Here is a 56,984-nt window from a genome sequence, read left to right on the forward strand (position 1 = left end):
GCATGAAGGTGCGTGGGCACACGTTCGTCTGGCACAACCAGACCCCGGCGTGGGTGTTCAACGACGCCAACGGGCAGCCGATGACCGCGACCGCGGCCAACAAGACGCTGCTGCTGGCCCGGCTGGAGGCGCACATCCGCGCGGTCGGCGGCCGCTACGCCGACGACGTGTCGGCCTGGGACGTGGTCAACGAGGTCATCGACGAGAACCAGTCCGACGGGCTGCGCCGCAGCACCTGGTACACGATCACCGGGCTGGACTACATCCGCACCGCGTTCCGGGTCGCGCGGCAGGTCGCGCCGAACGCGAAGCTGTTCATCAACGACTACAACACCAACGTGGCCGCCAAGCGCGACAAGCTCTACAACCTGGTCGCGCAGCTCAAGGCCGAGGGTGTGCCGATCGACGGGGTGGGGCACCAGCAGCACGGCAACATCTCCTGGCCGACCGGCGCGGAGACCGACTCGATGATCGCCACCTTCATTCCGCTCGGCGTCGAGCAGCAGATCACCGAGATGGACACCAGCATCTACACCAGCAGCTCGGAGAGCTTCACCACGCCGCCCGCGGACCGGCTCACCAGCCAGGCCGCGCGGTACAAGGCCTGGTTCGACGTGTATCGCAAGTACAAGGCGAACATCACCTCGGTGACGTTCTGGGGCCTGGCCGACGACGAGACCTGGCTGGACAGCTACCCGGTGAGCCGCAAGGACTTCCCGCTGCTGTTCGACGTGCAGCTGCAGGCCAAGCCGGCGTACTGGGCCGTGATCGGCGCGGCCTCGCCGACGGCGTCCGGGCCGGCCTCGCCGAGCGCGTCGGCTGCGCCCAGCCCGAGCGCGTCGCGCAGTCCGTCGGCGTCGCCGAGCGCCAGTGCCTCGCCGAGCCCGAGCCCGAGCCCGAGCGCGTCGCGCAGTCCGTCGGCGTCGCCGAGTCCCAGCGCCTCGCCGAGCCCGTCGGCCAGCGCCTCGCCGTCGACCGGCGGCTGCCGGGTGAAGTACACCGTCACCAACCAGTGGAACACCGGGTTCCAGGCAGACGTGGTGATCACCAATGGCGGCCCGGCGGCGGTCAACGGCTGGGCGCTGCGCTGGACCTTCGCCAACGGCCAGGTCGTCAACCAGTCCTGGAGCAGCACGTACGCGCAGAGCGGCGCGAACGTGACGATCACCAACGCGGCCTGGAACGGCGCCATCGCCGCGAACGGCGGCACCGCCTCCTTCGGCTTCCTCAGCAGTTGGAGCGGGACCAACGCCAAGCCGGCGACCTTCACCCTGAACGGTGCCACCTGCGTGCTCGGCTGAGCCCGGACGGCGCACCCGCCACGGCCCCTCGTGGCGGGTGCGCCGCTGCACGCTGCTCAGGCCTCGGCGGTGACCAGGTAGAACGTGAAACCGGCCAGGAACGGCTCGCGCTCCAGGCGGGCCAGCCACGGCCGAGCCACCTCGTCGGCCATCACCCCGTCCCGGACTGCGCGGGCGGTGTTGCGCCGCAGGCCGAGCACCTGGTCGGCGGCCTGGAAGTCGCGGTAGAGCGCCACTGTCGCCTGCACCGAGCCGATCCCGAACCCGGCCCGTGCCGCCAGGCTCACCAGACGGCGGCCGATGGTCGCGTTGCGGACCCGGCCCGCCGTGAACCGGGCGAAGCAGCGACTCGTCTCCACGTCCTCGTCGGCGACGGTGAGCGTGTCCCAGTCCGGCTCGGCCATCGCGAACACGCCACCGCGGCGCAGCACCCGGCGCGCCTCGGCCACCGCCCGGCCCGGGTCGGCCAGATGCTGCAGCACCCGGTCCACCTTGGCCCGGTCGACGCTCGCGTCGGCCAGCGGGAGTTCGTGGGCGTCGCCGAGGCGGACCTCGATACCCGGCCGGTGCGCGAGCCGCCGGCGGGCCTCGGCCAGCATGGCCGGATCATCGTCGACCCCGATGACGGCGCCGGTGCCGGTGACCGCCTCGGCGAGCCGGGACAGGTCGGTGCCCGGGCCGCAGCCGATGTCGAGCACCGTCTGCCCGGCCTGTGGCCGCAGCAGGTCGATGAGCCGCTGTTTGTAGTCGAGGCCGACGGGGGTGCGCGCCACGGTGTCGAGGTACTGGATCGGGTCCGGTGCCGCTGTCGCGGCGGGCGTGAACGAGGTCATGCACCGAGCCCAGCACACCGTGGCGGGCGTTATGTGCAGAACCGGTGCAGGTCTGGTGTGGATCCCGGCGGCGGCCGCCGACCCGTGGCAGGCGGGCTGCCGGCCGCGGCAAATCCAGTGCCGTCGGCTTCGAACTCGTCTAGGCTCCGGTCCCGTGACCGACGCTGACTCCCTCTTCGCCCCGCTGGCCGCCGACGCCGTGCCGGCCGTGTCCCGCCTGGCCGCCCGTTGCCTGTCCGTCGACGGCGGGCTGCCGCTGGCCGCGGGCGAGGGCTTCACGGCGCGGCGTTACGCCGCCGAGGGCGGGCTCGCCATCGGCGCGTACGACCCCGACGGCACGCTCGTCGCGGCTGCCGCGATCCGGCCCACCGGCAGCACGGTCACCGGCACCGCGCTGGTGGACCCGGCCGCCCGTGGGCGCGGCCTGGGCGCGGCCGCGCTGGACTGGTGCCTGGCCGGGGCCGAGGTCGTCGAGACCGAGTCGCTGACCGACGCCGCCGCGGCCCTGTTCGCCAGCCGTGGGCTGACCCGGTCGTTCGCCGAGGACGTGATGCGCCACGACCTCAAGGAGATTCCCGACGTCGTGCCGCCCGACGGTGTCCGCCTCGTCGGCTGGGCCCCGGACACGGTGAGCCGCTTCCACGCGGCATACCGGGCGGCGTTCGCCGAGCGGCCCGGGTTCCCGGACTGGGACCTGGACCAGTGGACCGGCTGGCTGGTCGACGACGACTTCCGCCCGCCGTGGTCGCTGCTCGCGGTCGGCCCGGACGGTGCCGACCTCGGCTTCGTGGTCTGCGGCGACGGCTGGCTGGTGCAGGTCGGCACCACCCCCGCGGCCCGCGGCCGGGGTGTCGGCGCGGCGCTGACGGTCGCCGCCCTGCGCGCGGCCGCCACCGACGGCGCGTCCGAGATGCTGCTCGACGTGAACGTCAACAACCCGGGCGCGGCCGGTCTCTACCACCGCCTCGGCTTCACCACTCTCGGCCGCCGCGCCCGGTTCACCCGCGCCGCCTGACCGCCGCCGCAATCGATCGGTGCGAATCGGATGTGACGGAAAGGTTTCGGCACCGGCAGTGCGGTCATAGGAGACGCAAGGGCGGGCTCGTTCCGTGACCGGCGGTCGATGTGGAGCGCCGTTCTTCCCCAACGGAACAGGCACGACGCCCACATGCAGTGGGGCGGTTCGTGAACCGCGTACTCCGGGCTGCTTCGCTGCGGTGTGTCGAACGCCCTCGGTGACACCGAGGAGGTCTCGATGGTCGAACACAGGCACGGGCGCACGCGTACGCCGGAAGAGGCGGCCGCCGCGCCATCGCTGACGGCCGCGGAGCGGCACGTCGCCGCCGAGGCGGCGTGGGACCCGTCCCACCCGGCTGTGCGGGCCGTCCGCAACCACCTGCTCGCCGTCATGGCGGCGACCAGATGACCGGTCCGCGGCGGGCTGATCGGCCCGCACGCGGTCACACCCGGCGCAGGAGCTGATCCGTCGGCTCCTGCGCCGACGTGCGCGGCCCCGATGTGTCGGAGCCCGGCGGATCAGATGCGGACGCGGGCCGCGTCGATCCAGGCGAGCACGCCGTGGGCGCGGCTGCGGGCAGCCGCCTCCCGGGCCTGCTCCAGCAGTGCCGCCGCCTCCTCGTCGCGGTCCTCCTCGTAGGCGAGCTGGGCGAGCGCCAGCTGCGCCGCCGCGAGCCCGGGCAGGAAGTCCAGCTCGCGGCGGATCCGGGCGGACTCCTCCAGCTTCTCGCGGCCCCCGGCCCGATCGCCCGCCTCCAGGTCGGCGAAGCCCAGGTGCCGGATCGCGTACGACATCGTGAGCCGGTCCCCGTCCTGCTGCGCCAGGTCGTACGAGCGCTGCAGCAGCGGCCGGGCGGTGCCCGCGTCGTCGCGCACCACCTGGTGGAAGCAGCCGAGCCAGAACAGCGCCTGGCTCTGTCCGGGCAGGTCGCCGAGCCGGGTGTAGAGCTCGAGTGCGCGCTCGAAGGCGGGCAGCTCACCCGGGTCCTCGTCACGCCGGTGCAGGAAGTCGGCGTGCAGCAGCCGCCCCCGGGCCAGGGCCAGGTCGGCTTCGAGGCCGTCCAGGTCGCGGTGGGCGGTCTCGGTCGCGGTGGTGTCGCCGCCGAAGACGGCGCTCTCGTACAGATCGTGGGCTCGTGCCAGTCGTTCGTCCCCGTTCATGCCCACCAACCTAGTTGGACGGACGGCGCGGGCGCAGCCCCCGGATTCAGCTCGCGGCGTGCGCGGCGACCCAGGCGCCGATGCGCTCCAGCAGCTCGTCGGGGGCGGCGTTCTCGGCATGGCCGAAGCCCGGCTCCAGCCACAGCTCCTTGGGTTCGGCGGCGTTGCCGTAGAGCTGCTCGGCGTGCTCGACGGGGAAGTACGCGTCGGCGTCGCCGTGCACCACCAGCAGCGGGACCGGGGCGATGAGCCCCGCGACGGCGTACGGCGGATCGGGCACCGGGTCCCAGCCGCCGGACGCGATCCGGGTGCGCAGCGCGACCCGGCCCACGAACCGGCCCAGCCGCCGTTCCAGGACCCAGTGCACGCGCCGCATGGGCGGGGTGCCCCGGTAGTACCAGCGCGCCGGCCCGCTGACGGCCACCACGGCGTCGACGCCGCGCAGCAGCGCCGCGTGGCGCACCACCACCGACGCGCCCATCGAGAAGCCCACCGTGACGATGTGGCGGTAGCCCAGCTCGCGGGCCCAGGCCACGGCCGCCTCGACGTCGTGGATCTCCAGGTCGCCGACCGTGGACAGGCCGCCGGAGCGGCCGTGCCCGCGGAAGTCGAAACTGATCACGCCGCCGGACCGGCCGAAGATCCCGGCGGCGCGGCGTACGGCCTCGCGGCGCCAGGAGCCGGTGAAGCCGTGCGCGACGACGATCGCCAGGTTGGGGTCACCCGGGTCGTGGTGGGCGTCGACGGGCACGCCGTCGGACGTGGTGAGGGTGCGGTCGGTCATGATCGGTGGTGCGCTCGCTGCGGGTCTCAGGCCGTGCCGGTGCGCCGGCTCAGCCTTCGACGTTCACGTCGGCGCAGAACCTCATGCTTCACCGACAACGTCGGCGAAGTGCTCGACGAACGGCGGCTTGGCGAAGAACGGGCTGAGGATCGTGCGCCACTGCACGAAACGGTCGGTGGCCCGGAAGTTCTCCTCGTGGGCCTGCACCGACTCCCACTCGACCAGCAGCACGAACCGCGACGGCGACTCGATGCCGCGGGTCATCCGGGTGGTGAGGCAGCCGTCCGTGTTCGCGAGCCAGGGCCGGGCCTGCGCGTACGCTGCGGCGAAGCCGTCCTCCTGGCCGGGCAGGACGTCGATCTGGGCGATCTCGAGCACCATGGCGATGATCCTTGCACGGCCGTTCGGCCGTGGTGCGGGTGCCCTAGGGTGTCGCCCATGCTCGACTGGCTGCTCAGCATCGCTTTCACGGTGCGCGACACCCCGATGACCTGGGCTGAGGTGCTCGGCTTCCTGACCGGCGTGCTCAACGTGTGGCTGCTGGTGCGGCAGGACGTCGCCAACTGGGCGGTCGGCATCCTCAACGTGCTCCTGCTGATGGTGGTGTTCGCCACCTACGGCCTCTACGCCGATGCGGGCCTGCAGGTCCTCTACGTGGTGCTGGGCCTGCTCGGCTGGTGGCAGTGGCTGCGCGGCGGGGACCGGGGCGGGCGGCTGGAGGTGTCCCGGACGACCCGTGCCGAGTGGACCGTGCTGGCGGTGGCGGGCGTGGCGGCGACCGCCGGGCTGTGGCTGCTGCTGGACCGGGTCACCGACTCGACGGTGCCGCTGGCCGACGCGCTGACCACGGTGCTCTCGCTCGTCGCGACCTACCTGCAGACCCGCAAGAAGCTGGAGAGCTGGTGGATCTGGATCGTCGCGGACCTGATCTACATTCCGCTGTACCTCTACAAGGACCTGTGGCTGACCGGCGCGCTCTACGTCGTGTTCCTGGGCCTGTGCGTGGCGGGCCTGCTGGCCTGGCAGAACGCGCTGCGGGCCCGGGTGCCGGCACCGGCCGCGGCATGAGCCGCTCGTACGCCCACGGCATGGTGGTGGGCAAGTTCTACCCGCCGCACGCCGGCCACCACCACCTGATCCGGGCGGCGGCCGCTTGGTGCGCCGAGGTCACGGTGGTGGTGGCGCCCTCGCGGCAGGAGTCGATCCCGCTGGCGACGCGGCTGGACTGGCTGCGCGAGGAGCACGCGGACACCCCGTGGGTGCGCTTCGCGGGCCGCTACGACGACCTGCGGGTGGACTACGACGATCCGGCCGTATGGGACGCGCACTGCGCCGTGTTCCGCGAGGCGGTCGGCGGCCGGGCGGTCGACGCCGTGTTCAGCTCGGAGAAGTACGGCGACGAGCTGGCCCGCCGGTTCGGGGCGGTGCACGTCGAGGTCGACACGCCCCGCCTGGCGTTCCCGGTGTCGGGCACGGCGGTGCGCGCCGATCCGGTGGCGCACTGGGCCATGCTGTCCGCGCCGGTGCGGGCCTGGTTCACCCGCCGGGTGGTGGTGCTGGGGGCCGAGTCGACGGGCACCACCACCATGGCCGCGGCGCTGTCGGCTCACTTCGCGGCGCGGGGCGGGGTCTGGGCGGCCACGCGCTGGGTGCCCGAGTACGGCCGGGAGCTGACGGAGCGCAAGCTGGCCGCGCTCCGGGGGGCCGACCCGGCGGCGACGGTGTTCGACGTCGCCTGGGACCGGGCCGACTTCGTCGCGGTGGCCCGGGCCCAGTCCGCGGCCGAGGACGCCGCGGCCAGGCAGGGTTCGCCGCTGCTGGTCTGCGACACCGACGCGCTGGCCACCCAGGTTTGGGAGGAGCGTTACCTGGGCAGTTCGTCACCGCAGGTGCGCGCGCTGGCCCGTCGTCCCGATCTGTACCTGTTGACCTCGCATGTCGGGGTCGCCTTCGACGACGACGGGCTGCGCGACGGCGAGCACCTGCGGGGCTGGATGACCGGACGGTTCCGCGAGGTGCTCGCGGCGTCGCCGGCGCCGGTCGTGGAGTTGTCGGGATCACATGAGGAGCGGCTGCGGACGGCGGTGACGGCGTGCGAACAGGTGTTGAGCACGGGTCGGGAGCTCGCGGCACCACTTGGCTGACCTGGCCGGACGTCCCGGATGACCCGTTCGGGCGTCCGTGCGGGCGACCCCGTCTGGGTTTACAGGTTCGCGTGGTAAACAATAGAGAGACGCGGGAGGGGAGTATCCCTCACGACGGTGTCGTCAGCACGGCTCCCCCCGGCCAACAGAGGCCTGGTGTGATCCCGGCATCGTCGGTCATCGGCAGTAAGCCGGTGGCAGGAGAGACCTCCGGGGCAAAAATGATGCCGACCGGAGGTCTGTTCATATGAACGTGTCCACTTGGGAATGGGCCGCCACCCTCATCGGGTTGCTGGCGCTGCTGACCTTCGACTTGATGATCATCGGTCGGCGGCCGCATGAGCCGTCGATGAAGGAGGCGACCGGTTGGGTCGTCTTCTACGTCGCCTTGGCGATCGCGTTCGGCGGCTGGATCTTCTATAACCACGGCACGCAGTACGGCCAGGAGTTCTTCGCCGGCTGGGTCACCGAGTACAGCCTCTCCGTGGACAACCTGTTCGTCTTTGTGATCATCATGAGCCGCTTCGCGGTGCCGCGGATATACCAGCAGAAGGTGCTGCTCATCGGCATCGTGCTGGCGCTGATCATGCGCGGTGCGTTCATCGCCGCGGGCGCCGCGCTGGTGTCGCGGTTCGTGTGGGTGTTCTACATCTTCGGCGTCTTCCTGATCTACACCGCCTACACCCTCACCAAGCACGGCGAGAGCGACGAGTCGGACTTCAAGGAGAACGCGCTGATCCGGTGGAGCCGCCGGGTGCTCCCGATCAGCAAGGAGTACAACGAAGCGAAGATGACCGTGGTGCAGAACGGCAAGCGGTTCTTCACCCCGATGCTGATCGTGATGATCGCGATCGGCACCACCGACCTGATCTTCGCGCTCGACTCCATCCCCGCGATCTTCGGCCTGACCAAGGAACCCTTCCTGGTCTTCACTGCCAACGTGTTCGCCCTGATGGGCCTGCGCCAGCTGTACTTCCTGCTCGGCGGCCTGCTGGACCGCCTGGTCTACCTCTCGCTGGGCCTGGCCGCGGTGCTCGGCTTCATCGGCGTGAAGCTGATCATGGAGGCCCTGGCGGGCAACAACGTCCCGTTCATCAACGGCGGCGAGCCCATCACCGCGGTCCCGCACATCAGCATCGGCGTCTCACTCGGCGTGATCATCGGCATCCTGGCCATCGCCACGGTCGCCAGCCTGATCAAGTCCTCCCGCGAGGAGAAGAACAACCACGAGGAAAAGTCCCCCACCCCGGTGGGCTGACCCGACTCGACCTCAAGAGCCCCGCCCCGGCCTCCCGGGCGGGGCTCTCCCGCATCACCGCCCGCCCCATGATCACGACGATCTTGCGCGAACTGTTGCCTATACGCCCGCTTTGGGTGTGTCGTACCCACAGTTCCCGCAAGATCGTCGCGGGGATGGGGGTTGGTCAGGGGGTGACGCGGCCCGCGCTGAGCAGGGTGGCGGTGCGGGTGGGGCGGAGTGGTTCCTCGACGACGAGGTAGGCGTCGCCGCAGGCGTGGAGCATGTGGCGGGTGCTGTCGGGGCTGGGCGGTGTGGTCACGAAGCCGACGTGTTGGACGGTGCCGTCGCCGGGGCCGAAGAAGTAGAGGTCGCCGGGGCGCTCGGTGCCCAGCGGCACGTCCGCCGTGGCGGCCCGCTGGTCGTCGGCGTCACGCGGCATGGTCACGCCGAGCTGCCGGAACGCCAGGTGCACCAGCCCTGAGCAGTCGATGCCGTACGGCGTCAGGCCGCCCCAGACGTAGGGCACGCCGCGCCAGGCACGGGCCGCTTCGAGCGCCGCGACCGCGCTCGTGCCACCGTCGGCGGTCTCGCGCACGCTGAGCTGGTCCAGCGGCAGCCAACCTGGGTAGCCCCGGGGGTCGAGCTTGGCCGCGGGCTGCTCGGTCGCGACCACCCGGGCCCAGCCGTCGCGGACCTCCTCGATCAGCACCTGCTCGCCGTGCAGCAGCTGGGTGAGCACGCCGGTGTACATCCGCCCGGTGTCGTCGAGGCCGGCCACCCAGGACCGGGGGTCACAGCGCGGGCCCAGCGCCGCCGCGTCGACGCCCGGACGCGGCGCGTCGGGGCGGGACCAGAGCGTCGCCACCGGGGCGGTCACCGTGGCGATCTTCATATCGGACCTCGATTCACTCGGCCGATCCCGGCGACGGAACCGACACGCCCAGGCCGGGGGCGTCGGGCAGGACCACCGTGGCGCCGTCGTAGCGGATGCCGCCGGTGACCGGCGACTCCGCCAGCCACCAGGCCGCGTCGAGATCGCTGACCACCGTGGTCGGATGGGCCGCGACCAGGCTCGCCGCCGCGCCGATGCCGACCGGCCCCTCCATCATGGAGCCGACGCAGGTGCCCAGGCCGTGCGCGGCGGCCAGCTCGAGCAGGGTGCGCGCGGTGGTGAGGCCGCCGCTCTTGGCCAGTTTCACGTTGACCAGGTCGGCCGCCCGGCGGCGGATCACCTCGACCAGGTCGCGTACGCCGAAGACCGACTCGTCCGCCATGATCGGCAGGTCGGCGCGGGCGCTGACCCAGGCCAGGCCGTCCAGGTCGTGCCGGGCGACGGGCTGCTCGACCAGCTCGACCGGCAGTTCCAGGGCGGCGATGCGGTTGATGATGTTGAGCGCGTCCCGCGGGGTCCAGCCCTGGTTGGCGTCCAGGCGCAGCTTCAGTCCCGGCTCCAGGGCGTCGCACACGGCGCGGACCCGGGCCAGGTCGCCCGCGGCGTCCGTGCCGACCTTCAGCTTCAGCACCGTGAAACCCTCGGCCAGGCGCTGCTTGGCGGTGACGGCCAGCGCGCCCGGCTCGCCCGCGGACAGCGTCACGTCGGTGGGCACCGTCAGGTTCGTGCCGCCGAGCAGGCGTACCAGCGGAATGTCCAGACGGCGCGCGGCCAGGTCGTGCAGCGCGATCTCGACGGCCATCTTGGCGGCCTCGTTGCCGACCACGGCCCGCGCGACGTCGCGGCAGCGCGCGGCCAGGTCGTCGGGATCGCGGCCCACCAGCAGCGGCGCCATCATCTCCTCGACGCAGGCCTGCGAGCCGGCCAGGCTCGCCCCGGTCACCGCCCAGACCTGCGGAGCCTCGCCGAAGCCGGACCGCCCGTCAGCGTCGACCACCTCCACCAGCAGCGTCTCCACGGCGGTGGCCCGGCGCAGCGCGGTCACGAACGGGGTGTGCAGCGGCGCGGAGATCCGGCGCGTGCGAACTGCGGTGATCGACACGCTTTCGACCCTACGTCTGAAACAGATGCTGCAGAAGCACCGATCGGTAACGACTGACCAGCGCGATGGTCAGTTCATGCCGAGTTGTGCCCAGCTCGCCGCCGCGACCCGGCCCAGCAGCGCGCAGGCGTCCGTGTCGGACACATCGCCGGTGGTGCAGGCCGCCAGCAGGTAGGGCGCGGCGTCGGGCGGGAAGATCAGCGCACTGCTGTGCCGCTCGCCGGTGACCCAGCCGTTCTTCAGCGCCACCCGGGTGCCCGCGGGCAGGCCCAGGTGCAGGTCGTCGCGGCACTGCTGCGCGGTCAGCACGTCGATCATCGCGGCCGACCCGGCGGCCGACGCCAGCCGGTTTCCGGCCAGCGCGCCGAACAGCGCGGCCAGGTCGGCGGCGGTGACCTCGTTGCTGATCCCGCCGTCGCGCGCCGGGTAGTCCTCGATGCCGCGGTCGGTGTGCGCCCGGGTCGCCCCGGCCAGCTGCCACACCTCGTTGACCTGCGCGAACGCCTGCTCGTTCGGGCCCAGCGCACCCAGCACCAGGTTGGTGGCGAGGTTGGACGACCGCACGATCATCCGGTCGATCAGCCAGCGCAGCGGCGCCCGGCCGCCCAGGCGATCCCAGACCTGCTGGTCGCTGTCGTACGCCGGGTCGTTGGCGTAGGCCGGGCCGCCGGGGGCGGCCGAGACGTGCTCGTTGTGCACCGCGATCTCTGCGTCCAGGTCGAGCCGGCCGGCCTCGGCGGCCCGCCAGGCGGCCGCCATCACGCCGACCTTCATGGTGCTGGCGGCGTAGTGCAGCTCGTGCTCGGCGCGGGCGAACACCGCGGGCCCGTCCAGCCGGCCGCACCACACCGAGGCGGTGCCGGGGAACGCGTCGAGTTCGGGCGTGAGGCTCTGCAGCGTGTTCACGGTTTGGCAGCGTACCGACCCACGGGGCGGCGACATGCCCCGGGCTGCACTAGAGTCCCGCGCCGTGACCGAACTGATCCCCTCGCACCTCTCCTCGCCGGTCCCGCACCCGGACCGCACCCACCGCTGTCAGAACTGCGGATGCAGTCCGGCGGCGGAGATGACCTTCCGCGGTCACCGCGGCATGATCCTCGTGATGCAGTTCCTCAAGGAGCGCGGCACCTACTGCCGCACCTGCGGTCTGGCGATCTTCCGCACCATGACCAGCCGCACCCTGGTGCAGGGCTGGTGGGGTTGGGCGTCGTTCATCATCACGCCGTTCATCCTGCTCTACAACCTGTTCGCCCGCCGCAAGCTGAACAACCTGACCGAGCCGGCGCCCGCGCTCGACGGCTCGTCGGGTATGCCGTGGAACCCGGGCAGGCCGGTGTACCAGCGGGCCACCATCGTCGGCCTGCTCATCCCGCTCGCCGTGGTGGGCGCCATCGGGTACGCCATCGCGACCGGCGGCGCGGAGAACAAGATCGGGCAGTGCGTCGTCTCCACCGCGGGCGGGACCGAGGTCGATTTCGTGGACTGCAGCGAGCCGAACGAGGGCATGGTGACCCAGGTCGTGGACAGCCCGAGCCAGTGCTCGGACAGCGCGACCGGCTACGTCGAGGAGACCTACACCCGGCGCGGCCGCACCACCAGCACCGACATCTACTGCCTCGACCCCGACCCGTCCTGACGGACGCCGTCCCGGCCGGTCCGCTGACCGGCCGGGACCCGGGTCCGGGCGCACCGGCCGCGCAGTTTCGGGGAAAGTGCACGTTCGCCCAGCCCGATTCACGCAGTTTCCGCGAAACTGCGGGACGCGGCCTGACCGCTCGGCCCGGCGCGATCAGGCCGTGCGGCGCTCGGCCCAGCCGGTGGCCAGCAGGAACTGCGCCGCGATGTAGGTGACCATCACCCAGACCGGCGGGCCGGGGATGGTGAACGCGTCGGCGACGCGCACCGCGATCAGCAGGTCGGAGATCAGGAACAGGCCACCGCCGAGGGCGGTGCGCCAGCCGAACGCCGCCGCCAGCGCGGCGGTCGATGACAGCAGCGTGCCGTATACGGCCATCGGCACCGCCAGCCCCGCCTCGGACAGCGCGGGCCACAGCCAGGTCAGCGCGCCGACCAGGAAGACCGCGTACCCGATCGGCACCAGCAGCATCGGCAGCCGGCGCATCCGCGCCAGCGCGCCGTGGCGCACGAAGGTCGTCACGTAGCAGACGTGCGCGGTGCCGAACAGCGCCATGCCGGTGATGAACGCGGTGCTGCCCTCGAACTGCAGCGCGACGTCACCGGCCCAGGAGAACAGCAGCGCGGCCAGGATCCCGGCGTTCGGGCGCACCCCGCGAGCCCGCTGGTTCAGGAAGAACCACAGCGCCAGCAACGGCAACAGCAGCGGCTTGCTCGCCCAGTCCAGCGGCCTGCTCCCGATGGCGGCGGCGAGGATGTTGAGGACCGAGGCCACGCCGAAAAGGCCCAGCACAAGCCGGTCTGCGCGCATAGTGGATCTCCCGAGGGGTGAAGGGTCCGCGCAGCATACCCACCGGTAGCCCCACCGCAACAGCCTGCGCTCAGCATGTTGATCATGAAGTTGTGGCAGCGACACGCCGTCGAGCCCTGCCATAAGTTCATGATCAACGAGAAAAGGCCCCCGGCCGCGGGTGCGGACGGGGGCCTGTGGGGCCTGGGGTCAGGCGTGCTTGCGGCGGGCGGCGAGGCGGCCGCGCTGGGTCTGGTCGAGGATGACCTTGCGGATGCGTACGGCGGCCGGGGTGACCTCGACGCACTCGTCCTCGCGGCAGAACTCGAGGGCCTGCTCCAGCGACAGCTTGCGCGGCGGGATCAGCTTCTCGGTCTCGTCGGAGGTCGACGCCCGCATGTTGGTGAGCTTCTTCTCCTTGGTGATGTTGACGTCCATGTCGTCGGAACGCGAGTTCTCGCCGACGATCATGCCCTCGTACACCTCGGTGGTCGGCTCGACGAACAGCGTGCCGCGCTCCTGCAGGTTGGTCATCGCGAAGGCGGTCACCACGCCGGTGCGGTCGGCGACCAGCGAGCCGTTGTTGCGGGTGCGCAGCTCGCCGAACCACGGCTCGTACTTCTCGAAGACGTGGTGCAGGATGCCGGTGCCGCGGGTGTCGGTGAGGAACTCGGTCCGGAAGCCGATCAGGCCGCGGGCCGGGACCAGCCACTCCATCCGGATCCAGCCGGTGCCGTGGTTGACCATCTGCTCCATGCGGCCCTTGCGGGTGGCCAGCAGCTGGGTGATCACGCCGAGGTGCTCCTCGGGGGAGTCGATGGTGAGGCGCTCGACCGGCTCGTGCAGCTTGCCGTCGACGGTCTTGGTGACCACCTGCGGCTTGCCGACGGTCAGCTCGTACGACTCCCGGCGCATCTGCTCGACCAGGATGGCCAGCGCCAGCTCACCGCGGCCCTGCACCTCCCAGGCGTCGGGGCGCTCGGTCGGCAGGATCCGCAGCGACACGTTGCCGACCAGCTCCTTGTCGAGCCGGTCCTTGACCATGCGCGCGGTGACCTTGGCGCCCTTGACCCGGCCGACCAGCGGCGAGGTGTTGGTGCCGATGGTCATCGAGATGGCGGGCTCGTCGACGGTGATCAGCGGCAGCGGGATCGGGTTCTCCGCGTCGGCAAGGGTCTCACCGATCATGATGTCGGCGATGCCGGCGACGGCGATGATGTCGCCGGGGCCCGCCTCCTCGGCCGGCTTGCGCTCCAGCGCCTCGGTCATCAGCAGCTCGGAGATGCGCACGTTCTGCTGGGTGCCGTCGGTCTTGCACCACACGACGGTCTGGCCCTTGCGGATGCGGCCCTCGCGGACCCGGCACAGCGCGAGGCGGCCCAGGAACGGCGAGGCGTCGAGGTTGGTGACGTGCGCCTGCAGCGGCGCGCCCTCGGTGAAGGTCGGCGCCGGGATGGTGTCGAGCAGCGTCTGGAACAGCGGCTGCAGCGAGTCGCTGTCGGACGGGATCTTGCCGTCCTCGGGCTGGGTCAGCGAGGCGATGCCGTCGCGGGCGCAGGCGTACACGATCGGGAAGTCGATCTGGGCCTCGTCGGCGTCGAGGTCGAGGAAGAGCTCGTAGGTGTCGTCCACGACCTCCTTGATCCGCGCGTCGGGGCGGTCGACCTTGTTGATGACCAGGATGATCGGCATGCGGGCCTTGAGCGCCTTGCGCAGCACGAAGCGGGTCTGCGGCAGCGGGCCCTCGGACGCGTCCACCAGCAGGATGACGCCGTCGACCATGGTCAGGCCGCGCTCGACCTCACCGCCGAAGTCGGCGTGGCCGGGCGTGTCGATGATGTTGATGGTGACCTGCTCGCCGCTCTCGCCGACGTACTTGACGGCGGTGTTCTTGGCGAGGATCGTGATGCCCTTCTCCCGCTCCAGGTCGCCGGAGTCCATGACCCGATCGGCGGCCGCGGCGCGCGCGTGAAAGGCGCCGGCCTGCGTGAGCATGGCATCGACGAGCGTGGTCTTGCCGTGGTCGACGTGCGCGACGATAGCGACGTTACGGAGATCGGGGCGGGTAAGCATGGTTCCATTCTCCGGCAGGCGTGATCGAAAATAGCGGTCGGGGTCGTCCGGGTGGCGGGTATCACCCGGATGAATGGGTGTCTTTCGCGCTTAAATTCCGTTATTGGTGGTATGTCGGCCACGCCGCGTAGGGTGCTGAGCACCGCTTTGATCGCGCCATTCCTGCTGCTCACCGCGTTTCCGGCCCTGCTGGCGGCGGCCGCGCCGCCCACCGGTGTGCCCGTCGGGACGGCGTCGGTGGCACCCGGCGCGCTCTCGGCCGCGGTCGCCGATCCGACGGCGCCGAGCGCGCGGATCAACACCGACGGCGGTGTGGTGAGCGTGCGCTCCGGTCCCGCCACCGACAAGCGCGCCATGGCCTCGCTCGGCGACGACACCCGGGTCGCGGTGCACTGCAAGGTGTGGGGTGAGCAGGTCACGGGCACCGAGCGGCGGTCGGCGCACTGGGTCCGCGTGGGCGCGGACCGCTACCTGCCCGACGCGTTCCTGGCCTGGCCCACGCCCCGGCCCGAGGTGGCGTGGTGTGGCTCCGGCGACGCCGGCGCGGTGACCGCCCGGGTCGCCACCGGCGGTTCGGTGCTCAACGTGCGCCGCGAGGCGGGCACCCGGGCCGCGCGGCTCGGCACCGTCGACGACGGGCAGGCGCTGGCCGTGCAGTGCCAGGCCACCGGGGAGCAGGCCGCCGGGTCGGCCGGGTGGCTGCGGCTGACCGGCGGACGGTACGTCGCCGAGGCGTTCGTGCGCTGGTCGCCGCAGCGCCCGTGGCTGCCCTGGTGCGGCCAGGACCCGGTGCGGGTGCCGCCCGCCTCGTCGCGCGACTTCGTCGAGCAGGCGACCGCCGCCGCGCGGGCCGCGGCCCAGGCGTCGGGCGTGCCCGCCTCGGTGCTGGTCGCCCAGTCGGTGCACGCCTCGGACTGGGGCCGGGCGACGGCCGCCCGCCGTGACCACAACTACTTCGACACCGCCTGCGCCCAGCCCGCCACGAACGCGTCCGCCGAGGCCGCGCCGCCGTCCGCCATGGATTCGCCGGCCGCTGTCGGCCCGCAGCCTGCCGCGAGTCCGCAGCCTGCCGCGAGTCCGCGGGCCGCTGAGAACCCGCGGGCCGACGCGGAGGCGGTGCCCGTCGCGCTGGGCTGCCGCGGCTATGGCGGTAGCTCGCTGCGGGCCTACCGCGACCAGGCGGGCTCGTTCGCCGATCACGCGGCGCTGCTGGCCGGGATGCCGCAGCATGCCAGGGCGCTGGCCCACGCGGGCGACCCGGAGCGGTTCGTACGGGAACTGCAGGCCGCCGGATACCCGGGCGGGGCCCGCTACGCCGATCGGATCGTCGAGCTGATGCGCCGCTACGACCTCCACCGGCTCGACGCCGCACGCTGACCCGTCACCCGTCCGGCTGACCCGCCGCCGACTGATCGGCCATAAACGGCGGCCGGGGTCAACCGCGGGCCGAACCTTGATCGCTTATGGCATGGCGGTCTGTCACCAAGGGTTCAGGCAGAGGTTGGCAATGGTTCGGCTGGTACTGAGCGCGATCCGGGAACGGCTGGGCGAGACGCTGCTGTTGGGCCTGCTGGCCGCGCTGGTGGTGGCGGTCGGCGTGGCCGGGCCGCTGTACGCCGACGCCGCCGCGCGCAATGTCGTGGCCGCGACGGCCGACACCGCCACCCCGGCCGAGGTGAGCCTCACCGTCACCGTCGAGATGACCTCCCGCAACGGCTTCGCCGCGGCCCTGGCCGAGCTGCGCGGCTCGATCGCCACGGTGCCCGCCGGGCCGGGCGTGCGCGAGATCCGGGGCGGCTACCGCCGCGGCGCGGTCACCCCCCGCGAGCCGGGCGCGCCGGTCGAATTGCTGCTCGCCGCCCGCGACGACGCCTGCGCGCACCTCGCGCTGACCGGGGCGTGCCCGGCCGGGCCCGGCGAGGCGGCGCTCGCCGCGACCACCGCGTCCCGGCTCGGGCTCGCGGTGGGCGACACGTTCGGATTCCAGGTCCAGCCCAGCACACCGGCCGCGACGCTGCGCGTCACCGGCGTGTACGACGTGGACGGCGCGTCGGCCACGCTCACCGACCCGTACTGGGCGGGCCGCGCCGAACTGACCCCGGTGCCGCTGCGCGCCGAGAACCCGATCTTCGCCGTGCCGGAGAGCCTCCAGGCGCTCGGCGCGGACACCTTCCAGGCGACCCTCGACTACGTCGCCGACCTCACCGCGATGAGCCCCGCCGACGTCGACGCCCTGGCCCGTACGCTGCGCGACGGCGACGTGCCGGGCCGCGGCATCGCCGTCACCGGCGGGCTGTCGCGGCTGCTGCCGCAGATCGTCGCGGACCGGGACACCGTCGCCGTGCCGGTGGTCACCGGAGCCGTACTGCTGCTGGGGGTCGCCTGGTGGGTGCTGCTGCTCGGGGTCGGCCACGCCGCGGCCGCCCGGCGTACCCAGACGGTGCTGGGCGCGCTGCGCGGTGCGCCCGCCCGGCACCGGGCCGCGCTGACGGCCGGGCCGGGAGTGCTGACGGTGCTGCTCGCGCTGCCGGTCGGGCTGGTGCTGGGCCGCCTGCTGGCGCAACTGCTGGCGTGGGCCGCCATGGACGCGGCCGGGCCGGTCGAGCTGTCGGTGACCGCGTTGGCGGTGGCGGTCGGGCTGACCCTCGCCGTGCTGGTCAGCGTGGTGGTCGCGTACGTCCGGGCACAGCGGGGCGGCGTGCTGGACGCGCTGCGCCAGGTGCCCGCGCGCCGGGGCGCGGCCGGGGGCGTCGCCGTGGTGGTCGTCGTGGTCCTCGCCGTCGCCGCGGCGCTGCAGCTGCGCAACGGCGACGAGGTGCTGGGCCTGGCCGGTTACGTGCTGCCCGCGGCGGCGCCGGTGCTGATGCTGGTCGCGGCAGGGCTGGTCGCCGCGCGCGCGGTGCGCCCGCTGGCCGGGCTGCTCGGCCGCGCCGGACTGCGCTCGGGTCGGGCCGGCACGGCGCTGGCCGCCCTGTACGCCGCGCGCCGCCCCGGCATGGACCGGCTCGTCGCCCTCGTGGTCATCGTGATGGCACTGCTCGGCCACGCCGCGTACGGCTGGCAGGGCCTGCAGGCCGACGAGACCGAACGGGCCCGGCTGGCGCTCGGCGCGGCCGAGGTGGTCCGGGTCCGCGCGCCGTCGCGGGCCGCGCTGTTGCACCAGGTGCGCCAGGCCGATCCGGCGGGGGCCTGGGCGATGGCGGTGGCCCGCCAGGAGTCCTCGGCCGGCACCACCGTCGCCGTCGACGCCTCCCGGCTGGCCCGCGTCGCGTACTGGCCCGCCACCGCCGACGTCACCGCCGACCAGCTCGCGCGGGCGCTGCGGCCACCCGCCAACCCCGCGGTCCGGGTCACCGGCGCGACGCTGCTGCTCGACCTGACCGCGCCGGCGACCGTGGAGGTCGACCAGCCGCTGACCGCGGTGCTCGACGGGCCCGACGGCGCGCCGGTGACCGCGACCTCGGCCGTGGTCCCGGGACGCGGCCGCCAGACGGTGCGGCTGGCCGTGCCGGCCTGCGCGTCCGGTGACGGCTGCCGGCTGTCCTGGCTGAGCTTCCGCTACGACCCGGGCGGCCTGGTGCTGCACGGCATCGCCCAGGCCGGCCCGGACGCGGTGGTCGCCGACGCGGCCGCGATGACGGACCCGGCCCGCTGGCGGACCACGGTCGGCGCGGAGGGGCGCGTCTCGCTGACGCCGCTGCCCGCCGGGCTGGCCGTCGACTACGAACCGGCCGACCCGCGCTTCCCCGACCCGGAGGTGCGCGTCCAGGTCGCCGACGTGCCGCTGCCGATGCCCGCCGTGCTGGCCGGGCAGGCCCGGCTGGCCCACGACCGCACCGTGCTGCGGGGCGAGATGCTCAGCCCGCTGCGCCGCCCGGTCGACGTGCTCGCGGCCGTGCCCGCGCTGCCCGGGGCCGGTCCGCAGGGACTGCTGGTCGACCTGGAGTACGCCGACCGGGTCGGTGACAGCACCGACAACATCGCCGACCTGCAGGTGTGGCTGTCGCCGGACGCGCCCGCCGACGCCCTGGACCGGCTGCGCGACACCGGCCTGGTGCCCGTCTCCGCGCAGACCGCGGTGCAGCGCGCCGAGCACGGCCTCGCCGTCGGCCAGGGGCCCGGTTCGCGGTTCCGGCTCGGGGCCGCACTGCTCGCCGTGCTGCTGGTCATGGTGGCGGTGGCGCTGGTGGTGGCCGTGGACGCGCCGCGGCGCGGAGCGGAGCTGGCCGCGCTGCGTACGCAGGGGCTGCCGCAGCGGGCGGTGGGCCGGGCGACCCGCAGCGGCTACGTGCTGATCGTCGCGGCGGCCGCCGCCGGGGGCGGGCTGCTCGGCGCTGCCGCGGCCGACGGGCCGACCGCCTGGTCGGGGCTGCCGGTCGCGGTGCTGGCCGCGGCCGCGCTGCTGCTGTCGGCCACCGCCTTCGTGGTGGGCACACGGCTGTCGAAGGTCGCCGGGCTGGATCTGGAGGAGGGCCGATGACCGCGCTGCTGTGGGAGATGATCCGCGAGCGGCGGGCCGCTGCCCTGATCACGTTCCTGCTCACCCTCGCCTCGACCGCCGCCGCGGCGGGCGGCCCGATCTACCACGTGGCGGCGGCGCAGTCGCTGCGGCTCGACCAGATCGCGCAGGCCCCGGTGACCGAACGGGTGCTCAGCGCATCACAGCTGACCAGCTCCGACGAGACTGCCGAGAGCCGCCCCGCCTCGCTGCCCTACGTCGAGCACATGCGCACCGTGTACGGCCTCCAGGCGCAGGGCATCGCGGGTGACGGGAGCCAGCGCGTCGACGCCGTGCTCGCCTCGCGCACCGGGGTGTGCCGGGTGCTGGTCGTCTCCGCCGGGCGGTGCGCGGTCGCCGACCGGGAGGCGGTGCTGCCCGACGACACGCTGGAGCTGCTCGGCGTCCGGCTCGGCGGCGTGCTGATGTTCAGCACGATCGCCACGCCGGAGCCGGTGCGGTTCACCGTCGTCGGGACCTACCGGCGGCCGGACGCCGGCGACGCGTACTGGGGCGCCCGGGTGACGCTGCTGGGCGTCGAGCAGCCCGTGCTCTTCGCCACCGACCGCTCGCTGGAGTCGTTCGGGGGCCAGGCGACCAGGACCGTCGACCTGGTGTCCGAGCCCGCGGCGTTCGCCGACACGGCCGCGCTGGCCGGGCTGATCGAGCAGGCACAGCAGCAGCTCACCGCGGGCGGATACGTCGGCAGCACGCTGATGACCGACCTCAGCAAGCGCATCGACCAGGGTGACCAGATGCTGGCCGACACCGTCACCATCGCCGCCGTGCCGCTCATCCTGATCTGCTGGTTCGTGCTGTTCCTGGCCGTCGCCGCCGGGGTCGACCAGCGGCGCGAGGAGCTCGGCCTGGCCGCGCTGCGCGGCACGCCCGGCCGGCTGCGCTGGGCGCTGCCGTTCGCCGAGGTCGCCGTGCCGGTGCTGGCCGCGGCGGTGCCCGGCCTGTTCGCCGGGTACGCGATAACGGCGGCACTGGTCCGGGTGGTGCTACCGGGCAGCACCGTGCAGTGGGACGGAGCGTCGCTGCGCTACGCCGCGTTCGCGGTGCTCGGGGCCCTGCTCGCGGGCGTGTTCGCCCAGGTCGGCGCACTGCGTACGCCGGTGCTCGGGTTGCTGCGGCGCAGTGGCGCGCCGCGCCGGGGGCGCTTCGCGACGGCGCTGGAGGTCGGCGCGGCGAGTCTCGCCGCCGTCGCCGGTTACCAGGCCGCCGCCGCGGGCGACGCGGGCGGCATCGGCCTGCTCGCACCGGCCTGCCTCGGCCTGGCCTGCGGCCTGCTGGCGGCGCGCCTGCTGCCCGTGGCGGCGGCACGGGTGGCGCGGTCCGCGCTGCGGCGGGGGCGCTGGCGCACCGGGCTGGCCGGGTTCGCGCTGGCCCGGGTGCCCGGCACCGGGCGGCTGGTGGTGCTGGTGACGGTCGTGTTCGGGCTGCTCGGCTTCGCGGTGACCGCGTACGACACGGCCGGGCGGGCCTGGGACGAGCGGGCCCGGGTGCAGACCGGCGCGGCCCGGGTGGCCGTGGTGGAGAGCGCGTCGGCCGTGCAGCTGCGCGCCGCCGTGGCGGCGGTCGACCCGGACGGGCAGTTCGCGATGGCGGTGTCCCGGTACAAGAGCAACCAGCTGCAGAACATCGTGGCCGCCGACACCTCCCGGCTGGCGCGGGTGGCGAACTGGCCCGAAACCGCCGGCCAGGACCCCGCCGTGGTGGCCAACCTGCTGCGGCCCGCCGAGCCGACGGCGATCATCGTGAAGGCGAAGAAGCTGGTCGTCGACGTGACCGTGGAGAGCCCGGACCCCCAGCTCTCGCTGCAACTGCGACTGCTCGTGATCTCGGACCGCGGGCTGCGGCACGACCTGCGCATGTCCGGGGTGCACCCCGGCTTCCAGAAAGTGGAGCTGGACGCCTCGCTCTGCGACCCGGAGCCGTGCCGCCTGGACGAGATCCAGCTCCAGAACATGCGGCCCGACCAGCGCCGCTACGACGTCACCATCCACACGATCCGCGACGGCGCGGGCGCGACGGTGCTGGACGCCGCCGCCCTGGGTGACGTGAGCCGCTGGGCGCAGCCGCCGGCCAGCGCGGCCCGCCCGGTCCCCGCGCTGCGGGGCACGCCCGAGGGCCTGCGGATCTCGATCGACTCCGCGGTCGTGGCCGACATGCGCCTGTCCGTGGCCGCGCTGCCCGGCATGCTGCCGATCGCGGTCGCCGGCCCGCTGCGCTCGACCCTGTTCACCGCCACCGGGGGGATGGAACTGCCGGTGCAGGCGGTCGCCACGCTCGGCGCGGTGCCCCGCTTCGGCCCGCGGGGCGCCCTGGTCGACTTCGACGTCGCGGAGTACGTGCTCGGCCGCGGGACCTTGCTGACGCAGCCGGAGGTCTGGCTGTCGGCCGACGCGCCCGCGGACGCCGTGGACCGGCTGCGCCGGGCCGGGCTGACCGTGTCCGGCGAGTACACCGTGGCGCAGCGGCGCGCCCAGATCAGCGCCGCACCCCGGCTCGGGCTGTGGTTCGCGCTCGCGGTGGCCGCGCTGACCGTGCTGCTGGCCGCGGTCGCCCTGCCCGCGCTGGCGATGTTCGAGCGGCCGGGCGGCGACAGCGGCCTGTCGGTGCTGGGCGAGCAGGGCATCCGCACCCGTACCCTGCTGCTGGTCTCGGCCGGCAGCCGGTGCGCGCTGGCGCTGGCCGCGATCGTCGCCGGACTCGGCTCGGCGGCGCTGGCCTGGGCGCTGGCGCGGACGGTGCTGCCGGTCTTCTCCGACGGCGACACCACGTTCACCCCGCCCGTGCTCCCTGAGCCCGGCGCGGTCGCGGGACCGGTGGCCGCCGCCGTCGCGGTGCTGCTGGCGGGCTGCTGGACGGCGGCGCACGTGGTGCGCCGGCGCAGGGAGGAGGAGCGATGACGGGACTGGCCGTACGGTGCCGCCGGGTGCTGCACATCTACCGGGCCGAGGGCGGTGACGTGGTCGCGCTGTCCGGCGTGGACCTCGACATCGCGGCGGGGGAGAAGCTCGCCCTCGTCGGGCCGTCGGGTTCGGGCAAGTCGACGCTGATCGCGCTGCTGTCGGGCCTGATGCGCCCCAGCGCCGGGCAGGTGCGGATCGGGCCGGTGGACATCGGCCGGGTCAGCGACGCCGAGCTGGCCCGGATGCGGGGGACCGACCTGGGCGTGGTGCTGCAGGGCGCGCGGCGCAACCTGCTGCCGTACGCCTCGGTGCTGTCCAACATCTGGCTGGCCCAGCGCCGGGCGGTGCAGGTGCGCCCCGCCGACGTGGAGCGCCCGGAGCGCATCCTGTCCCTGCTCGGGCTGGTCGGCATGGGTCACCGCCGGGTGCGCGACCTGCCGCCGGGCGCCGCGCAGCGGGTCGCCATCGCGGTCGGCGTCGCCGCGTCGCCCGGCCTGCTGCTCATCGACGAGCCCACCAGCCGTTTGGACCGCGAGGCCCGCGACGAGGTGCTCGACGCGCTGGACACGATCAACCGCGAGCGGGGGACCACGATCGTCGCGGTCACCCACGACCCGGACGTGGGCGCGCGCCTGGGCCGGGCGGTGACGATCCGCGACGGCCGGGTCGGCGCGGAGGGCCGGGAAGGCCGCGAGTTCGCCGTGGTCGCCTCGGACGGGACCGTGCAGCTGCCGCCGGAGGTCCTGGAGAACGTGCCCCCGGGCACCCTGCTGGTCGTCGAGCAGACCGACGGCCGCCTGAGCCTGCTCATCGAATGACCGCCCGCCGGGCGTACGCGGGGAGGTAGCGTCGCTGGTGGGAGGTCGTGATGTCGGGTGCAACGGTGATTCCCACGCTGCGCTACCGCGACGCGGTGGCCGCGATCCGGTTCCTGCGGGACGCCTTCGGGTTCCGGGAGCTGCTGGTGGTGCCGGGCGCGGAGGGCACGGTCGCGCATGCCGAGCTGACCCACGGCACCGGGATGGTCATGGTCAGCTCCATCACCGACGGGCAGGACGGCCGGCCGCCGTTCACGGGCGGCCCCGCCTGGCTGTACGTGATCGTCGACGACGTCCAGGCCCACCACGACCGGGCGGTCGCCAACGGTGCGGAGATCGTCTCGTCGCCGAAGACGGAGGAGTACGGCGGCAGCAGCTACACCGCCGCCGACTCCGAGGACAATCAGTGGACGTTCGGGTCCTACCGGCCCGAGGGCTGGTGACCGGGCCCGGTCAGCGGTCGAACTCACCCGCCTTGGCGCCGGACAGGAAGGTTCCCCAGTCGGCGGCGCTGAACAGCAGCACCGGGCCGGTCGGATCCTTGGAGTCGCGCACCGCGACGGCCCCGCTCAGGGCGGTCGTCTCGACGCAGTCCCCATTACCACCGCTGCGCGTGCTCTTGCGCCACACAGCGTCCGACAGATCGACTTGGTGCAATGACAACTGACTACTCCTCGTTGACTCGGCTCACCCCGTGAGACCCTGCGCGATCTCCAGCATTCTGAGGCTGGACAGGCGCGGGCTCAGCGCCGCCGCGCTGAGATGGTCGAAAACGAGGCTGCAGCGGCTCACCTCGGAGGCGTCGTCGAGGTAGATGTCGCCGGCGAAGCCCTCCAGGTACACGGTGTCCGGGTCCCTGCGGTCGGGGAAGCGCAGGATCCGGAACGCCCCCGCCATCGCCTCGTGGCCCCCGTGGGCGAAGGGGATGATCTGCACGGTGATGTGCGGCAGCTCGTTGGCCGCGGCCAGCACCCGCAGCTGCTCGGCCATCACCGGCATGCTGCCGACCGCGCGGTGCAGCACCGCCTCGTCGAGCACCGTCCAGAACTCCGGTGGCTTCTCCTGCTTGAGCAGCTCCTGCCGGGTCAGCCGGATCTGCACCCGGCGTTCGACCTCGTCCGGGCCGTCCTGGGGCCGGGTGGCCCGGATGACGGCACGGGCGTAGTCCTCGGTCTGCAGCAGCCCCGGCACGAACATCAGCTCCGTGCCGCGGATCGAGTCGGCCTCCGACTCCAGCTGGATCAGCTTCAGGTACGGGCTGGACACCTCGCCGTACTTGAGCCACCAGCCGCCGCGGCGCTTGGACTCGCGGGCCAGCTCGATCAGCTCGTCGCGCTGGGCGGCGTCGTCGAGGCCGTACAGGTCCAGCAGCACCAGCAGGTCGCTGCGGCGTACGCCGACCTCGCCGTTCTCGATCCGGCTCAGTTTCGAGGGTGAGCAGTCGAGGGCGGGGCCGACCTGCTGGTGGGTCATGCCCGCGCGTTCACGCAGCTCGCGCAGTGCCACGCCGAGGCGGCGGCGGCGCAGCGAGGTGCCCGAGGTGGCCATGATCCTCCTTCGCCCGACCCTCCTTTGCCGACAGTGCGATGACAGTCTGCTGCCGCTCCATCGGCTCGGCAAGGTACCTCCGGCGGGTCGCGTCGGGAACTTCGCTCGCGTGCCGAGTTGCAAGTTGCATTTCGCGCGTGCACTGTGGAAGCCGGGAGCCCTGGTGACGGTCGTGCCGGGAGGCGACGTGCACACTGGACGCATCACTGACGAGCAGGCGCTGGGATACCGGCGGATGCTCCGTGACCACCTGCCCGACCCCGCGGCGCCGGGTGCCGGCTGCCGGCTGTGCCACCGGCCGGGCTGCGCCGACTACCACTATGCGTACCGCACCCTGCTGGTCGCCGGGCGGTCGACGGCGATCGACGCTCCGCCCGGCGAGTGACCCTCGGCCGGGGTACGGCTGAAATCACGTGGCCCGGCCCCAGCGGCCCGCGTACCGTGATGGCGAAGGTGAGGACGTCTCGCCACGATGACTTCGAGGGAGGTGGCGCCATGTCTGTCGAGGTATCCAGCACGCCACCATCCCGGATGGCGTGACCCCCGTTTCACTCGCGCATCCATGACAAGGAATCAGATGACAGTCTCCCTGTCGTCCCTGGGCTGGGACGACCACTTCGCTTCCGCGTACCCCCTGTTCGACCGGCCGGACCATGTGCCGGGCCGGGTGGTGCGCGCCGACCGCGGCATCTGCACGGTGCTGACCGGCACCGGGACCGCCCGCGCCGGCCTCGGCGGGCCCGCCATGATCGCGGCCGCGGCCGACCCGGTCGCGCTGCCGTGCGCCGGTGACTGGGTGGCGCTGCGCCACTGGCCGGACAACCGCACCACCATCGAGGCGGTGCTGCCGCGGCGCAGTGCGATCGTGCGCCGCACCGCCGACAAGGACGCCACCGGCCAGGTGCTGGCCGCCAACATCGACACCGCCGCGGTGATCGCCTCACCCGACCCGCTGCCCGAGCCGTCCACCATCGAGCGCCTGCTCGCGCTCGTCTGGGACTCGGGCGCGCGGCCGCTGCTGATCATCACCAAGGCCGACCTGGTCACCGACCCGCAGGCGCTGGCCGACCAGCTGGCCGAGCTGGCTCCGGGCGTGGAGGCGATCGCGGTCAGCGCCGAAACCGGCGCCGGCATGGACGCGCTGCGTCCCCTGGTCGCCCACGGCCGCACCCTCGGCCTGGTCGGCGCGTCCGGCGCGGGCAAGTCAACCCTGGTCAACGCGCTGATCGGGGCGACCGTGATGCAGACCCAGGCCATCCGCCGGGTCGACGGCAAGGGCCGGCACACCACCACGTACCGCGCGCTGGTGCCGGTGCCCGGCGGCGGAGCGGTGCTGGACACCCCCGGCATCCGCGCGGTCGGCCTGCTCGACGGCGAACAGGGCCTCGACCGCACCTTCGCCGACATCGTCGCGCTGATCGAGCGGTGCCGCTTCCAGGACTGCGCGCACGACAGCGAGCCGGGCTGCGCCGTACGGGCGGAGCTGGCCGACGGCGGACTGACCGCGCGCCGCTGGGAGAGCTGGTGCAAGCTGCAACGCGAGCTCGCGTTCGAGTCCCGCCGCGCCAGGGCCCGCCGCACCGGCCGGGGCGGTCCCGCCAGTCGCCCCGCCCACTGGAACTACCGCTCCCGCTGACCGTGCCAACCGCCACGACCGCACGCGCCACCGCGTGCGGTCGTGCAGTTTCGGGGAGACTGCTGCCACCGAGCCGTCGTATCGTGCACTTTCGGGGAGAATGCAGCTACCGGCGGGGTGAATCGTGCGGGTTCGCGGAGGCTGCGCGAGCTCAGGGCACGTTGACGAGCGCGGGCGCGCCTCCGGCCGGAGCGAGGCAGTAGTAGCGGTAGAGCTTTTCGACGTAGCCGTCGGCGCAGTCCTGCCAGCTGTTCTCGATGCTGGTGATCACGGCGTCGTGCTTGTCGTCGCAGCGGACGAAGTCCGCGGTGTCGGCGTGCAGGATGTTGTCGAACTTGACGCAGCCGCCCACCACGTCCAGCTTCTCCGCCGACGGGAGGTCGGCAAGCGTCACGACCGCGATCACGCCGGCCAGGACGGCGGGCGCCAACCAGGCCTTGAACCGGCGGAACACCGGGCGGGTCGGCGGCAGCGGTGCCAGGTTGGACTCGGGTTGTCCCGGGCGGGGGACCGGCTTGTCCAGGGCGAGCACGGTGCGGCGGCCGAGCAGGTTGCGGACGATCGCCAGCGGCGCGAGCACGACCGAGACCGGGCTCCACAGCCCGCTGATGATCGTCTCGGCGGTGGCGTCGCGCATCCTGGCCAGCCCGCAGTCGCGGCAGAACGGGCCCTCGATCCGGGTGAAGCGCACGTACAGCACCAGGCCGAGGTGTCGGTAGAAGCTCACCTGGGCAGCCGGCACGTGACCGCAGACCACGCAGTCGAGCTGCCCCGGCCCGGTCTCGGGCCGGCCGTTGAGCTGCGAGTCGATCAGATCCGTCACGATCGCGAATGGTATGCGCTGCCAGTGGCCTCCGCACACCCGTATTTCGCCCCGGCTCCCGGTCGGCCCGGCCGGCTGGTCGGTTGCGGGGGAAGATCGCTGTTTCGTGTCACTTCGTGTGGTCAGGCTGCAGATCGTGACACGAAACAGCGATCATCCCTGATCGCGATGGCGCGGGTCAGGCGAGGAAGCCGCCGTCGACGTCCAGGGTGGCACCGGTGATGTAGGCGGCTTCGGGGCCGGCGAGGTAGGCGACCGCGCCTGCGACCTCGTCGGCGGTGCCGTAGCGGCCGACCGCGAGCGCGGGCAGCAGGGCGCCGGACATGGGGCCGTCGGCCGGGTTCATGTCGGTGTCGACCGGGCCGGGCTGCACCGTGTTGACGGTGATGCCACGCGGGCCGACCTCGCGGGCCAGGCCCCGGGTGAAGCCCGCGACCCCGGCCTTGGTCAGCGCGTAGAGGCTGCCGCCGGGGAACGGCATGCGGTCGGCGTTGACGCTGCCGATGGTGATGATCCGGCCGCCCTCGCCGAGGTGGCGCAGAGCCGCCTGGCTGGCGTGGAACACGGCATGCAGGTTGATCCCCACGGTCTGGTCGAACACCTCGTCGGTCAACTCGCCGATCGGCCCGAACCCGGCGACGCCGGCGTTGTTGACCAGGATGTCGAGCCGCCCGGACCGCTGCGCGACCTCGTCGACCACGCCGCGGACCGCGTCCCGGTCGGCCGAGTCCGCCCGGACCGCGTACGCCGTGCCGCCTTCGGCCTCGATCTCCTTGACCAGTGTTGCGGCCGCGTCGGCCGAGGACTGGTAGGTCACCGCCACGGTGGCACCCTCGCGGGCCAGGCGTCGGGCGATCCCCGCGCCGATGCCGCGCGATCCGCCGGTCACCAGGGCCACCTTGCCGTTCAGCTGCTGAGTCATCGTCCGCTCCTTCGCTCGAATTCTTGAGTGCTCATTCAACATCTCATTCCGGCGGGCGATCGGCAACGTGATATATTGAACATGCACTCAAGAAATGCGGGGAGGTGCGCGATGGCGATGGGCAGGCCGCGCGAGTTCGACCTGGACCGGGTGCTGGGCTGCGCGCTCGACGTGTTCTGGGCGAAGGGCTACGAGGGCGCCACGATGGCCGACCTGAGCGCGGCCACCGGGCTCAAGCCGGGCAGTGTGTACGCCGCGTTCGGCTCCAAGGCCGGGCTGTTCACGCAGGTTCTCGACCGCTACGAGGACTCGGTCTTCACCTACGCCCGCGACGCGATCCAGGAACCGACCGTGCGCCAGGTGATCCGGCACTGGCTGGAGGGCGTGGCTCGGGCCACCACCGGCCCGGACACCCCGCCGGGCTGCCTGCTGGTGCACGGCGCGCTGGCCGCCGGTGACGGCGCGGCGTCCATCCGGGCCGAGCTGGCCGGGCGGCGTGAGCGGGGCGAGCAGTTCCTGGTCGCGCGGCTGGAGCGGGCACGCGCCGAGGGTGACCTGCCGGACACGGTCGATCCGCGCGCGGCGGCGGGCTACATCTTCGCGCTGTCCTCCGGGCTGGCGGTCGAGGCCGCGGGCGGCGCGGACCGTGAGCGGCTGCTGCGCACCGTCGAGCTGACCCTGCACCGGCTGCCCTGGGAGTGACCCGGGCTTGCCCTGCTGCCTTCCCGCCTCGGGGGGCGGCGTCGGCCTGCGGTCATGGCGCTCTGTCTCGGGTCGGGAATCGCGTGGTGAGGCCGCGCTGTTCACCCTCACGGGTGATCTGCCCCGCCGGCCGTCGGCGGGCTGAACGCGAGGCGACGGCGACGGCCAGGGGTGACGCGCACCACGCGAATCGCCGGGTTAGCACGTGTGTTCGTGGCGCGAAACAAGAATGTCGGAGGCCGGGGCTAGAGTTGCCCACGGCACGCGACTGCACTGCGGGCCGAGCGTGTCGTGCTGCTGACCCATGCCTTTGAGCTGGGGCTTCGCCGTGGCGGACCGCCCTGAAGACATCGCCGAAAGACCGTGTGGGGAGAGCCTGCTGTGAGCGACCGACTGATCATCCGTGGGGCGCGCGAGCACAACCTGCGCGACGTGAGCCTGGACCTGCCGCGCGAGAAGATGATCGTGTTCACCGGGCTGAGCGGCTCGGGCAAGTCGAGCCTCGCCTTCGACACGATCTTCGCGGAGGGCCAGCGGCGTTACGTCGAGTCGCTGTCCTCGTACGCCCGGCAGTTCCTGGGCCAGATGGACAAGCCCGACGTCGACTTCATCGAGGGCCTGAGCCCCGCGGTCTCCATCGACCAGAAGTCGACCTCGCGCAACCCGCGCTCGACCGTGGGCACCATCACCGAGGTGTACGACTACCTCCGCCTGCTCTTCGCCCGGGTGGGCCAGCCGCACTGCCCCGTCTGCGGTCACCTGATCAGCGGGCAGAGCCCGCAGCAGATCGTGGATCGGGTCCTGGCCATGGCCGAGGGCACCCGCTTCCAGGTGCTCGCGCCGGTGATCCGCGGCCGCAAGGGTGAATACCTCGACCTCTTCTCCGACCTGCAGAGCAAGGGCTTTGCCCGGGTGCGGGTCGACGGCGTGGTGCACCCGCTCGACGAGGTGCCCAAGCTGGCCAAGCAGAAGAAGCACGACATCGAGGTGGTCGTCGACCGCCTCGCCGTCAAGGAGAGCTCGAAGCAGCGCCTCACCGACTCGGTGGAGACCGCGCTCGGCCTGGCCGGCGGCATCGTGATCATGGACTTCGTGGACCTGCCCGAGGACGACGAGCACCGCGAGCGCAAGTTCTCCGAGAACCTGGCCTGCCCCAACGAGCACCAGCTCGGCATCGAGGACCTGGAGCCGCGGGTCTTCTCCTTCAACTCGCCCTACGGCGCGTGCCCGGAGTGCACCGGCCTGGGCACCAAGAAGGAGGTCGACCCGGAGCTGATCATCCCGGACCCGGAGAAGAGCCTCGGCGGGGGCGCGATCTCCCCCTGGGCGGGCGGGCAGACCCAGGAGTACTTCTCCCGCCTGCTGGAGGCGCTCGGCGAGGAGAACGGCTTCGACATGGACACCCCGTGGCGGGCCATCTCGGCGCGGGCGCAGAAGCTGGTGCTGCACGGCGCGGAGAACCAGGTGCACGTGCGCTACCGCAACAAGTACGGCCGCGAGCGCTCGTACTACTCCGGCTTCGAGGGTGTCATCCCGTGGCTGGAGCGCCGCCACTCGGACACCGAGAGCGAGTGGTCGCGGGAGAAGTACGAGGGCTACATGCGCGAGGTGCCGTGCTCGGTCTGCGCGGGCACCCGGCTCAAGCCCGAGGTGCTGGCCGTCACCCTGGACGGGCGCAACATCGCCGAGCTGTGCGCGCTGTCGGTGGGCGAGGCCGCGGTGGTGCTCGCCGGGCTGGAGCTCGACGACCGGCAGCGCTTCATCGCCGAGCGGGTGCTCAAGGAGATCAACGCGCGGCTGCGCTTCCTGGTCGACGTCGGCCTGGACTACCTGTCGCTGAACCGGCCGTCGGGCTCGCTGTCCGGCGGTGAGGCCCAGCGCATCCGGCTGGCCACGCAGATCGGCTCCGGCCTGGTCGGCGTGCTGTACGTGCTGGACGAGCCGTCGATCGGCCTGCACCAGCGGGACAACCACCGGCTCATCGAGACCCTGGTCCGGCTGCGCGACCTGGGCAACACGCTGATCGTGGTGGAGCACGACGAGGACACCATCCGCACCGCCGACTGGGTGGTGGACATCGGTCCGGGCGCGGGCGAGCACGGCGGCCGCATCGTGCACAGCGGCACGTACGACAAGCTGCTGGTCAACGAGGAGTCGGTGACGGGGGCGTACCTGTCGGGCCGCAAGCAGATCGCGACGCCGCAGCACCGCCGGCCGGCGACCCCGGGGCGGGAGCTGACCGTGGTCGGGGCGCGGGAGCACAACCTGCGCAACGTGTCGGTGGCGTTCCCGCTGGGGCAGTTCATCGCGGTCACCGGGGTGTCCGGGTCGGGCAAGTCGACGCTGGTCAACGACATCCTGTACACCGTGCTGGCGAACCAGATCAACGGGGCGCGGATGGTGCCGGGCCGGCACACCCGGGTCACCGGCCTGGAGCACGTGGACAAGGTCGTCGGCGTCGACCAGTCGCCGATCGGGCGCACCCCGCGCTCGAACCCGGCCACCTACACCGGCGTGTTCGACAACATCCGCAAGCTGTTCGCGGAGACGACCGAGGCGAAGGTGCGCGGCTACGGGCCGGGGCGCTTCTCGTTCAACGTCAAGGGCGGGCGCTGCGAGAACTGCGCGGGCGACGGCACCATCAAGATCGAGATGAACTTCCTGCCCGACGTGTACGTGCCGTGCGAGGTGTGCAAGGGCGCCCGGTACAACCGGGAGACCCTGGAGGTGCACTACAAGGGCAAGACGATCGCCGAGATCCTGGAGATGCCGATCGAGGAGGGGGCCGAGTTCTTCGAGGCCATCCCCGCGATCCACCGCCACCTCAAGACGCTGGTCGACGTCGGTCTGGGCTACGTACGGCTGGGGCAGAGCGCGCCCACCCTGTCCGGCGGTGAGGCGCAGCGTGTGAAGCTCGCCTCCGAGCTGCAGAAGCGCTCCACCGGCCGCACCGTGTACGTGCTCGACGAGCCGACCACCGGCCTGCACTTCGAGGACATCCGCAAGCTGCTGCTGGTGCTGCAGGGGCTGGTCGACAAGGGCAACACGGTGATCGTCATCGAGCACAACCTCGATGTGATCAAGTCCGCGGACCACCTGATCGACATGGGTCCCGAGGGCGGCCACCGCGGCGGCAGCGTGCTCGCGACCGGCACTCCGGAGCAGCTCGCGGCCGTCGCCGAGAGCTACACCGGCCAGTTCCTGGCCCCTATGCTCGCCAAGACCCCCGCCCCGGCCCCGGTGACCCCGCCCCGCGCCCGCAAGGCCCGCACCAAGGCCGCCGTCGCCTGACACCCGCTGTCGCCTCCTGGCGGCCGTCTTCAAGATCGCTGTTTCGGGTCGAAAAGTGAGCTCTGACCTCGCTTTTCGACCCGAAACAGCGATCTTGTGCGCTGTGCGGTGAAGAAAAATGATTGATCTCGCAGCTAAATTTCAGAACGGGCCGCTAGGTTGATCCAGAGAAACTCTCACCTAGGAAGGCCCCCCATGAGTGACGTGACGACGTCCGGCGCGACCTCGCGCCGCGTCCTGCTGGCCTCCGCGGGCGCCGTCGGCGCCGGCGCTCTGCTCGCCGCCTGCGGCTCCGAGGCTCCCGCGACCACGCCGACCGACGGGGCGACGACCCCGGGCGCGACCGGCGAGACGGTCGCCGCGGGCACCGTGCTGGGCAAGGCGGCGGACATCCCGGTCGGCGGTGGGGTGATCTTCAAGGAGCAGGGCGTCGTGGTGACCCAGCCGACCGCGGGGCAGTACGTGGGGTTCAGCAACATCTGCACGCACCAGGCCTGCCCGGTGAGCCAGGTCGAGGCCGGGAAGATCAAGTGCCAGTGCCACTTCAGCGAGTTCTCGATCACCGACGGCTCGGTGCTGAACCCGCCGGCACCGCGCGCGCTGGACAAGAAAGAGATCAAGGTCGAGAACGGCGAGATCAAGCTCGCCTGAGCGCGCGCCGGGCCGGGCTCCCGGGTCCCATGTGGATCCGGGCCCCGGGGCCGCGGGCCGGTGGCCGATCGCGGCCCGGAGTGCTGTCGGACTGATCGTCTAGGCTTGGCGACGTGGCTGATCCGTCCCAGTACCGGCCCGCGCCGGGCACGATTCCCGACGCGCCCGGTGTGTACCGGTTCCGCGACGACCAGGGCCGGATCATCTACGTGGGCAAGGCCAAGAGCCTGCGCAGCCGCCTGAACTCCTACTTCGCCGACCCGTGGACGCTGCACCAGCGCACCCAGCAGATGGTCACCACCGCGGCCGGGGTGGACTGGGTCGTCGTCGGGACCGAGGTCGAGGCGCTGCAGCTGGAGTATTCCTGGATCAAGGAGTACGACCCCCGCTTCAACGTGAAGTACCGCGACGACAAGTCGTACCCGTACCTCGCGGTCACCCTCGACGAGGAGTATCCGCGGCTGCTGGTGATGCGCGGGGCCAAGCGCAAGGGCGTGCGCTACTTCGGGCCCTACTCGCACGCCTGGGCCATCCGGGAGACCCTCGACCTGCTGCTGCGCATCTTCCCGGCGCGCACCTGCTCGGCGGGCGTGTTCAAGCGGGCGGGCCAGATCGGCCGGCCGTGCCTGCTCGGCGACATCGGCAAGTGCTCGGCCCCGTGCGTCGGCCGGGTCAGTGCGGCCGAGCACCGCGGCATCGTCGAGGACTTCTGCGACTTCATGGCCGGGCGCACCGAGAACATGCAGCGCCGCCTGGAGAAGGAGATGCAGGAGGCGTCGGCCGCGATGGAGTACGAGCGCGCCGCGCGGCTGCGCGACGACCTGGTGGCGCTGCGCCGGGCCATGGAGAAGCAGTCGATCGTGCTGTCCGACGGCACCGACGCCGACGTGGTCGCCTTCGCCGACGACCCCCTCGAAGCCGCGGTGCAGGTCTTCCACGTCCGGGACGGGCGGGTGCGCGGCCAGCGCGGCTGGATCGTGGACAAGACCGAGGAGCTGAGCATCGGCGACCTCGTGCACCACTTCTGCACCCAGATCTACGGCGGCGAGACCGGCGAGTCCGAAGTGCCGCGCGAGCTGCTCGTGCCCGAGCTGCCCGCCGACGCCGACGCGCTGACCGAGTGGCTGTCGCAGCACCGGGGCTCGCGGGTGAGCCTGCGGGTGCCGCAGCGCGGCGACAAGAAGACCCTGATGGAGACCGTCGCGCGCAACGCCCTGCAGGCGCTCGCCCAGCACAAGCTGCGCCGGGCCGGTGACCTGACCGCCCGCAGCAAGGCCCTCGAGGAGATCGAGGACGCGCTTGGGCTGGCGGCGGCCCCGCTGCGGATCGAGTGCTTCGACATCTCGCAGATCCAGGGCACCGACGTGGTGTCGAGCATGGTTGTCTTCGAGGACGGCGTGCCGAAGAAGGCCGACTACCGGCGGTTCATCATCAAGGGCGCCACCGACGACGTGTCGGCGATCAGCGAGGTGATGCGGCGGCGGTTCGCCCGCCATCTCGCGGAGGGCCCGGCGGACCCGACCGAGGAGGCCGCCGCTGGTCGGCCCCGGCGGTTCGCGTACCCGCCGCAGCTGGTCGTGGTCGACGGCGGCGCGCCGCAGGTCAACGCCGCGGCCGCGGTGCTCACCGAGCTCGGCGTCACCGACGTGGCGGTGTGCGGGCTGGCCAAGCGGCTGGAGGAGGTCTGGCTGCCCGACGACTCGATGCCGATCATCCTGCCCCGTACCGCCGAGGGTCTGTACCTGCTGCAGCGGGTACGCGACGAGGCGCACCGCTTCGCCATCCGCTTCCACCGCGAGCGGCGCTCCGCCCGGATGACCGCCTCCGACCTCGACAGCGTGCCGGGCCTGGGCGACATCCGGCGCAAGGCGCTGCTGCGCCACTTCGGCTCGCTGAAGCGGCTGTCGGCGGCCAGTGTGGAGGAGATCGCCGAGGTGCCCGGCATCGGCCCGCGCACCGCCGTGGCGGTGCTCACCGCCCTCGGCGTGCCGCCGCAGACGGCGGTGCCGGAGAGCGGGGCGGCGGAGACGGCCCCGTCCGGCACGCCGCCGACCTCGGATCAGCCGCAGCCGGGCGAGCCGTCGGCCGCCCCGGTGACGCAGCCGCAGGCCGCACCTGTCCGGGGTGCGACGCTGGCCACAGCGGAGGAGCCGGGCACGCCTGGCTAGGATGTTTTCTCGTTGCCGGCATCCGGCGGCAACGTGCCCGCCCGCCACCCGAGGTTCGCTGGACCTGGTGGCCGTCGCGGGCGGCCGCTCCGGCAGGCGGCGACGACAGCAGTGGGGGCGCACGTGAGCGTGGACATACCGGCCAGGCGCAGCACGCCGGGCGAACGTGACGAGCAGCAGGGCGAGCCCAGGACGGTCGCGGAGGAGTCCGGCGAGGGTCCGGCCACGAACCTGGTGGTGGTCACCGGCGTGTCCGGCGGCGGCCGCAGCACCGTGGCCCGGGCTCTGGAGAACGTCGGCTACTACGTCGTCGACAACCTGCCCCAGGCGCTGCTGGTGCAACTGGCCGAGCTGGCCGCCAAGGCGGGCGGCGCGGCCCGGCACACCGCGATGGTGCTCGACGTGCGCAGCCGCGTCTTCTCCACCGACCTCGCCGGCGCCATCCGCGACCTGCGCGAGAAGGGCTTCTCGCCGCGCGTGGTCTTCGTCGACGCCGACGACGAGGTGCTGATCCGGCGGTTCGAGAGCGTACGCCGCTCGCACCCGCTGCAGGGCGACGGCCGGCTGTCCGACGGCATCGCCGCCGAGCGCTCGCTGCTGGCCGAGGCCCGCGAGCAGGCCGACGTGCTGATCGACACGTCCCACCTGAACGTGAACCAGCTGCGTGCCCGGGTCGAGGAGCTGTTCGCCAGCCCCGAGGCGCTGCGGCTGCGGGTCACCGTGCTGTCCTTCGGCTTCAAGTACGGGCTGCCCCCGGACGCCGACTTCGTGCTCGACGCCCGCTTCCTGCCCAACCCGTACTGGGTGCCCGAGCTGCGCGAGCACACCGGTCGCGACGAGGGCGTGAGCCGGTACGTGCTGGGCCAGCGCGGGGCGAACACGTTCGTGGAGACGTACGCCCGGCTGGTGACCGCGACCGCGCCCGGCTTCGAGCGCGAGGGCAAGCGCTACCTGACCGTGGCCGTCGGCTGCACCGGCGGCAAGCACCGCAGTGTCGCCATCGCCGAGGAGCTGGCCAAACGCCTGCGTGAGCTGCGCGTGGTCGCCCATGCCCAGCACCGTGACCTGGGACGCGAATGAGGCCGCCGACGAGCATCGGGTACGCGCCGCAGGCAGGCGGCGACCGGATCCGGGTGGTGGCGTTCGGCGGTGGGCACGGGCTGAGCGCGAGTCTGCGCGCGCTGCGCGCGACCGGGCTGCCCCTGGAGATCACCGCAGTGGTCACCGTGGCCGACGACGGGGGCTCCAGCGGGCGCATCCGGGCGGGCCGGGACGTACTCCCTCCGGGTGACCTGCGTCAGGCGCTGGCCGCCCTGGCGGGTGACGACGAGCTGAGCGACCGCACCGCGCGGCTGATGCAGTACCGCTTCTCCGGCGACGACGAGCTGACCGGGCACCCGGTCGGCAACGTGGTGCTGTGCGGCCTGATGGAGCAGCTCGGCGACCCGGTCGCGGCGCTGGACCAGGTCGGCGCGATGCTGCGCGCGGTGGGCCGGGTGCTGCCCATGTCCAACCGCCCGCTGGGCATCGAGGCCGACCTGGACGTCGGCGGCCGCCGGATCACCGTGCGCGGCCAGCACCAGGTCGCGGTCGCCCAGGGACGGGTGCTCCAGGTGCGGCTGGAGCCGCCGGAGCCGGACGCCTGCCCGCAGGCCCTGGCGGCGATCGCCGACGCGGACTGGCTGGTCTTCGGGCCGGGCAGCTGGTACACCAGCGTCATCCCGCATCTGCTGGTGCCACAGTTGGCAGCTGCCGTCACGCGGAGCGCCGCGCGGCGGTTGGTCACCCTGAACCTTGCTGCGGACCGGGAGACGGTCGGCCTGTCGCTGCCCGACCACCTGGACGCACTGGGTCGGTACCTCCCGGACCTCAAGGTCGATATTGTTCTGGTCGACAGGAATGCCGTGGGAGACCCCGAACCGGTCGCGAATGCGGCAGAATCACTCGGTGCTCGCATCGCGATCGCTCCGGTGGCCGTCCAGGACGGCACCGCGCGACACGATCCGGTCCGATTGGGCCGCGCACTGGTGCCACTCTTGGGCACCGCTCGTTAAGCACGTACGACAAAGCGCACGACACAATTAGGCAATCACAGCCGCGACCGGCCCCGAGGTGACGACACGATGGCGATGACCGCTGCGGTCAAAGACGAGCTCAGCCGGGTCGACGTGCCCAAGCCGTGCTGCCGGCGCGCGGAGATGGCGGCCCTGCTGCGCTTCGCGGGCGGGCTGCACATCGTCTCGGGCCGCGTGGTGGTGGAAGCGGAGCTGGACACCGGCGCGGTGGCCCGGCGGCTGCGCTCCACCATCGCCGACCTGTTCGGATACCCGAGCGAGGTACACATCCTCGCGTCGGGCGGGCTGCGCAAGGGCAGCCACTACATCGTGCGCATCGTCAAGGACGGCGAGGCGCTCGCGCGCCAGACCGGCCTGCTGGACGTGCGCGGGCGGCCGGTGCGGGGCCTGCCGCCGAATGTGGTCTCGGCGAGCGTGTGCTGCGCCGTGGCCGCCTGGCGGGGCGCCTTCCTGGCGCACGGCTCGCTGACCGAGCCAGGCCGCTCCTGCGCCCTGGAGATCACCTGCCCGGGCCCGGAGTCGGCGCTGGCGCTGGTCGGCGCGGCCCGCCGGCTCGGCATCACCGCCAAGGCCCGTGAGGTGCGCGGCGTCGACCGGGTCGTGGTCAAGGACGGCGACGCCATCGCCGCCCTGCTCACCCGCATCGGCGCGCACTCCAGCGTGCTGGCCTGGGAGGAGCGGCGGGTGCGCCGCGAGGTCCGCGCCACCGCCAACCGGCTGGCCAACTTCGACGACGCCAACCTGCGCCGCTCGGCGCGGGCGGCGGTCGCCGCGGCGGCCCGGGTCACCCGCGCCCTGGAGATCCTGGCCGACGACGCCCCCGGCCACCTGACCAGCGCCGGCCGCCTGCGGCTGGAGCACCGCCAGGCCTCGCTGGAGGAGCTGGGCGCGCTGGCCGACCCGCCGCTGACCAAGGACGCCATCGCCGGCCGCATAAGGCGTCTGCTCGCCCTGGCCGACAAGCGCGCCCGCGACCTCGGCATCCCCGACACCGAAGCGGCCGTGACCGCCGAGATGCTCACCGTCTGACCCGCTCCACCCGTGATCGCCGCGACCCGTCCGGGACGCGGCGATCACCCTTTCCCGGGCCGTCCGCCCCGAGCTCGTCGCGATCTCGGGCGGGGTCGTTGCCGTTTCGTGTGACAGGGGACACGGGGGTGAAACAAAGACCCCGCCGGGGATGTCCGTCACAGCTCAGCTAGGGTCGGAACCGTACGGCGACGCTGCCGGCAGCTCGGCCGCGACGCCGTCCGCCAGGTGTGCTGGCGGCGTGACCGGGCGAGTGACCTATCGGCCGCCGCACTGGACGTTAAGCCGCCAGTCGGCGCACATGGCGAGGAGATGGGACCTGTGACCATCCGGGTTGGCATCAACGGCTTCGGCCGTATCGGGCGCAACTTCTACCGGGCGCTGCTCGCGTCCGGCGCGGACATCGAACTGGTGGCCGTGAACGACCTGACCGACAACGCGACCCTGGCGCACCTGCTCAAGTACGACACGATCCTGGGCCGCCTGCCCTACGAGGTGAAGGCGACCGAGACCGAGCTCACGGTCAACGGCAAGTCGTTCAAGGCGTTCGCCGAGCGCGACCCGGGCAAGCTGCCCTGGGGCGACCTGGGTGCCGACATCGTGATCGAGTCGACGGGCCTGTTCACCGACGCCGCCAAGGCGAAGGTGCACGCCGACAACGGCGCGAAGAAGGTCATCATCTCGGCTCCGGCCAAGGGTGAGGACATCACGATCGTGCTGGGCGTGAACGGCGACAAGTACGACGCCGCCAAGCACACGATCATCTCGAACGCCTCCTGCACCACGAACTGCCTCGCCCCCATGGCGAAGGTCCTGAACGACACGATCGGGATCGAAAAGGGTCTGATGACCACGATCCACGCGTACACCCAGGACCAGAACCTGCAGGACGGCCCGCACAAGGACCTGCGTCGCGCCCGCGCCGCGGCCCTGAACATCGTGCCGACCTCGACCGGCGCCGCCAAGGCGATCGGCCTGGTGCTCCCGGAGCTCAAGGGCAAGCTGGACGGCTTCGCGCTGCGCGTGCCGATCCCGACCGGCTCGGCCACCGACCTGACCTTCACCGCCGCTCGCGAGACGTCGGTCGAAGAGGTCAACGCCGCGATCAAGGCCGCCGCCGAGGGCCCGCTCAAGGGCATCCTGGTGTACACCGAGGACGAGATCGTCTCCTCGGACATCGTGACCGACCCGGCCTCCTGCATCTTCGACGCCGGCCTGACCAAGGTCATCGGCAACCAGGTGAAGGTCGTCGGCTGGTACGACAACGAGTGGGGCTACTCCAACCGCCTCGTGGACCTCACCAAGCTCGTGGGCGCTTCGCTGTAATGCGATCCCTCGACGAACTGCTCGCCGAGGGTGTCTCGGGTCGGCGCGTGCTCGTGCGCGCCGACCTGAACGTGCCCTTCCTCAAGGACAGCCCCGGGACGATCGCCGACGACGGGCGGATCCGGGCGGTGCTGCCGACCATCACGGCGCTGCGCGACGCGGGCGCCTCGGTGATCGTCATGTCGCACCTGGGCCGTCCGAAGGGCGAGCCCGACCCCAAGTACACGCTCGCGCCCGTCGCGACGCGCTTCGCCGAGCTGCTCGGCTCGCCGGTCACCTTCGCGGGTGACACCGTCGGCCCGTCGGCGCAGGAGGCCGTGGCGGCGCTGACCCCCGGCGGCGTGGTGCTGCTGGAGAACCTGCGCTTCAACGCGGGGGAGACCAGCAAGGACGACGCCGTGCGCGGCGCGTTCGCCGACCAGCTGGCGGCGTTCGGCGACGTGTACGTCGACGACGCCTTCGGCGCGGTGCACCGCAAGCACGCCAGCGTCTACGACGTCGCGTCCCGGCTCCCGCACTACGCGGGCGGCCTGGTGCTGCGCGAGGTCGAGGTGCTCAAGCGGCTCACCGAGGACCCGGCCACGCCGTACGTGGTGATCCTCGGCGGCTCGAAGGTCTCCGACAAGCTCGCCGTGATCGAGGCGCTGCTGGGCAAGGCCGACAAGCTGCTCATCGGCGGCGGCATGTGCTTCACCTTCCTCAAGGCCCAGGGCCACGAGGTCGGCGCGTCGCTGCTGCAGGAGGAGATGCTCGACACCTGCCGCGACCTGCTGGCGCGGTCCGGCGACCGGATCGTGCTGCCGACCGACGTGGTGGTCGCGGACCGCTTCGCCGCGGACGCGCAGACCGACACCGTCGCCGCGACCGCGATCCCGGCGGGCTGGCTCGGCCTGGACATCGGCCCGCAGTCGGTGGCGCTGTTCACCGAGGCGCTGTCCGGCGCGAAGACGGTCTTCTGGAACGGCCCGATGGGCGTGTTCGAGCTGGCCCCGTTCGCGAACGGCACCCGCGGGGTGGCCGAGGCCATCACCAAGGTCGACGGGTTCACCGTGGTCGGCGGCGGCGACTCGGCCGCGGCCGTGCGCGCGCTCGGCCTGGACGAGGCCGCGTTCGGCCACATCTCCACGGGCGGCGGCGCGTCGCTGGAGTACCTGGAGGGCAAGTCCTTGCCCGGTCTCGAAGCCCTGGAGGCGTGATGGCAGAGGTCAGACGCCGGCCCCTGATGGCCGGCAACTGGAAGATGAACCTCAACCACCTCGAGGCCATCGCGCTCGTGCAGAAGCTGGCCTTCAGCCTGAACGAGAAGCAGCTCGAGGCGGTCGAGGTGGCGGTGCTGCCGCCGTTCACCGACATCCGCAGCGTGCAGACGCTGGTGGACGGCGACCGGCTGCTCATCGAGTACGGCGCGCAGGACGTCTCGGCGCACACCTCCGGCGCGTACACCGGGGAGATCTCCGGCGCGATGCTGGCCAAGCTGGGCTGCTCGTTCGTGACGGTCGGCCACTCGGAGCGCCGGCAGTACCACGCCGAGTCCGACGCGCTGGTCAACGCGAAGGTGAAGGCGGCGCTGGCCAACGGCATCACGCCGATCCTGTGCGTGGGCGAGGGCCTCGACATCCGCGAGAAGGGCGAGCACGTCGAGTACACGCTCGCCCAGCTCGACGGCGGCCTGGCCGGGCTGACCCCGGCCGAGGTGGAGAAGGTCGTGGTGGCGTACGAGCCGGTCTGGGCGATCGGCACCGGCAAGACCGCCACGCCCGACGACGCCCAGGAGGTCATCGGGGCGATCCGCGCGCAGCTGGCCAAGACGCAGGGCGAGTCCACCGCGCAGGCGGTGCGGGTGCTCTACGGCGGCTCGGTGAAGGCGGGCAACGTGGCCGCCATCATGGCGCAGCCCGACATCGACGGCGCGCTGGTCGGTGGGGCGAGCCTCGACGCCGACGAGTTCGCCAGGCTCTGCCGCCTCGGCGTCTGAACACGTGCGCCCGCGGTGCGGGCGCGGCATACGAACAGGACCCCGGGCAGGCCGCCCGGGGTCCTGTCGCGTTGCGCCGGCCGGGCTCCGCGCGGTCCGGCCGGGAGCGCCGGGGCGACGCCTTCGGGTGCGCAGGGTGATCATGCGAACGCGCTGCGTCCGACCTGCTGATGCCGCATAACGAATCTCCCCGCCCCACTTCTGGTCGCGCGGTCGGTCCGCCTAGAGTGTGGCGAGCTACCACCCCCGGATCACTCACCCCTGGATTCTTGGCGGACGCGCGAGGGCGCGGGACCGCCGGGAGGACGACCATGCCTGACCTCTCGATGTCGCCGGTCCGCGCGTTCACGCGGGCGAGCCGTGCGCGCCGCCGCCTTGCCGCGGCAGCTGCCGTGGTGACCCTGCTCGGCGTCGCCTCCGCCTGTGACTCAGCCGCCGACGCGAACGACACGATCACGCAAGGCGGCACGCTGCGTGTCGTGCTGCCGGCCCTGCCGGACCACCTGGACCCGCAGAAGATCGCGGCGGCGATGGACGCGAACATCAGCCGCCTGGTCTCCCGCACGCTGACCACGTACAAGGCAGAGTCGGGCACGGCCAGCAGCGAGCTGGTCCCCGACCTCGCCACCGACCTGGGCCGCCCGAGTGAGAAGAACACGGTCTGGGAGTTCAAGCTGCGCGAGGGGGTGAAGTGGGAGGACGGCTCCCCCATCGTCTGCTCGCAGCTGAAATACGGCGTGGAGCGCAACTTCGCCAAGGTCTTCGACTCGGGCCTGCCCTATGCCGAGCTGATGCTGGCCGACAACGCGACCCCGTACGAGGGCCCGTACAGCGGCAAGGAACTGGACTCGGTCACCTGCGAGGACACCCAGACCATCAAGTTCCGGCTCAAGCAGCCGGCGGGCGACTTCAACTACACGGTCGCTCTGTCGATCTTCTCGCCGACCAAGCAGGGTGCCGACGGCGACAAGGACGCCTACGACATCCGCCCGCTGTCCAGCGGCCCCTACCGGGTCGAGCCGCGGCCGAAGGACGCGACCGGCTTCACGCTGGTGCGCAACGAGCACTGGTCGCCGACGCTGGACTCGGTCCGCAAGGCGCACCCCGACAAGATCGTGTTCGTGGTCGACGCCAACGACCCGGCCGTGACCAATGCGCTGATCCAGGACCAGGGCGCGGACCGCAACACGATCATGATGCAGGCCAACGTGGCGCCGAACTTCCTGCAGCAGGTGATCAACGACCCGAAGCTGTCGCAGCGCGTGGCCAGTGGCCCGTCCGGCGCGGTCCGGTACTTCGCGATCAACACTGAGATGATCAAGAGTCTCGACTGCCGTAAGGCCCTGTCGTTCGCGTTCAACAAGCGCAAGTACCGCCAGGCGATGGGCGGCTCGGTGATCGGCGAGCTGGCGACGTCGATGATCCCGCCGAACCTGGCGGCGCACGCCAAGTTCGACATCTACCGCACGCTCAGCGACAGCGACGGCGACGAGGACGAGGCCCTCAAGCTGATCGACAAGGCGAAGAACGAGGGCAAGCCCTGCCCGGACAAGCTCAAGGTGGCGCTGCCCGACAACGACACCATCGCCCGGTACGTCAAGACGATGGTCGACGCCTACGTCCGCATCGGCATCAAGGTCGAGCTGAACCGGCTGCCGGCCAAGTCGTACTTCGGCCTGATCGCCGACATCGCGCACGGCAACCACCTGGTCTACGCCGGCTGGATCGCGGACTGGGCGAACGGCTCCGCGGTCATCCCGCCGCTGTTCGACGGCGCCCTGGTCAAGCCGAGCGGTGAGCAGAGCGGCTCGAACTACTCGTTCCTCAACGACCCGGAGATCAACAAGGCGATCGCCGACGCGATGGCCGAGGACGACCTCAACCGGCAGTACAAGCTGTGGGGCGAGATCGACAACCGGCTCTCGGACATGGCAGTGACCATCCCCGTGCTCTACCCGAACTCGATCCGGATGTACGGTTCCAACGTCGCCGGGGCGTTCATCCACTCGCAGTTCGGCGCGCCGGACCTGGCTTCGCTGGGTCTGAAGGACCCCTCGATCCCGGTGGATGTGACCTCCTCGGGGTCCTAGCCGGTACGATGGACCGCTATTGTTGACCGACACCCAAGGCCGCGCGAGCGGCCACCGAGCCTAAGGACACCTGCTCATGCCGATCGGCTTCGCCTACACGTTGATCGTGTTGCTGATCATCACCAGCGCCCTGCTGACGATGCTGGTCCTGCTGCACCGGGGCAAGGGCGGCGGTCTGTCCAGCATGTTCGGCGGCGGTGTGTCGTCGAGTCTGGCCGGGTCGTCGGTGGCGGAGAAGAACCTCGACCGCTACACCGTCCTGGTGGGTATCGTCTGGTTTGCCTGCATTGTCGGCCTCGGCCTCTGGCTGAAGCTGGAGATGGCCGCCGGCACCGTCGGCTGACAGCAAGCACGCGAAAGGGCGGCTGACCATCGGTCAGCCGCCCTTCGGCATCTTCGGGAGCTAGCGCAACGAGCTCTGCGGCACCTGGGCCGCCGCGGCCCGGTCGAGCAGCCAGACGGTACGCGAGACGCCGTGCACCGCGGCCGCGGGCAGCTCCGCCGACCCCGACAGGGCCGCCCCGACCGCCTCGGCCTTGTCCGGCCCGGCGGCGATCAGCCACACCTCCGCCGCCGTGTTGATCGCGGGAAGGGTGAGCGTGGTGCGCACCGGCGGCGGCTTCGGGCTGTTGCGCACCGCGCTGACCGGCCGGGTCTCGGCCGCCACCGGGTGCCCCGGGAACACCGACGCCACGTGGCCGTCCTCTCCGACACCGAGCAGCAGCACGTCGAAGCGCGGCAGCCCGGCCGAGTCCGGCGCGGTGCCCGCCAGTTCCACGGCGTAACGCGCGGCCGCCAGTTCGGGATCAGAGCCGTCGGGACCGTCGGAGGGTGGCATCGGGTGCACCCGCGCCGGGTCGAGCGGCAGCGCGTCCAGCAGGGCCGCGCGCGCCTGCGTCTCGTTGCGGTCCGGGTCCCCGGCCGGCAGGAAACGCTCGTCGCCCCACCACAGGTCCACCCGTGACCAGTCGACGGCGTCCCGGGCCGGATCGGCCAGCACCGCCCGGTAAACGGCGGCCGCGACCCGGCCGCCGGTGAGCACGATGTCGGCCGAACCCCGCGCGGCCTGGGCGTCCACCAGCCGCACGAGCAGCCGCGCCGCCACCGCCTCGGCGAGCTCCTGCGCATCCGCATGCACGACCACAGACCGCTCGCTCATGCCTTCGCCTCGCTGCGCTCGTCGGCAGCATGATTCCGGGTGCACATGATTCGCTCGCTGCGCTCGCTCATGCTTTCTCCTCGCTGCCCTCGTCGGCAGCATGATTCCGGGTGCACATGATTCGCTCGCTGCGCTCGCTCATGCGGCCACCGGCTCCCAGGCCGGGTCCTGCCAGATGTGGGTACGGGTCGACGTGCGGTCGCCGAGGTTCGCGATGCCCGTGGCGGCCGCGAGCGCCGCCGCGTACGGCTGGTCGGCGTCGAGGCGCTGCAGCTCCTCCGCCAGCACCTCGCCGAGCCGCCGTTCCACCAGCGGCATCACCTGGTCCAGCGAGCCGCTCTTGCGCAGCAGGGCCATCCCGTCGCCGGTGGCGTGCAGGCTCAGCGAGCCGCCGTCGGCCAGCGCGAAGTCGACCCCGTGCAGTGGCCCGGTGACCTCGGCCAGCTGCACCGGGACGCCCATCCGCGCCATGATCCAGCCGCGCAGCAGCGCACCCAGCGGGTCGTTCGCGGCGGCGTGCACCGTCGCGGACAGCGCGCCCGCCGACGCGGTGTCGAAGGCGCCCGCGATGAGCGCGCGCCAGCCGGTCAGCCGGGTCCAGGACAGGTCGGTGTCGCCGGGGGCGTAGTCCACCGCCCGCTGGTGCAGCGCCGCGGCGGGGTCGGGGCACTGGGCGATGTCAGTGACCCGGCGCTCCGCGACGACGCCCAGCGGGTCGTACGCGATGTGCTCGGGCGGGCAGCCGTGCCACCAGGTGACCACCGGGACGTCCGGGGCCAGCAGCGGCATGACCACCGACTCGCTGTGCAGGGCGAGCCGGCCGTGCATGCGCATGATGACGGCCTCGCACGGGCCGAGCCGCCCGCCGACGACGATCTCGGCGTCGAGCCGGTTCTTGGCGTTCGCGGTCGCCGCGTCGACGCCCGCGACCGGGCCGCGGCTGACCACGAGCAGGCGGCAGGGGTGCGATGCGGCGGCGATGGTGGCCGCGTCCTCGACCTGGCGCACCCGGCCCTCGTCCACGATCACGACCAGGTTGAGGGCGAGGCCGCTGGCGACGCCGCCCGCGTTGCGCCGCTCGGAGGCGAGCTTGCGCACCACCTCGCTACCGGTGGTGTCCCACAGGGCTAGCATTCCGTCCCACTTCCACGCTTGATCGAAAGACCACTCATGAGGCTGCCACGATTCGCTCGCGAGGCTCGCTCATGCCCGCCGCCAGGTGCGGCCCTCGCGGGCCAGCATCTCGTCGGCCTCGCGCGGACCCCACTCGCCTGCCCGGTAGGTCGCGGGCTTGGTGCCCTCCCACGCGTCCTCCAGCGGGTCGATGATGCGCCAGCCCTCCTCGACCTCGGCCGCGTCCGGGAACAGCGTCCGGTCGCCCAGCAGCACGTCGAGGATGAGCCGCTCGTACGCCTCGGGGCTGGACTCGGTGAAGGCCTCGCCGTAGGCGAAGTCCATGGTGATGTCGCGCAGCTCCATCTGGGTGCCGGGCACCTTGGAGCCGAACTTCAGCATCACGCCCTCGTCCGGCTGGACCCGGATGACCAGCTGGTTGTTGCCCAGCAGCTCCACGTCCTCGGGGTAGAACGGCAGGTGCGGCGCCTTCTTGAAGAGCACGGCGAGCTCGGTGACCCGGCGCGGCAGGCGCTTGCCCGCGCGGATGTAGAACGGCACCCCCGCCCAGCGCCGGTTCTTGATGGTCAACCGCACCGCCGCGTACGTCTCGGTGTTCGAGTCCGGCGGGACGTCCGACTCCTCCAGGTAGCCCGGCACGCGCGCGCCGCCGACCCAGCCGGTCAGATACTGCCCGCGTACGGTCTCGGCGGCCACGTCCTTGGGCGGCACGACGGCGCGCAGCACCTTGAGCTTCTCGGCGCGGATCTCGGAGGCGTCGAAGGTGGTCGGCTCCTCCATGGCGACCAGCGCCAGCAGCTGCATCAGGTGGTTCTGCATGACGTCGCGGGCCGCGCCGGTGGCGTCGTAGAAGCCGGCCCGGGTGCCGATGCCCACGTCCTCGGCCATGGTGATCTGCACCGAGTCGACGTACTTGGAGTTCCACATGGGCTCGAACAGCGAGTTCGCGAAGCGCAGCGCCAGGATGTTCTGGACCGTCTCCTTGCCCAGGTAGTGGTCGATGCGGAAGACGTCCTCCGCGCTGACCACGTCGTCCACCAGGTCGTTGAGCGCCTTGGCCGACTCCAGGTCCTCGCCGAAGGGCTTCTCCACCACGACCCGCCGCCAGCCGCCGGACTTGGCGTTGTCGGCCATGCCGGTGCGTTCCAGCTGCTTGAGCACGGTCGGGAAGGCGGCCGGGGGGATGGACAGGTAGAACGCCGCGTTGCCCATGATGCCGTGCGAGTCGCGCAGCTCGTTGAGGCTGTCGTGCAGCCGGTCGAAGGCCGCGTCGTCGTCGAACGCGCCGCCCACGAAGCGGAAGTTGCCCGCCAGCCGGGCCCAGACCTCCTCGCGCCACGGGGTGCGCGCGTGCTCCATGGCCGCGGTGCGGGCCACGTTCTCGAAGTCGCCGTCGCCCCAGTCACGCCGGGCGAACCCGGCGATCACGAAGCCGGGCGGCAGCAGGCCCCGGTTGGCCAGGTCGTACACGGCGGGGATGAGCTTCTTGCGGGCGAGGTCGCCGGTGACCCCGAAGATGACGAGCGCGCATGGCTCCGGGATCCGCGGCAGTCGGCGGTCCTGGGGGTCCCGCAGCGGATTGACCCGCTCCGGGTCGGACGACACGGTCACGTGACGTCACCTCTCCTTGTACGGCTGGATGCGGCCCGCCGCGTCCAGCAGCTGGGCGATGCCCTTGGCCCGGTCGGTCAGGTGCAGGTGCAGCAGTGGGCGGTCGCGCCCGGCCAGCGCCTGCCGGTCGCCCGCGGCCTGTGCCGCCTGCAGCTGACCGAAGGTGTACGGCTTGCCCGGCACCGGCAGGTCCTCGGCGACCTCGCCGGTGATCTGCAGGAAGGCCCCGTGCTGCGGGCCGCCCTTGTGGTACTGGCCGGTCGAGTGCAGGAAGCGCGGGCCCCAGCCGAACGTCACCGGGCGGCTGCTCGCTGCGGCCAGCTGCTCGCGCAGCTTCGCGGTGTCGGCGTCGGCGAAGCGGTCCAGGTAGGCCATCACGGCGACATAGCCGTGCTCGCCCGCGGCCCCCAGCAGGGCGCGCAGCGCGTCCTCCAGGGAGGTCGCGTCGCCGTACCCGATGATCGCGCCCTCGGTGAACGACGGCGCCGCCGCCGGCAGGCCCTCGTCCAGGATCTTGTTGGTGTTCTGCTTGGACTCGGTGACGTTGGGCTGGTCGAACGGGTCGATGCCGAGCACCCGCCCGGCCACCGCGGTCGCCGCCTCCCAGCACAGGAACTGTGCGCCCAGCGCGCCGTTGACCGACACGTGCGGCAGCACGCCGCTGCCCGGCACCGCGCCGACGCCCAGTGCGCCGCCGATGGTGGCGGTGAGCACGTCGGGGCCGGTGGCGCCGGCGCTGACCGGGGTCTCCACCACGACCGGCAGGATGCCCTTGCCCTCCTTGCCGGTGGACTCGGCGATCAGCTGCTCCGCCCAGTCGCCCAGGCCGGTGATGCCGCTGCCGTCGTCGACCAGCGCGAGCTTGTCGCGGCCGTGCCGGGCGGCCGCGCCCAGCACCGCGCCGAGCAGGAACGCCGGGTTGTCGACGTCACCGGTCAGCGTGGTGGCGAACTCCTCCGCCTGGTCCAGCAGCTCGGCCACGTCCACCCCGGCCAGCGCGGTCGGGACCATGCCGAACGCGGTCAGCGCGGAGTAGCGGCCGCCCACCTCCGCATCGGCCAGCAGCACGAACGCGCCCATCTCGCGGGCGGTCGCCTCCAGCGGCGAGCCGGGGTCGGTGACGATGACGAAGTGCCGCCCGGCCTCGGCCGGGCTGAGCCCCGCGTCGAGGAACGCCTGCAGGTATGCCCGGCGGTGGCTGTCGGTCTCCACGGTGCCGCCCGACTTGCTCGACACCACCACGACGGTGCGGTCGAGCCGGTCGCGCAGCGCGGCGGCGACCTGGCCCGGGTCGGTGGTGTCCAGCACGGTGAGCCGCTTGCCCAGGGTGAGGGAGATCACCTCGGGGGCCAGTGAGGAGCCGCCCATGCCGGCCAGCACCACGTGGTCCAGGTCGCCCAGCTCTTCGCGCAGCTCGGCGAGCTGGGGCAGCAGCGCCCGGCTGCGCTCGAAGGTGTCCACCCAGCCCAGCCGGACGGCCGCCTCGGATTCGGCGGCCGGGCCCCACAGCGTGGGGTCCTTGGCCGCCAGCTTCGCAGGCACCCCGTCGGCCAGCAGTTGGGCCAGCACGGGCTCGGCCTCGGCTGCGACCTCGCGGGAAACCCGCACGGTCAGCCCGCCACCGAAGACGATCTCCTGGAAGTCATCGCTCATGCTTTTGCCAGCTTCGCCTGCACGCCCTCGAGCAGTTCGGTCCAGCTGGCGTCGAACTTGGCGACGCCGTCGCGCTCCAGGAAGTCCACCACGTCGTCGTAGTCGACGCCGACCTCGCGCAGCGCGTCGAGGGCCATCTCGGCCGACTGCAGGTTGCCGGTGATCGTGTCGCCGGGCACCTTGCCGTGGTCGGCGAAGGCCTGCATGGTCTTCTCCGGCATGGTGTTGACCGTGTTCGGCGCGATCAGCTGCTCGACGTAGAGCGTGTCCGGGTAGGCGGCGTTCTTGGTGCCGGTGGAGGCCCACAGCGGCCGCTGCGGCTTGGCCCCGGCGGCCTTGAGAGCCGCCCAGCGCTGGCCGTTGACGACCTCCAGGTGCGCGCCGTACGCCAGCCGCGCGTTGGCGACCGCGGCCTGCCCACGCAGGGCGAGCGCGTCCGGGGTGCCGATCTTCTCCAGCCGCTTGTCGATCTCGGTGTCGAAGCGCGACACGAAGAAGGACGCCACGGACTCGATCTTCGAGATGTCGTGCCCGTTGGCCTGGGCCTGCTCCAGGCCGGCCAGCCAGGCGTCCATCACCGCGCGGTAGCGCTCCAGCGAGAAGATCAGCGTCACGTTGACGCTGATGCCCTCGGCCAGCGCCGCGGTGATCGCGGGCAGGCCGGCCAGGGTCGCCGGGATCTTGATGAACAGGTTGGGCCGGTCGACGAGCCACCACAGCTGCTTGGCCTCGGCGATGGTCGGCTCGGTCTGGTTCGCCAGCCGCGGGTCGACCTCGATGGACACCCGGCCGTCGACGCCGTCGGAGGCGTCGAACGCCGGGCGCATCACGTCGCAGGCCCAGCGGATGTCGTACGTGGTGAGCATGCGCACGGCCTCGTCGACCGAGACGCCGCGCACCTTCAGGTCGTGCAGCTGCGCGTCGTAGTCGTCGCTGCCCGCCAGCGCGCCCGCGAAGATGGTCGGGTTGCTGGTCACGCCGACGACGTGGGACTCGTCACGCAACTTCTCCAGCGCCGTGTGCGAGCCGCCCTCGGTGAGCCGCTCGCGGGAGATGTCGTCGAGCCATACCGCCACGCCCGCGGCGGAGAGCTCGCCCAGTGCATCAGTCATAGTCACTCGCCTACCTTGGAGAGGGAGCGGCGGGCCGCCTCCGCGACCGCCTCCGGGGTGAAACCGAACTTCTCGAACAGGGTCGCGGCCGGGGCCGACGCGCCGTAGTGCTCCAGGCTCACCGACTCGCCCGCGTCGCCGACCAGGTCACGCCAGGACATGGCGATTCCGGCCTCGACACTGACCCGGGCCTTCACGTTCGCGGGGAGCACGGACTCCCGGTACCCCGCGTCCTGCGCGCGGAACCACTCCTGGCAGGGCATGGACACGACCCGGGTGGGCACGTCCTCGTCCTCCAGCAGTTCCTGCGCCTTCAGGCAGACCGAGACCTCGGAGCCGGTGCCGATGAGGATCACCTGCGGGGTGCCGGTGGAGGCCTCCTCCAGGATGTAGCCGCCGCGCTCGAAGCCGGTGACCTTCGCCGGGTCGAGCGTGGGCACGTTCTGGCGGGTCAGCGCCAGCGCGGTGGGCCGGTCGGTGTGCTTGAGCGCCATCCGCCAGGCGTGCGCGGTCTCGTTGGCGTCGGCGGGGCGCACCACGTCCAGGCCGGGGATGGCCCGCAGCGCGGTGACCTGCTCCACCGGCTGGTGGGTCGGGCCGTCCTCGCCCAGGCCGATCGAGTCGTGCGTCCAGACGTACGTCACCGGCAGCTTCATCAGCGCGGCCAGGCGCACCGGCGGGCGCATGTAGTCGGAGAAGACCAGGAACGTGCCGCCGTACACGCGGGTGCCGCCGTGCAGCGCGATGCCGTTCATGATCGAGCCCATGCCGTGCTCGCGGATGCCGAAGTGCAGCGTGCGGCCGTACTCGTCGCCGGGGAACTCCTTGGTGGCGAACTCGGCCGGGACGAACGACGGCTCGCCCTTCATAGTGGTGTTGTTGCTCTCGGCCAGGTCGGCCGAGCCGCCCCACAGCTCCGGCAGCACCGGCGCCAGCGCGTTGAGCACCTGGCCGGACGCGGCGCGGGTGGCCAGGCCCTTCGGGTCGTGCGGGAAGGACGGCAGCGCCTGCTCCCAGCCCTCGGGCAGGGTGCGGGTGCTCATCCGGTCGAACAGCGCCAGCCGCTGCGGGTTGGCCTTCGCCCAGTCGTGGAACGCCTCCTCCCACTGCTCGTGCAGCAGGCGGCCGCGCTCGGCCACGGCGCGGGTGTGCGCGATGACCTCATCCTCGACCGGGAACGCCACGGCCGGGTCGAAGCCGAGCAGCTCCTTGACCGCGGCGGCCTCGTTGGGGCCGACCGCCGAGCCGTGGATCTTGCCGGTGTTCTGCTTGGTCGGCGCGGGCCAGCCGATGATGGTGCGCAGCGCGATGAAGCTGGGCTTGTCGGTGACCGCCTTGGCGCGCTGGATCGCCGCCCACAGCGCCGGCACGTCCTCGTGGTAACCGGTGTTGCCGCCGGTCCAGTCGACCTTCTCCACGTGCCAGCCGTACGCCTCGTAGCGCTTGCAGACGTCCTCGGACTTCGCGATCAGGGTGTTGTCCTCGATCGAGATCTCGTTGTCGTCGTAGAAGACGATGAGGTTGTCCAGCTTCTGGTGGCCCGCGATCGAGGAGACCTCGTGGGTCACGCCCTCCTCGATGTCACCGTCCGAACAGATCACATAGATGTGGTGGTCGAACGGGCTGGTGCCGGGGGCGGCGTCCGGGTCGAACAGGCCGCGCTCGCGGCGCGCCGCCATCGCCATGCCGACGGCGTTGCCCAGGCCCTGGCCCAGCGGGCCGGTGGTGGTCTCCACGCCGCGGGTGTGGCCGTGCTCGGGGTGGCCGGGGGTCAGCGAGCCCCACTGGCGCAGCGCCTGCAGGTCCGACAGCTCCAGGCCGTAGCCGGCGAGGAAGAGCTGGACGTACTGGGTGAGGGAGGAGTGGCCGGCGGAGAGCACGAAGCGGTCGCGGCCGGTCCAGTCGGGGTCGTTGGGGTCGAGGCGCATCGCCCGCTGGAACAGCAGATAAGCCAGTGGCGCGAGGCTCATCGCGGTGCCCGGGTGGCCGTTGCCGGCCTTCTCGACGGCGTCCATGGCCAGGACGCGGGCGGTGTCCACCGCGCGGCGGTCGATGTCAGACCAGATCAACTGCTCGGTCACAGCTGTGCTACTCCTAGCGACTCGTTTCCGTCGCGCCAGGCCGTGGAAAGGATCGCCACGCCCAGGGGCTCCGGCAGGTATGAAGCATCGTCGTCCGGGCGGCCACGGTGTCGCCAGGCGTCGGTGTTGACCCTACTCATACCGCGCACAGCGCATGTGTGAACCCGTCCATTCCGGGTGTGGCGTAGCGCTCGCAGGGGTTGACCAGCGTTGCCGTACCCTGTTGCGGGTGAGCACGCTCGCCGCAGAGTCGCCTGAGGCGGCCACCGTAGATCTCCCGTCCCCCCGCACCGCCGTGATCCCGGTCCAGCCGGGCGCGGTGGCCCGTGCCGCGCAGCTGCAGCAGCGCAAGGCCAGATGGGCGATGGTGGGGGCATACGTGTCGCTCACCAAGCCGCGCATCGTGGAGCTGCTGCTCATCACGACGATCCCGGCGATGATGCTGGCCGCCGAAGGGCTGCCCTCCATCTGGCTGATGCTGGTGGTGCTGGTCGGCGGCTCGTTCGCGGCCGGCGCGGCCAACGCGATCAACTGCTACATCGACCGCGACATCGACCCGCTGATGGGCCGCACCTCGCGCCGCCCGCTGGTCACGCACAAGATCTCGCCGAAGGCCGCGCTCGTGTTCGGCCTGTCGTTGGCGGTCGCCTCGACGCTGCTGATGGCGGCGTTCACCAACTGGCTGGCCACCGCGCTGACCGTGGCGGCGATCGTCTACTACGACGTGATCTACACCGCCTGGCTCAAGCGCACCACGCCGCACAACACCTTCTGGGGTGGCGTGTGCGGGGCGATGCCGGTGCTCATCGGCTGGGCCGCGGTCACCGGCTCGCTGGCCCCGGCCGCCTGGCTGCTGTTCGGCGTCGTCTTCTTCTGGCAGATGCCGCACTTCTACGCGCTGGCGATCCGCTTCAAGGACGACTACGCCAAGGCCGGCATCCCGATGCTGACGGTGGTGGCCACCCCGCGTCGCGTCGCGATCGAATCCGTGGTCTACTCCTGGCTCACGGTGGCCGTGTCGCTGGCGGTGTGGCCGCTGGGCATGTCGTCGGTTTACGGCCTGCCCGCGCTGATCTGCGGCGGCTTCTTCATCCTGGAGGCCCACGGCCTGTACAGCCGCACGGTCAAGGGTGAGGACGTCAAGCCGATGCGGTTGTTCCACTGGTCCACGGCGTACCTCACGATCGTGTTCGTGGCCGCCGCGGTCGACGTGTTCATCTGAGCGGTTCTTACCTGTTTCGGCCGGACACACCCTTTTTCTGCACGGAGTGTCGGCCAGCTGACTGAAAACTGTCCGTTCTGTGACGCATTGACGATGCTATTTCCGGGCGAACCCGGACACCTGATCTCTGTACACCGGGTTGCGATCACGTAACAGGAATCACAAAAGCCCATCACCATCCCTCCACGGGACACCCGTTCTGCTTATCGTGCTTGGCATGGCAGAAGGTTCAGATACGACGACGACCATCGTCCACCCCGCCGCCAACCTTGTGGCGGTCCTGCGCGCTTTCGCGAGCGAGCACGGGGGAGCGAAGGGAGTCGTCGAGTACGTCGGACGGCGCGGTGCGCGCATCGTGCTGGTGGGCAATGACGGGGCATGGGGCGACCAGATGGCTCCCAGCACCGACGCGGCCCGAGCCGCCTGCGAGAAGGCCGGCATCACCGTGGAGAACGAGTGGGAGCGCGAGCTCATCGAGCTCATGCGCCCCACGAACGACCTCTGGCGCTCCATGTCCAAGCGAGTCCTGGCGCGCTGAGGTTCTTTCAGATCCCGCGTTATATTCGGATCTTGTGAGCACATCCCTTGACCACGCGACCCGGGCCCAGGCCCGGGTCGCCCTGGTATCTGAAGCAGGTTCCGCCCCGTCGCCGCGCCCGTCCGGCACCCGTGCCCGGGTCGCGATCGTGACCTGCGCCGAGATCCCGCTGCTGGAGGACGACGACCGGCTGGTGCTGCCCGCGCTGGCGGCCCTGGGCGTCGATGCCGAGCCCGTGGTGTGGGACGACCCCGAGGCCGACTGGTCCGCCTACGACCTGGTCGTGCTGCGCTCACCGTGGGACTACGCACAGCGCCACGAAGAGTTCCTGGCCTGGGCGGCCGGGGTGCCCCGGCTGGTCAACCCGGCTGAGACGGTGGCCTGGAACACCGACAAGCGCTACCTCGCCGAGCTGGCCGCGGCCGGGCTGCCGGTCACCCCGACCACGTTCCTGGCCCCCGGCGACACGTGGACGCCCCCGGCGGGCGACGGCGAGTACGTCATCAAGCCCGCGGTGAGCGCCGGCAGCCGCGACACCGGCCGCTACGGGCCCGCCGACGCCGTGCAGGCCGTCGCCCACGTACGCCGCCTCCAGGCCGCCGGCCGGATCACCATGGTGCAGCCCTACCTGCCCGCGGTCGACTCCTACGGCGAGACCGCCCTGCTCTACTTCGCGGACCCGGCGACGGGCCGGCTGGCCTACAGCCACGCCATCCGCAAGGGCCCGATGCTCACCGGCCCCGACGAGGGCATGGAGACGCTCTACAAGCTCGAGGAGATCACCTCCCGGACGCCCACCGCCGCCGAGCGCGCCGTGGGCGATGCCGTGGTGGCCACCCTGCCCGCCGGCCTGGTCTACGCCCGCGTCGACCTGATCCCCGACGAGCGCGGCAACCCGCTCCTGGTCGAACTGGAACTCACCGAGCCGTCCGTCTTCATGCTCCACGACGACGCCGCCGCCACCCGCCTGGCCACCGCCATCACCTGGGCCCTCTGACCCGACGCCGGCCCGGGTCCGGTCAGCGGGCGGTGCGGGAGAGGAAGTCGTGGAGGCCGGCGCCTGGGGGGTCGTCGGGGTGGGCGGCGAGGCCGCGTTCGGCCCAGGAGCGGGCGGCCACGGGGTCGCCGACGTCGGCGAGGGCGCGGGCCAGGCGGCCGTACTGGGCGGCGTGCTTGAGGTCGCCGCCGATGACCTCGATCAGGGTGGTGGTGTCCCGTTCCCAGCGGGCCAGGCGTTCGACGGCGTCGCGGGCGCTGAGGTCGCCGGGGTCGGCGGCCCAGCGGCGGCGCACCGCGGCCCGGTAGTGGTCGAGGCCGCCGGGGCCGAGGGCGGGACCGTAGGCCCAGATGTCGACGGGGCACCAGCGGCCGGTGTCGAACTGCACGGTGACCAGCCAGTCGGCCAGGTCCACGGGGTCGGGCAGGGCCTGGCGGCAGGCCTCGGCGTGCGTGGCCAGCAGGCGGTTGAGCAGGTTGTCCAGGGCGCCGGAGGCGTCGTCGGCGTGGTCGAGGGTGCTCAGCAGCAGTTCGACGGCGTGCGCGAGGGGTTCCCGGGCGACGCCGGCCCGGCCCGTGCGCACCAGGGTGGCCAGTTCCTCGGCGACCCGCGCGGCGCTCTCGGCGTGCCGGACGCTGGCCCAGTAGTCGAGACCACCGGTGGTGGTGAAGGTCCGGGTCACCACGCCGGGGAGGGAGTCCTCGGGGTGGGCCTGCGGCGCGCGGCGCAGAGAGGTGGGCACCCCGTCATCATCGCTCTGTCGGGCGCTCCATGAGGCCCTTGCGCGACCGGTTGACGACCGGATCGGAATCTGGCGGTTACCGGACGGTGACCAATGTCCGGTTCGTTTCGTCGCTGCTCAGCCTGGACGCGCTCCCATCAGCCTCGGGCGCGTCGAACCCGGTGGACCAGACCACGGCCAGGGTGGCCACCCACACCGCGCACGCCCCGGCCATGTGTGCGCCGACCAGCAGGGCGGGCAGGTGGGTGAAGTACTGCACGAAGCCGATCGCACCCTGGGCCAGCAGCACCGCGAGCAGGATCGTCGCGGAGCGGGCCATGGGGGCGGCGGTGACGGCGCGGGCGGCGAACCAGCACGCGACGGCCAGGCCCAGCATCAGGAAGACGGCGTCCACGTGCAGCTGGGAGATCATCTCGGGGTTCAGTCCCGTGCGGTGGGCCTTCTCGTCACCGGCGTGCGGGCCGCTGCCGGTGACCACGACACCGATCACCACCACGGCCGCCGAGGCGGCGGTGAGCGCCCAGGTGAGCGGGCGGAGCCGGGCGGCGCCGGGTTCGGCGGCGGGGCGGGTCGCCGTGCGCTGCCAGAGCAGGTACGAGCCGCCGATCATCGCCGCGGACAGCAGGAAGTGCAGGCCCACCACGTACGGGTTGAGGTCGGTCAGCACGGTGATGCCGCCCACCACGCCCTGCCCGGGGATGCCCAGCGCGAGGATGACCGCCGGCCGGCGCAGCCGGGCGTGCCGCCACACGGCCACCACCAGCGCGATGGCGATGGCGGAGAGCACGAAGGTGAGCAGCCGGTTGCCGAACTCGATGGCCCCGTTGATCCCCATCGCCTGGGTGGCGGTGTACGAGTCCTCGGTGCACTTGGGCCAGGTGGGGCAGCCCAGGCCGGAGCCGGTCAGCCGGACCGCGCCGCCGGTGATCACGATGCCGATGTTGCCGACGAGGCCGGCCAGCGCCAGTCGGCGGCGGGTCACCGCGTCGGCGTCGAGCAGCTGCCGGGTGCCCGGCAGGCGCTCCAGGAGCCGGGTGATCCGGGGGACGAACCCGGCTGCCTTCGCGGTGTCGACATCAAGCACGAACCGATGGTAGGCGCGCGTTCCTGGCACGCCGAGTTAGGGCAGGCTGGGTGTCACGAGTCACCCCGGGGACGGTTTGCGCACGTCGAACTAAATAAGTAACACTGGTGTAGTGAAAAAGGGTGGGGTGATCACAGAGGCATCCGATCGCCGCGTGGGTCATCCTGCCACGCGCGGCCGGGTGATCGAGCTGCTCGCCCAGGGCCCCG

At 72.2% G+C, this 56,984-nt stretch carries 51 protein-coding genes (2 of these 51 cut by a window edge); 30 read left to right on the forward strand and 21 right to left on the reverse strand.

The features are described from left to right. Positions 1-1,301: the 3' portion of an endo-1,4-beta-xylanase gene (locus F9C41_RS12125; RefSeq protein ID WP_230689514.1), read on the forward strand. It extends 802 nt beyond the left edge of the window; the window shows 1,301 of its 2,103 coding nt (coding positions 803-2,103); its start codon lies off the left edge, out of view; it ends in the stop codon at positions 1,299-1,301. A 56-nt stretch (positions 1,302-1,357) separates the two neighbouring features. Here the strand turns inward: F9C41_RS12125 and F9C41_RS12130 are convergent, their stop codons facing one another. Further along, positions 1,358-2,134 carry a methyltransferase domain-containing protein gene (locus tag F9C41_RS12130; protein WP_155386769.1) on the reverse strand — a complete coding sequence of 259 codons (777 nt, stop codon included), beginning with the start codon at positions 2,132-2,134 and terminating at the stop codon, positions 1,358-1,360. Positions 2,135-2,288: 154 nt separating this feature from the next. On the opposite strand from F9C41_RS12130, the gene F9C41_RS12135 reads away from it, so the two are divergent. Both F9C41_RS12135 and F9C41_RS12140 read left to right on the forward strand, forming a co-directional pair. Then, complete coding sequence (locus tag F9C41_RS12135; RefSeq protein ID WP_155386770.1) at positions 2,289-3,149, forward strand: GNAT family N-acetyltransferase; 861 nt, start codon at positions 2,289-2,291, stop codon at positions 3,147-3,149. 240 nt (positions 3,150-3,389) lie between these two features. Then, positions 3,390-3,560: a hypothetical protein gene (locus tag F9C41_RS12140; RefSeq protein ID WP_155386771.1), complete on the forward strand. Its 171-nt coding sequence runs from the start codon at positions 3,390-3,392 to the stop codon at positions 3,558-3,560. Between the two features lie 110 nt (positions 3,561-3,670). Here F9C41_RS12140 and F9C41_RS12145 read toward each other — a convergent pair whose 3' ends face one another. From F9C41_RS12145 to F9C41_RS12155, 3 genes are all read right to left on the reverse strand, one after another. Next, positions 3,671-4,312 (reverse strand): tetratricopeptide repeat protein, encoded by a 642-nt coding sequence (locus F9C41_RS12145; RefSeq protein WP_155386772.1) that lies wholly within the window; start codon positions 4,310-4,312, stop codon positions 3,671-3,673. 46 nt (positions 4,313-4,358) lie between these two features. Next, a complete protein-coding gene (locus F9C41_RS12150) occupies positions 4,359-5,096 on the reverse strand; it encodes an alpha/beta hydrolase (protein WP_155386773.1) in 738 nt (245 codons plus the stop codon). Positions 5,097-5,177: 81 nt separating this feature from the next. Further along, complete coding sequence (locus F9C41_RS12155; RefSeq protein ID WP_155386774.1) at positions 5,178-5,477, reverse strand: antibiotic biosynthesis monooxygenase family protein; 300 nt, start codon at positions 5,475-5,477, stop codon at positions 5,178-5,180. 57 nt (positions 5,478-5,534) lie between these two features. Between F9C41_RS12155 and pnuC the strand changes: the two genes are divergently transcribed. From pnuC to F9C41_RS12170, 3 genes are all read left to right on the forward strand, one after another. Beyond that, positions 5,535-6,164 (forward strand): nicotinamide riboside transporter PnuC, encoded by a 630-nt coding sequence (gene pnuC / locus F9C41_RS12160; RefSeq protein ID WP_155386775.1) that lies wholly within the window; start codon positions 5,535-5,537, stop codon positions 6,162-6,164. Next, on the forward strand, positions 6,161-7,240 hold the full coding sequence (locus tag F9C41_RS12165; protein ID WP_230689515.1) for an AAA family ATPase: 1,080 nt from the start codon (positions 6,161-6,163) through the stop codon (positions 7,238-7,240). Before pnuC ends, F9C41_RS12165 begins: the two co-directional genes overlap by 4 nt. Positions 7,241-7,487: 247 nt before the next feature. Continuing rightward, positions 7,488-8,498: a TerC family protein gene (locus F9C41_RS12170; protein WP_155386776.1), complete on the forward strand. Its 1,011-nt coding sequence runs from the start codon at positions 7,488-7,490 to the stop codon at positions 8,496-8,498. 166 nt (positions 8,499-8,664) lie between these two features. Here the strand turns inward: F9C41_RS12170 and F9C41_RS12175 are convergent, their stop codons facing one another. From F9C41_RS12175 to F9C41_RS12185, 3 genes are all read right to left on the reverse strand, one after another. Then, the gene (locus F9C41_RS12175; protein WP_155386777.1) at positions 8,665-9,372 is read right to left on the reverse strand and encodes a C40 family peptidase; all 708 of its coding nucleotides are present in this window, start codon (positions 9,370-9,372) and stop codon (positions 8,665-8,667) included. A 13-nt stretch (positions 9,373-9,385) separates the two neighbouring features. Beyond that, the gene (locus tag F9C41_RS12180) at positions 9,386-10,474 is read right to left on the reverse strand and encodes a mandelate racemase/muconate lactonizing enzyme family protein (RefSeq protein WP_155386778.1); all 1,089 of its coding nucleotides are present in this window, start codon (positions 10,472-10,474) and stop codon (positions 9,386-9,388) included. 69 nt (positions 10,475-10,543) lie between these two features. Beyond that, on the reverse strand, positions 10,544-11,380 hold the full coding sequence (locus F9C41_RS12185) for a serine hydrolase (protein WP_230689516.1): 837 nt from the start codon (positions 11,378-11,380) through the stop codon (positions 10,544-10,546). A gap of 64 nt (positions 11,381-11,444) precedes the next feature. Here F9C41_RS12185 and F9C41_RS12190 point away from each other — a divergent pair, with 64 nt between their 5' ends. Continuing rightward, on the forward strand, positions 11,445-12,110 hold the full coding sequence (locus tag F9C41_RS12190; RefSeq protein ID WP_155386780.1) for a hypothetical protein: 666 nt from the start codon (positions 11,445-11,447) through the stop codon (positions 12,108-12,110). Positions 12,111-12,263: 153 nt separating this feature from the next. On the opposite strand, the gene F9C41_RS12195 is transcribed toward F9C41_RS12190, so the two are convergent. Then, complete coding sequence (locus tag F9C41_RS12195) at positions 12,264-12,920, reverse strand: lysoplasmalogenase (RefSeq protein ID WP_155386781.1); 657 nt, start codon at positions 12,918-12,920, stop codon at positions 12,264-12,266. Between the two features lie 189 nt (positions 12,921-13,109). Then, entirely contained in the window at positions 13,110-14,972 is a 1,863-nt protein-coding gene (typA, locus tag F9C41_RS12200) for a translational GTPase TypA (RefSeq protein WP_155386782.1), read from the reverse strand. Positions 14,973-15,119: 147 nt separating this feature from the next. Here typA and F9C41_RS12205 point away from each other — a divergent pair, with 147 nt between their 5' ends. The 5 genes from F9C41_RS12205 (at position 15,120) to F9C41_RS12225 (ending at position 23,649) form a co-directional block, all read left to right on the forward strand. After that, on the forward strand, positions 15,120-16,349 hold the full coding sequence (locus F9C41_RS12205; RefSeq protein WP_196279724.1) for a glucosaminidase domain-containing protein: 1,230 nt from the start codon (positions 15,120-15,122) through the stop codon (positions 16,347-16,349). A gap of 130 nt (positions 16,350-16,479) precedes the next feature. Beyond that, positions 16,480-19,452 (forward strand): hypothetical protein, encoded by a 2,973-nt coding sequence (locus tag F9C41_RS12210; RefSeq protein ID WP_155386784.1) that lies wholly within the window; start codon positions 16,480-16,482, stop codon positions 19,450-19,452. After that, complete coding sequence (locus F9C41_RS12215; RefSeq protein WP_155386785.1) at positions 19,449-22,385, forward strand: FtsX-like permease family protein; 2,937 nt, start codon at positions 19,449-19,451, stop codon at positions 22,383-22,385. The genes F9C41_RS12210 and F9C41_RS12215 overlap by 4 nt, the downstream gene beginning before the upstream one ends. After that, on the forward strand, positions 22,382-23,206 hold the full coding sequence (locus F9C41_RS12220; RefSeq protein ID WP_155386786.1) for an ABC transporter ATP-binding protein: 825 nt from the start codon (positions 22,382-22,384) through the stop codon (positions 23,204-23,206). The genes F9C41_RS12215 and F9C41_RS12220 overlap by 4 nt, the downstream gene beginning before the upstream one ends. A gap of 50 nt (positions 23,207-23,256) precedes the next feature. Next, positions 23,257-23,649 (forward strand): VOC family protein, encoded by a 393-nt coding sequence (locus F9C41_RS12225; protein WP_155386787.1) that lies wholly within the window; start codon positions 23,257-23,259, stop codon positions 23,647-23,649. A 10-nt stretch (positions 23,650-23,659) separates the two neighbouring features. On the opposite strand, the gene F9C41_RS12230 is transcribed toward F9C41_RS12225, so the two are convergent. Further along, the gene (locus F9C41_RS12230) at positions 23,660-23,869 is read right to left on the reverse strand and encodes a DUF397 domain-containing protein (protein ID WP_407924686.1); all 210 of its coding nucleotides are present in this window, start codon (positions 23,867-23,869) and stop codon (positions 23,660-23,662) included. Between the two features lie 24 nt (positions 23,870-23,893). Next, positions 23,894-24,754 carry a helix-turn-helix domain-containing protein gene (locus F9C41_RS12235; protein ID WP_155386788.1) on the reverse strand — a complete coding sequence of 287 codons (861 nt, stop codon included), beginning with the start codon at positions 24,752-24,754 and terminating at the stop codon, positions 23,894-23,896. 187 nt (positions 24,755-24,941) lie between these two features. Between F9C41_RS12235 and F9C41_RS12240 the strand changes: the two genes are divergently transcribed. Both F9C41_RS12240 and rsgA read left to right on the forward strand, forming a co-directional pair. Continuing rightward, positions 24,942-25,139 (forward strand): hypothetical protein, encoded by a 198-nt coding sequence (locus F9C41_RS12240; protein ID WP_155386789.1) that lies wholly within the window; start codon positions 24,942-24,944, stop codon positions 25,137-25,139. Between the two features lie 192 nt (positions 25,140-25,331). Continuing rightward, complete coding sequence (gene rsgA, locus F9C41_RS12245) at positions 25,332-26,390, forward strand: ribosome small subunit-dependent GTPase A (RefSeq protein WP_155386790.1); 1,059 nt, start codon at positions 25,332-25,334, stop codon at positions 26,388-26,390. A gap of 151 nt (positions 26,391-26,541) precedes the next feature. On the opposite strand, the gene F9C41_RS12250 is transcribed toward rsgA, so the two are convergent. Together F9C41_RS12250 and F9C41_RS12255 are read right to left on the reverse strand one after the other, a co-directional pair. Continuing rightward, entirely contained in the window at positions 26,542-27,213 is a 672-nt protein-coding gene (locus F9C41_RS12250; protein WP_155386791.1) for a hypothetical protein, read from the reverse strand. A 178-nt stretch (positions 27,214-27,391) separates the two neighbouring features. After that, positions 27,392-28,135, reverse strand: a complete 744-nt coding sequence (locus tag F9C41_RS12255; RefSeq protein ID WP_155386792.1) for a 3-oxoacyl-ACP reductase family protein — start codon at positions 28,133-28,135, stop codon at positions 27,392-27,394. A gap of 111 nt (positions 28,136-28,246) precedes the next feature. On the opposite strand from F9C41_RS12255, the gene F9C41_RS12260 reads away from it, so the two are divergent. The 12 genes from F9C41_RS12260 to secG all read left to right on the forward strand — a co-directional run bounded on the left by F9C41_RS12260 (position 28,247) and on the right by secG (position 43,785). Beyond that, the gene (locus tag F9C41_RS12260; RefSeq protein ID WP_155386793.1) at positions 28,247-28,837 is read left to right on the forward strand and encodes a TetR/AcrR family transcriptional regulator; all 591 of its coding nucleotides are present in this window, start codon (positions 28,247-28,249) and stop codon (positions 28,835-28,837) included. Between the two features lie 381 nt (positions 28,838-29,218). Further along, on the forward strand, positions 29,219-32,128 hold the full coding sequence (gene uvrA, locus F9C41_RS12265) for an excinuclease ABC subunit UvrA (RefSeq protein ID WP_155386794.1): 2,910 nt from the start codon (positions 29,219-29,221) through the stop codon (positions 32,126-32,128). 195 nt (positions 32,129-32,323) lie between these two features. Continuing rightward, positions 32,324-32,779 carry a Rieske (2Fe-2S) protein gene (locus tag F9C41_RS12270; RefSeq protein ID WP_155386795.1) on the forward strand — a complete coding sequence of 152 codons (456 nt, stop codon included), beginning with the start codon at positions 32,324-32,326 and terminating at the stop codon, positions 32,777-32,779. Between the two features lie 113 nt (positions 32,780-32,892). Then, positions 32,893-34,947, forward strand: coding sequence for an excinuclease ABC subunit UvrC (uvrC, locus tag F9C41_RS12275; protein WP_155386796.1), 2,055 nt, complete (start codon positions 32,893-32,895; stop codon positions 34,945-34,947). Positions 34,948-35,178: 231 nt separating this feature from the next. Further along, on the forward strand, positions 35,179-36,027 hold the full coding sequence (gene rapZ, locus F9C41_RS12280) for an RNase adapter RapZ (protein WP_120321355.1): 849 nt from the start codon (positions 35,179-35,181) through the stop codon (positions 36,025-36,027). After that, on the forward strand, positions 36,024-37,001 hold the full coding sequence (locus tag F9C41_RS12285) for a gluconeogenesis factor YvcK family protein (RefSeq protein WP_155386797.1): 978 nt from the start codon (positions 36,024-36,026) through the stop codon (positions 36,999-37,001). Before rapZ ends, F9C41_RS12285 begins: the two co-directional genes overlap by 4 nt. A gap of 69 nt (positions 37,002-37,070) precedes the next feature. Continuing rightward, the gene (gene whiA, locus F9C41_RS12290; RefSeq protein WP_155386798.1) at positions 37,071-38,051 is read left to right on the forward strand and encodes a DNA-binding protein WhiA; all 981 of its coding nucleotides are present in this window, start codon (positions 37,071-37,073) and stop codon (positions 38,049-38,051) included. Between the two features lie 321 nt (positions 38,052-38,372). Continuing rightward, the gene (gene gap, locus F9C41_RS12295) at positions 38,373-39,377 is read left to right on the forward strand and encodes a type I glyceraldehyde-3-phosphate dehydrogenase (protein ID WP_155386799.1); all 1,005 of its coding nucleotides are present in this window, start codon (positions 38,373-38,375) and stop codon (positions 39,375-39,377) included. After that, positions 39,377-40,573 (forward strand): phosphoglycerate kinase, encoded by a 1,197-nt coding sequence (locus F9C41_RS12300; RefSeq protein ID WP_155386800.1) that lies wholly within the window; start codon positions 39,377-39,379, stop codon positions 40,571-40,573. The genes gap and F9C41_RS12300 overlap by 1 nt, the downstream gene beginning before the upstream one ends. Further along, complete coding sequence (gene tpiA, locus F9C41_RS12305) at positions 40,573-41,352, forward strand: triose-phosphate isomerase (protein ID WP_155386801.1); 780 nt, start codon at positions 40,573-40,575, stop codon at positions 41,350-41,352. Before F9C41_RS12300 ends, tpiA begins: the two co-directional genes overlap by 1 nt. A gap of 311 nt (positions 41,353-41,663) precedes the next feature. Continuing rightward, the gene (locus F9C41_RS12310) at positions 41,664-43,442 is read left to right on the forward strand and encodes an ABC transporter substrate-binding protein (RefSeq protein WP_196279725.1); all 1,779 of its coding nucleotides are present in this window, start codon (positions 41,664-41,666) and stop codon (positions 43,440-43,442) included. 76 nt (positions 43,443-43,518) lie between these two features. After that, positions 43,519-43,785 (forward strand): preprotein translocase subunit SecG, encoded by a 267-nt coding sequence (gene secG, locus F9C41_RS12315; protein ID WP_155386803.1) that lies wholly within the window; start codon positions 43,519-43,521, stop codon positions 43,783-43,785. Positions 43,786-43,845: 60 nt separating this feature from the next. On the opposite strand, the gene pgl is transcribed toward secG, so the two are convergent. From pgl to tkt, 6 genes are all read right to left on the reverse strand, one after another. After that, the gene (gene pgl, locus F9C41_RS12320) at positions 43,846-44,601 is read right to left on the reverse strand and encodes a 6-phosphogluconolactonase (RefSeq protein ID WP_155386804.1); all 756 of its coding nucleotides are present in this window, start codon (positions 44,599-44,601) and stop codon (positions 43,846-43,848) included. Between the two features lie 138 nt (positions 44,602-44,739). Next, entirely contained in the window at positions 44,740-45,735 is a 996-nt protein-coding gene (locus tag F9C41_RS12325; RefSeq protein ID WP_155386805.1) for a glucose-6-phosphate dehydrogenase assembly protein OpcA, read from the reverse strand. Positions 45,736-45,804: 69 nt separating this feature from the next. Then, positions 45,805-47,340, reverse strand: coding sequence for a glucose-6-phosphate dehydrogenase (gene zwf / locus F9C41_RS12330; protein WP_155386989.1), 1,536 nt, complete (start codon positions 47,338-47,340; stop codon positions 45,805-45,807). Positions 47,341-47,352: 12 nt separating this feature from the next. Further along, positions 47,353-48,999, reverse strand: coding sequence for a glucose-6-phosphate isomerase (locus F9C41_RS12335; protein ID WP_155386806.1), 1,647 nt, complete (start codon positions 48,997-48,999; stop codon positions 47,353-47,355). Then, positions 48,996-50,111 carry a transaldolase gene (tal, locus tag F9C41_RS12340; protein ID WP_155386807.1) on the reverse strand — a complete coding sequence of 372 codons (1,116 nt, stop codon included), beginning with the start codon at positions 50,109-50,111 and terminating at the stop codon, positions 48,996-48,998. Before tal ends, F9C41_RS12335 begins: the two co-directional genes overlap by 4 nt. A 2-nt stretch (positions 50,112-50,113) precedes the next feature. Next, positions 50,114-52,192, reverse strand: coding sequence for a transketolase (tkt, locus tag F9C41_RS12345; protein ID WP_155386808.1), 2,079 nt, complete (start codon positions 52,190-52,192; stop codon positions 50,114-50,116). A 319-nt stretch (positions 52,193-52,511) separates the two neighbouring features. Here tkt and F9C41_RS12350 point away from each other — a divergent pair, with 319 nt between their 5' ends. From F9C41_RS12350 to F9C41_RS12360, 3 genes are all read left to right on the forward strand, one after another. Next, on the forward strand, positions 52,512-53,414 hold the full coding sequence (locus F9C41_RS12350; RefSeq protein ID WP_269058913.1) for a heme o synthase: 903 nt from the start codon (positions 52,512-52,514) through the stop codon (positions 53,412-53,414). Between the two features lie 217 nt (positions 53,415-53,631). Continuing rightward, positions 53,632-53,952: a hypothetical protein gene (locus F9C41_RS12355; protein ID WP_155386809.1), complete on the forward strand. Its 321-nt coding sequence runs from the start codon at positions 53,632-53,634 to the stop codon at positions 53,950-53,952. A gap of 82 nt (positions 53,953-54,034) precedes the next feature. Then, complete coding sequence (locus F9C41_RS12360) at positions 54,035-54,949, forward strand: ATP-grasp domain-containing protein (protein ID WP_155386992.1); 915 nt, start codon at positions 54,035-54,037, stop codon at positions 54,947-54,949. 22 nt (positions 54,950-54,971) lie between these two features. Here the strand turns inward: F9C41_RS12360 and F9C41_RS12365 are convergent, their stop codons facing one another. After that, positions 54,972-55,691 (reverse strand): hypothetical protein, encoded by a 720-nt coding sequence (locus tag F9C41_RS12365; RefSeq protein WP_155386810.1) that lies wholly within the window; start codon positions 55,689-55,691, stop codon positions 54,972-54,974. A gap of 76 nt (positions 55,692-55,767) precedes the next feature. Continuing rightward, positions 55,768-56,709 carry a COX15/CtaA family protein gene (locus F9C41_RS12370; RefSeq protein WP_230689543.1) on the reverse strand — a complete coding sequence of 314 codons (942 nt, stop codon included), beginning with the start codon at positions 56,707-56,709 and terminating at the stop codon, positions 55,768-55,770. A 178-nt stretch (positions 56,710-56,887) separates the two neighbouring features. On the opposite strand from F9C41_RS12370, the gene F9C41_RS12375 reads away from it, so the two are divergent. Further along, on the forward strand, positions 56,888-56,984 hold the 5' portion of the coding sequence (locus tag F9C41_RS12375) for a helix-turn-helix transcriptional regulator (protein ID WP_407924687.1). 680 nt of this gene lie beyond the right edge of the window; only the first 97 of its 777 coding nucleotides appear in the window; the start codon lies at positions 56,888-56,890; its stop codon lies off the right edge, out of view.

It is taken from the genome of Catellatospora paridis, from assembly GCF_009720365.1.
Lineage (GTDB): Bacteria > Actinomycetota > Actinomycetes > Mycobacteriales > Micromonosporaceae > Catellatospora > Catellatospora paridis.

Excerpts from the sequence above, each read along its gene's own strand:
- pnuC (WP_155386775.1), top strand. The coding sequence starts at position 5,535 with ATGCTCGACTGGCTGCTCAGCATCGCTTTCACGGTGCGCGACACCCCG.
- tpiA (WP_155386801.1), top strand. The coding sequence starts at position 40,573 with ATGGCAGAGGTCAGACGCCGGCCCCTGATGGCCGGCAACTGGAAGATG.
- F9C41_RS12170 (WP_155386776.1), top strand. The coding sequence starts at position 7,488 with ATGAACGTGTCCACTTGGGAATGGGCCGCCACCCTCATCGGGTTGCTG.
- F9C41_RS12175 (WP_155386777.1), bottom strand. The coding sequence starts at position 9,372 with ATGAAGATCGCCACGGTGACCGCCCCGGTGGCGACGCTCTGGTCCCGC.
- tal (WP_155386807.1), bottom strand. The coding sequence starts at position 50,111 with ATGACTGATGCACTGGGCGAGCTCTCCGCCGCGGGCGTGGCGGTATGG.
- whiA (WP_155386798.1), top strand. The coding sequence starts at position 37,071 with ATGGCGATGACCGCTGCGGTCAAAGACGAGCTCAGCCGGGTCGACGTG.
- F9C41_RS12235 (WP_155386788.1), bottom strand. The coding sequence starts at position 24,754 with ATGGCCACCTCGGGCACCTCGCTGCGCCGCCGCCGCCTCGGCGTGGCA.
- F9C41_RS12300 (WP_155386800.1), top strand. The coding sequence starts at position 39,377 with ATGCGATCCCTCGACGAACTGCTCGCCGAGGGTGTCTCGGGTCGGCGC.
- F9C41_RS12210 (WP_155386784.1), top strand. The coding sequence starts at position 16,480 with ATGGTTCGGCTGGTACTGAGCGCGATCCGGGAACGGCTGGGCGAGACG.
- F9C41_RS12165 (WP_230689515.1), top strand. The coding sequence starts at position 6,161 with ATGAGCCGCTCGTACGCCCACGGCATGGTGGTGGGCAAGTTCTACCCG.
- F9C41_RS12220 (WP_155386786.1), top strand. The coding sequence starts at position 22,382 with ATGACGGGACTGGCCGTACGGTGCCGCCGGGTGCTGCACATCTACCGG.
- F9C41_RS12130 (WP_155386769.1), bottom strand. The coding sequence starts at position 2,134 with ATGACCTCGTTCACGCCCGCCGCGACAGCGGCACCGGACCCGATCCAG.
- F9C41_RS12225 (WP_155386787.1), top strand. The coding sequence starts at position 23,257 with ATGTCGGGTGCAACGGTGATTCCCACGCTGCGCTACCGCGACGCGGTG.
- F9C41_RS12335 (WP_155386806.1), bottom strand. The coding sequence starts at position 48,999 with ATGAGCGATGACTTCCAGGAGATCGTCTTCGGTGGCGGGCTGACCGTG.
- rsgA (WP_155386790.1), top strand. The coding sequence starts at position 25,332 with ATGACAGTCTCCCTGTCGTCCCTGGGCTGGGACGACCACTTCGCTTCC.
- F9C41_RS12195 (WP_155386781.1), bottom strand. The coding sequence starts at position 12,920 with ATGCGCGCAGACCGGCTTGTGCTGGGCCTTTTCGGCGTGGCCTCGGTC.
- secG (WP_155386803.1), top strand. The coding sequence starts at position 43,519 with ATGCCGATCGGCTTCGCCTACACGTTGATCGTGTTGCTGATCATCACC.
- F9C41_RS12140 (WP_155386771.1), top strand. The coding sequence starts at position 3,390 with ATGGTCGAACACAGGCACGGGCGCACGCGTACGCCGGAAGAGGCGGCC.
- F9C41_RS12255 (WP_155386792.1), bottom strand. The coding sequence starts at position 28,135 with ATGACTCAGCAGCTGAACGGCAAGGTGGCCCTGGTGACCGGCGGATCG.
- typA (WP_155386782.1), bottom strand. The coding sequence starts at position 14,972 with ATGCTTACCCGCCCCGATCTCCGTAACGTCGCTATCGTCGCGCACGTC.
- pgl (WP_155386804.1), bottom strand. The coding sequence starts at position 44,601 with ATGAGCGAGCGGTCTGTGGTCGTGCATGCGGATGCGCAGGAGCTCGCC.
- F9C41_RS12155 (WP_155386774.1), bottom strand. The coding sequence starts at position 5,477 with ATGGTGCTCGAGATCGCCCAGATCGACGTCCTGCCCGGCCAGGAGGAC.
- F9C41_RS12325 (WP_155386805.1), bottom strand. The coding sequence starts at position 45,735 with ATGCTAGCCCTGTGGGACACCACCGGTAGCGAGGTGGTGCGCAAGCTC.
- F9C41_RS12310 (WP_196279725.1), top strand. The coding sequence starts at position 41,664 with ATGCCTGACCTCTCGATGTCGCCGGTCCGCGCGTTCACGCGGGCGAGC.
- F9C41_RS12215 (WP_155386785.1), top strand. The coding sequence starts at position 19,449 with ATGACCGCGCTGCTGTGGGAGATGATCCGCGAGCGGCGGGCCGCTGCC.
- F9C41_RS12260 (WP_155386793.1), top strand. The coding sequence starts at position 28,247 with ATGGCGATGGGCAGGCCGCGCGAGTTCGACCTGGACCGGGTGCTGGGC.
- F9C41_RS12270 (WP_155386795.1), top strand. The coding sequence starts at position 32,324 with ATGAGTGACGTGACGACGTCCGGCGCGACCTCGCGCCGCGTCCTGCTG.
- F9C41_RS12150 (WP_155386773.1), bottom strand. The coding sequence starts at position 5,096 with ATGACCGACCGCACCCTCACCACGTCCGACGGCGTGCCCGTCGACGCC.
- F9C41_RS12355 (WP_155386809.1), top strand. The coding sequence starts at position 53,632 with ATGGCAGAAGGTTCAGATACGACGACGACCATCGTCCACCCCGCCGCC.
- F9C41_RS12145 (WP_155386772.1), bottom strand. The coding sequence starts at position 4,312 with ATGAACGGGGACGAACGACTGGCACGAGCCCACGATCTGTACGAGAGC.
- F9C41_RS12285 (WP_155386797.1), top strand. The coding sequence starts at position 36,024 with ATGAGGCCGCCGACGAGCATCGGGTACGCGCCGCAGGCAGGCGGCGAC.